General features: G+C 56.9%; 58 protein-coding genes (1 of these 58 running past the window's edge). 12 read left to right on the top strand and 46 right to left on the bottom strand.

The window, feature by feature from the left end; translation table 11 throughout:
• A protein-coding gene (gene tsaA / locus AC1Q6D_RS11435) for a tRNA (N6-threonylcarbamoyladenosine(37)-N6)-methyltransferase TrmO (protein WP_103403581.1) crosses the window boundary here: on the top strand, nt 1-439 show its 3' portion. 260 nt of this gene lie to the left of the window's left edge; only the last 439 of its 699 coding nucleotides appear in the window; its start codon lies off the left edge, out of view; its stop codon occupies nt 437-439.
• A gap of 101 nt (nt 440-540) precedes the next feature.
• Here tsaA and fpr read toward each other — a convergent pair whose 3' ends face one another.
• Nucleotides 541-1,320 carry a ferredoxin-NADP reductase gene (gene fpr / locus AC1Q6D_RS11430; protein ID WP_047526369.1) on the bottom strand — a complete coding sequence of 260 codons (780 nt, stop codon included), beginning with the start codon at nt 1,318-1,320 and terminating at the stop codon, nt 541-543.
• Between the two features lie 139 nt (nt 1,321-1,459).
• On the opposite strand from fpr, the gene AC1Q6D_RS11425 reads away from it, so the two are divergent.
• Nucleotides 1,460-2,386 carry a LysR family transcriptional regulator gene (locus tag AC1Q6D_RS11425; RefSeq protein ID WP_033047456.1) on the top strand — a complete coding sequence of 309 codons (927 nt, stop codon included), beginning with the start codon at nt 1,460-1,462 and terminating at the stop codon, nt 2,384-2,386.
• On the opposite strand, the gene AC1Q6D_RS11420 is transcribed toward AC1Q6D_RS11425, so the two are convergent.
• From AC1Q6D_RS11420 to AC1Q6D_RS11410, 3 genes are all read right to left on the bottom strand, one after another.
• Entirely contained in the window at nt 2,383-2,745 is a 363-nt protein-coding gene (locus tag AC1Q6D_RS11420) for a diacylglycerol kinase (protein ID WP_008153979.1), read from the bottom strand. The genes AC1Q6D_RS11425 and AC1Q6D_RS11420 overlap by 4 nt on opposite strands.
• A 76-nt stretch (nt 2,746-2,821) precedes the next feature.
• Nucleotides 2,822-3,472, bottom strand: coding sequence for a response regulator transcription factor ErdR (gene erdR, locus AC1Q6D_RS11415; protein WP_103403582.1), 651 nt, complete (start codon nt 3,470-3,472; stop codon nt 2,822-2,824).
• Between the two features lie 207 nt (nt 3,473-3,679).
• Nucleotides 3,680-4,423, bottom strand: a complete 744-nt coding sequence (locus AC1Q6D_RS11410; RefSeq protein ID WP_103403583.1) for a tRNA-uridine aminocarboxypropyltransferase — start codon at nt 4,421-4,423, stop codon at nt 3,680-3,682.
• Between the two features lie 190 nt (nt 4,424-4,613).
• Between AC1Q6D_RS11410 and AC1Q6D_RS11405 the strand changes: the two genes are divergently transcribed.
• A complete protein-coding gene (locus AC1Q6D_RS11405; RefSeq protein ID WP_103403584.1) occupies nt 4,614-5,036 on the top strand; it encodes a PA3611 family quorum-sensing-regulated virulence factor in 423 nt (140 codons plus the stop codon).
• On the opposite strand, the gene AC1Q6D_RS11400 is transcribed toward AC1Q6D_RS11405, so the two are convergent.
• Nucleotides 5,037-5,237: a hypothetical protein gene (locus tag AC1Q6D_RS11400; RefSeq protein ID WP_047526361.1), complete on the bottom strand. Its 201-nt coding sequence runs from the start codon at nt 5,235-5,237 to the stop codon at nt 5,037-5,039.
• A gap of 484 nt (nt 5,238-5,721) precedes the next feature.
• Between AC1Q6D_RS11400 and AC1Q6D_RS11395 the strand changes: the two genes are divergently transcribed.
• Entirely contained in the window at nt 5,722-6,840 is a 1,119-nt protein-coding gene (locus tag AC1Q6D_RS11395) for an LOG family protein (protein ID WP_103403585.1), read from the top strand.
• A gap of 43 nt (nt 6,841-6,883) precedes the next feature.
• Here the strand turns inward: AC1Q6D_RS11395 and recX are convergent, their stop codons facing one another.
• The 5 genes from recX to AC1Q6D_RS11370 form a co-directional block, all read right to left on the bottom strand.
• Nucleotides 6,884-7,351 (bottom strand): recombination regulator RecX, encoded by a 468-nt coding sequence (gene recX / locus AC1Q6D_RS11390; RefSeq protein ID WP_090467460.1) that lies wholly within the window; start codon nt 7,349-7,351, stop codon nt 6,884-6,886.
• Between the two features lie 9 nt (nt 7,352-7,360).
• On the bottom strand, nt 7,361-8,413 hold the full coding sequence (recA, locus tag AC1Q6D_RS11385; protein ID WP_103403586.1) for a recombinase RecA: 1,053 nt from the start codon (nt 8,411-8,413) through the stop codon (nt 7,361-7,363).
• 83 nt (nt 8,414-8,496) lie between these two features.
• Nucleotides 8,497-8,997 (bottom strand): CinA family protein, encoded by a 501-nt coding sequence (locus AC1Q6D_RS11380; RefSeq protein WP_103403587.1) that lies wholly within the window; start codon nt 8,995-8,997, stop codon nt 8,497-8,499.
• Between the two features lie 209 nt (nt 8,998-9,206).
• Nucleotides 9,207-9,554, bottom strand: a complete 348-nt coding sequence (locus AC1Q6D_RS11375) for a phage holin family protein (RefSeq protein WP_103403588.1) — start codon at nt 9,552-9,554, stop codon at nt 9,207-9,209.
• 281 nt (nt 9,555-9,835) lie between these two features.
• Nucleotides 9,836-10,570, bottom strand: coding sequence for a LexA family transcriptional regulator (locus AC1Q6D_RS11370; protein ID WP_103403665.1), 735 nt, complete (start codon nt 10,568-10,570; stop codon nt 9,836-9,838).
• Nucleotides 10,571-11,003: 433 nt separating this feature from the next.
• Between AC1Q6D_RS11370 and AC1Q6D_RS11365 the strand changes: the two genes are divergently transcribed.
• Nucleotides 11,004-11,906 (top strand): phage exclusion protein Lit family protein, encoded by a 903-nt coding sequence (locus tag AC1Q6D_RS11365; RefSeq protein WP_103403589.1) that lies wholly within the window; start codon nt 11,004-11,006, stop codon nt 11,904-11,906.
• A 95-nt stretch (nt 11,907-12,001) separates the two neighbouring features.
• On the opposite strand, the gene AC1Q6D_RS11360 is transcribed toward AC1Q6D_RS11365, so the two are convergent.
• Nucleotides 12,002-12,796, bottom strand: coding sequence for a DNA adenine methylase (locus AC1Q6D_RS11360; protein WP_103403590.1), 795 nt, complete (start codon nt 12,794-12,796; stop codon nt 12,002-12,004).
• 272 nt (nt 12,797-13,068) lie between these two features.
• Here AC1Q6D_RS11360 and AC1Q6D_RS11355 point away from each other — a divergent pair, with 272 nt between their 5' ends.
• A complete protein-coding gene (locus AC1Q6D_RS11355) occupies nt 13,069-13,476 on the top strand; it encodes a hypothetical protein (RefSeq protein WP_256590154.1) in 408 nt (135 codons plus the stop codon).
• Here AC1Q6D_RS11355 and AC1Q6D_RS11350 read toward each other — a convergent pair.
• Entirely contained in the window at nt 13,403-13,909 is a 507-nt protein-coding gene (locus AC1Q6D_RS11350) for a hypothetical protein (RefSeq protein WP_146041456.1), read from the bottom strand. The genes AC1Q6D_RS11355 and AC1Q6D_RS11350 overlap by 74 nt on opposite strands.
• Nucleotides 13,910-14,009: 100 nt before the next feature.
• Between AC1Q6D_RS11350 and AC1Q6D_RS11345 the strand changes: the two genes are divergently transcribed.
• The 3 genes from AC1Q6D_RS11345 to AC1Q6D_RS11335 all read left to right on the top strand — a co-directional run bounded on the left by AC1Q6D_RS11345 (nt 14,010) and on the right by AC1Q6D_RS11335 (nt 16,004).
• Nucleotides 14,010-14,435, top strand: a complete 426-nt coding sequence (locus AC1Q6D_RS11345; protein WP_256590155.1) for a DHHA1 domain-containing protein — start codon at nt 14,010-14,012, stop codon at nt 14,433-14,435.
• Nucleotides 14,436-14,508: 73 nt separating this feature from the next.
• Entirely contained in the window at nt 14,509-14,799 is a 291-nt protein-coding gene (gene xisR, locus AC1Q6D_RS11340; RefSeq protein ID WP_492618465.1) for an excisionase family protein, read from the top strand.
• The gene (locus AC1Q6D_RS11335; protein WP_103403592.1) at nt 14,766-16,004 is read left to right on the top strand and encodes a site-specific integrase; all 1,239 of its coding nucleotides are present in this window, start codon (nt 14,766-14,768) and stop codon (nt 16,002-16,004) included. Before xisR ends, AC1Q6D_RS11335 begins: the two co-directional genes overlap by 34 nt.
• Here the strand turns inward: AC1Q6D_RS11335 and AC1Q6D_RS11330 are convergent.
• The 3 genes from AC1Q6D_RS11330 to AC1Q6D_RS11320 are packed head-to-tail and all read right to left on the bottom strand — an operon-like array spanning nt 15,991 to nt 17,983.
• The gene (locus tag AC1Q6D_RS11330; RefSeq protein ID WP_103403593.1) at nt 15,991-16,524 is read right to left on the bottom strand and encodes a hypothetical protein; all 534 of its coding nucleotides are present in this window, start codon (nt 16,522-16,524) and stop codon (nt 15,991-15,993) included. The two genes, AC1Q6D_RS11335 and AC1Q6D_RS11330, sit on opposite strands and share 14 nt — an antisense overlap.
• The gene (locus AC1Q6D_RS11325) at nt 16,521-16,874 is read right to left on the bottom strand and encodes an STAS-like domain-containing protein (RefSeq protein ID WP_103403594.1); all 354 of its coding nucleotides are present in this window, start codon (nt 16,872-16,874) and stop codon (nt 16,521-16,523) included. Before AC1Q6D_RS11325 ends, AC1Q6D_RS11330 begins: the two co-directional genes overlap by 4 nt.
• On the bottom strand, nt 16,871-17,983 hold the full coding sequence (locus AC1Q6D_RS11320; protein ID WP_146041457.1) for a hypothetical protein: 1,113 nt from the start codon (nt 17,981-17,983) through the stop codon (nt 16,871-16,873). Before AC1Q6D_RS11320 ends, AC1Q6D_RS11325 begins: the two co-directional genes overlap by 4 nt.
• 212 nt (nt 17,984-18,195) lie before the next feature.
• On the opposite strand from AC1Q6D_RS11320, the gene mutS reads away from it, so the two are divergent.
• On the top strand, nt 18,196-20,763 hold the full coding sequence (mutS, locus tag AC1Q6D_RS11315) for a DNA mismatch repair protein MutS (protein ID WP_178083112.1): 2,568 nt from the start codon (nt 18,196-18,198) through the stop codon (nt 20,761-20,763).
• A 141-nt stretch (nt 20,764-20,904) separates the two neighbouring features.
• On the top strand, nt 20,905-21,228 hold the full coding sequence (gene fdxA / locus AC1Q6D_RS11310) for a ferredoxin FdxA (protein ID WP_007908827.1): 324 nt from the start codon (nt 20,905-20,907) through the stop codon (nt 21,226-21,228).
• 481 nt (nt 21,229-21,709) lie between these two features.
• On the opposite strand, the gene rpoS is transcribed toward fdxA, so the two are convergent.
• The 8 genes from rpoS to AC1Q6D_RS11270 all read right to left on the bottom strand — a co-directional run bounded on the left by rpoS (nt 21,710) and on the right by AC1Q6D_RS11270 (nt 28,905).
• The gene (gene rpoS, locus AC1Q6D_RS11305; RefSeq protein WP_103403597.1) at nt 21,710-22,714 is read right to left on the bottom strand and encodes an RNA polymerase sigma factor RpoS; all 1,005 of its coding nucleotides are present in this window, start codon (nt 22,712-22,714) and stop codon (nt 21,710-21,712) included.
• 103 nt (nt 22,715-22,817) lie between these two features.
• Nucleotides 22,818-23,672 (bottom strand): peptidoglycan DD-metalloendopeptidase family protein, encoded by an 855-nt coding sequence (locus AC1Q6D_RS11300; protein ID WP_103403598.1) that lies wholly within the window; start codon nt 23,670-23,672, stop codon nt 22,818-22,820.
• Between the two features lie 211 nt (nt 23,673-23,883).
• Complete coding sequence (locus tag AC1Q6D_RS11295; protein WP_177329343.1) at nt 23,884-24,519, bottom strand: protein-L-isoaspartate(D-aspartate) O-methyltransferase; 636 nt, start codon at nt 24,517-24,519, stop codon at nt 23,884-23,886.
• 41 nt (nt 24,520-24,560) lie between these two features.
• Nucleotides 24,561-25,310 (bottom strand): 5'/3'-nucleotidase SurE, encoded by a 750-nt coding sequence (gene surE, locus AC1Q6D_RS11290; RefSeq protein ID WP_047526347.1) that lies wholly within the window; start codon nt 25,308-25,310, stop codon nt 24,561-24,563.
• Complete coding sequence (gene truD / locus AC1Q6D_RS11285) at nt 25,298-26,356, bottom strand: tRNA pseudouridine(13) synthase TruD (protein WP_103403599.1); 1,059 nt, start codon at nt 26,354-26,356, stop codon at nt 25,298-25,300. Before truD ends, surE begins: the two co-directional genes overlap by 13 nt.
• Nucleotides 26,353-26,826: a 2-C-methyl-D-erythritol 2,4-cyclodiphosphate synthase gene (ispF, locus tag AC1Q6D_RS11280; RefSeq protein WP_090316982.1), complete on the bottom strand. Its 474-nt coding sequence runs from the start codon at nt 26,824-26,826 to the stop codon at nt 26,353-26,355. The genes truD and ispF overlap by 4 nt, the downstream gene beginning before the upstream one ends.
• A gap of 43 nt (nt 26,827-26,869) precedes the next feature.
• Nucleotides 26,870-27,721, bottom strand: a complete 852-nt coding sequence (gene fghA, locus AC1Q6D_RS11275; protein ID WP_178083113.1) for an S-formylglutathione hydrolase — start codon at nt 27,719-27,721, stop codon at nt 26,870-26,872.
• 71 nt (nt 27,722-27,792) lie between these two features.
• Nucleotides 27,793-28,905 (bottom strand): S-(hydroxymethyl)glutathione dehydrogenase/class III alcohol dehydrogenase, encoded by a 1,113-nt coding sequence (locus AC1Q6D_RS11270; RefSeq protein WP_015093777.1) that lies wholly within the window; start codon nt 28,903-28,905, stop codon nt 27,793-27,795.
• 107 nt (nt 28,906-29,012) lie between these two features.
• Here AC1Q6D_RS11270 and AC1Q6D_RS11265 point away from each other — a divergent pair, with 107 nt between their 5' ends.
• Nucleotides 29,013-29,909: a LysR family transcriptional regulator gene (locus AC1Q6D_RS11265; protein WP_103403601.1), complete on the top strand. Its 897-nt coding sequence runs from the start codon at nt 29,013-29,015 to the stop codon at nt 29,907-29,909.
• A 7-nt stretch (nt 29,910-29,916) separates the two neighbouring features.
• Here AC1Q6D_RS11265 and ispD read toward each other — a convergent pair whose 3' ends face one another.
• From ispD to rpsB, 23 genes are all read right to left on the bottom strand, one after another.
• The gene (gene ispD / locus AC1Q6D_RS11260) at nt 29,917-30,624 is read right to left on the bottom strand and encodes a 2-C-methyl-D-erythritol 4-phosphate cytidylyltransferase (protein WP_103403602.1); all 708 of its coding nucleotides are present in this window, start codon (nt 30,622-30,624) and stop codon (nt 29,917-29,919) included.
• Nucleotides 30,621-30,899 carry a cell division protein FtsB gene (gene ftsB, locus AC1Q6D_RS11255; protein ID WP_047526337.1) on the bottom strand — a complete coding sequence of 93 codons (279 nt, stop codon included), beginning with the start codon at nt 30,897-30,899 and terminating at the stop codon, nt 30,621-30,623. Before ftsB ends, ispD begins: the two co-directional genes overlap by 4 nt.
• Nucleotides 30,900-31,068: 169 nt before the next feature.
• On the bottom strand, nt 31,069-32,358 hold the full coding sequence (gene eno, locus AC1Q6D_RS11250) for a phosphopyruvate hydratase (protein WP_090316970.1): 1,290 nt from the start codon (nt 32,356-32,358) through the stop codon (nt 31,069-31,071).
• A 156-nt stretch (nt 32,359-32,514) separates the two neighbouring features.
• A complete protein-coding gene (gene kdsA, locus AC1Q6D_RS11245) occupies nt 32,515-33,360 on the bottom strand; it encodes a 3-deoxy-8-phosphooctulonate synthase (RefSeq protein WP_103403603.1) in 846 nt (281 codons plus the stop codon).
• A gap of 5 nt (nt 33,361-33,365) precedes the next feature.
• Nucleotides 33,366-34,997, bottom strand: a complete 1,632-nt coding sequence (gene pyrG, locus AC1Q6D_RS11240) for a CTP synthase (protein WP_047526333.1) — start codon at nt 34,995-34,997, stop codon at nt 33,366-33,368.
• Nucleotides 34,998-35,271: 274 nt separating this feature from the next.
• Entirely contained in the window at nt 35,272-36,600 is a 1,329-nt protein-coding gene (gene tilS / locus AC1Q6D_RS11235; protein WP_103403604.1) for a tRNA lysidine(34) synthetase TilS, read from the bottom strand.
• Nucleotides 36,601-36,737: 137 nt separating this feature from the next.
• The gene (locus tag AC1Q6D_RS11230; protein ID WP_103403605.1) at nt 36,738-37,685 is read right to left on the bottom strand and encodes an acetyl-CoA carboxylase carboxyltransferase subunit alpha; all 948 of its coding nucleotides are present in this window, start codon (nt 37,683-37,685) and stop codon (nt 36,738-36,740) included.
• Between the two features lie 139 nt (nt 37,686-37,824).
• Nucleotides 37,825-41,346, bottom strand: a complete 3,522-nt coding sequence (dnaE, locus tag AC1Q6D_RS11225) for a DNA polymerase III subunit alpha (protein ID WP_103403606.1) — start codon at nt 41,344-41,346, stop codon at nt 37,825-37,827.
• Between the two features lie 84 nt (nt 41,347-41,430).
• A complete protein-coding gene (gene rnhB / locus AC1Q6D_RS11220) occupies nt 41,431-42,057 on the bottom strand; it encodes a ribonuclease HII (protein ID WP_103403607.1) in 627 nt (208 codons plus the stop codon).
• A gap of 11 nt (nt 42,058-42,068) precedes the next feature.
• The gene (gene lpxB, locus AC1Q6D_RS11215; protein ID WP_090467448.1) at nt 42,069-43,199 is read right to left on the bottom strand and encodes a lipid-A-disaccharide synthase; all 1,131 of its coding nucleotides are present in this window, start codon (nt 43,197-43,199) and stop codon (nt 42,069-42,071) included.
• A gap of 2 nt (nt 43,200-43,201) precedes the next feature.
• On the bottom strand, nt 43,202-43,978 hold the full coding sequence (gene lpxA / locus AC1Q6D_RS11210; protein ID WP_047526326.1) for an acyl-ACP--UDP-N-acetylglucosamine O-acyltransferase: 777 nt from the start codon (nt 43,976-43,978) through the stop codon (nt 43,202-43,204).
• The gene (gene fabZ / locus AC1Q6D_RS11205; protein WP_007940511.1) at nt 43,975-44,415 is read right to left on the bottom strand and encodes a 3-hydroxyacyl-ACP dehydratase FabZ; all 441 of its coding nucleotides are present in this window, start codon (nt 44,413-44,415) and stop codon (nt 43,975-43,977) included. The genes lpxA and fabZ overlap by 4 nt, the downstream gene beginning before the upstream one ends.
• Nucleotides 44,416-44,523: 108 nt before the next feature.
• Nucleotides 44,524-45,579, bottom strand: a complete 1,056-nt coding sequence (gene lpxD, locus AC1Q6D_RS11200; protein WP_103403608.1) for a UDP-3-O-(3-hydroxymyristoyl)glucosamine N-acyltransferase — start codon at nt 45,577-45,579, stop codon at nt 44,524-44,526.
• A 3-nt stretch (nt 45,580-45,582) separates the two neighbouring features.
• A complete protein-coding gene (locus AC1Q6D_RS11195) occupies nt 45,583-46,086 on the bottom strand; it encodes an OmpH/Skp family outer membrane protein (RefSeq protein ID WP_007990260.1) in 504 nt (167 codons plus the stop codon).
• A 45-nt stretch (nt 46,087-46,131) separates the two neighbouring features.
• Nucleotides 46,132-48,510, bottom strand: a complete 2,379-nt coding sequence (gene bamA / locus AC1Q6D_RS11190) for an outer membrane protein assembly factor BamA (protein ID WP_047526317.1) — start codon at nt 48,508-48,510, stop codon at nt 46,132-46,134.
• Nucleotides 48,511-48,582: 72 nt separating this feature from the next.
• Complete coding sequence (gene rseP, locus AC1Q6D_RS11185) at nt 48,583-49,935, bottom strand: sigma E protease regulator RseP (protein WP_103403609.1); 1,353 nt, start codon at nt 49,933-49,935, stop codon at nt 48,583-48,585.
• Nucleotides 49,936-49,987: 52 nt separating this feature from the next.
• Nucleotides 49,988-51,178, bottom strand: coding sequence for a 1-deoxy-D-xylulose-5-phosphate reductoisomerase (ispC, locus tag AC1Q6D_RS11180; protein ID WP_103403610.1), 1,191 nt, complete (start codon nt 51,176-51,178; stop codon nt 49,988-49,990).
• Entirely contained in the window at nt 51,175-51,981 is an 807-nt protein-coding gene (locus AC1Q6D_RS11175) for a phosphatidate cytidylyltransferase (RefSeq protein ID WP_047526313.1), read from the bottom strand. The genes ispC and AC1Q6D_RS11175 overlap by 4 nt, the downstream gene beginning before the upstream one ends.
• Nucleotides 51,981-52,736: a polyprenyl diphosphate synthase gene (uppS, locus tag AC1Q6D_RS11170; RefSeq protein ID WP_047526310.1), complete on the bottom strand. Its 756-nt coding sequence runs from the start codon at nt 52,734-52,736 to the stop codon at nt 51,981-51,983. Before uppS ends, AC1Q6D_RS11175 begins: the two co-directional genes overlap by 1 nt.
• 13 nt (nt 52,737-52,749) lie before the next feature.
• Entirely contained in the window at nt 52,750-53,307 is a 558-nt protein-coding gene (gene frr / locus AC1Q6D_RS11165; RefSeq protein ID WP_008000041.1) for a ribosome recycling factor, read from the bottom strand.
• Nucleotides 53,304-54,047: a UMP kinase gene (gene pyrH / locus AC1Q6D_RS11160; RefSeq protein WP_003222124.1), complete on the bottom strand. Its 744-nt coding sequence runs from the start codon at nt 54,045-54,047 to the stop codon at nt 53,304-53,306. Before pyrH ends, frr begins: the two co-directional genes overlap by 4 nt.
• A 210-nt stretch (nt 54,048-54,257) precedes the next feature.
• Entirely contained in the window at nt 54,258-55,124 is an 867-nt protein-coding gene (tsf, locus tag AC1Q6D_RS11155; protein WP_047526300.1) for a translation elongation factor Ts, read from the bottom strand.
• Nucleotides 55,125-55,315: 191 nt separating this feature from the next.
• Entirely contained in the window at nt 55,316-56,053 is a 738-nt protein-coding gene (gene rpsB, locus AC1Q6D_RS11150; protein WP_047526298.1) for a 30S ribosomal protein S2, read from the bottom strand.
• Nucleotides 56,054-56,338: the final 285 nt, after the last annotated feature.

The following is a 56,338-nucleotide window of genomic DNA, read 5'->3' as shown; positions in this document are numbered from 1 at the left end:
GTTCGCCACCCGCGCGACCCACCGACCCAACGGCATTGGCCAGTCCGTGGTCAAACTGGACAAGGTCGAAGCCAATCGCTTGTGGATATCCGGCATAGACCTGCTGGATGGCACGCCGATTCTCGACATCAAGCCCTACGTGCCTTATGCCGACGTTATCGAGAGCGCCACCAACACCATCGCCAGCGCCGCGCCACAGCTGATTCCCGTGCAATGGACGGACACCGCCCTGCAACAGGCCCATGGGCACGCTCAGCGCCTTCAGGAGCCCCTGGTCGAGCTGATCGAACAGTGCCTGGCGCAAGACCCTCGCCCGGCCTATCAGACGCCGGTACCGGAACGGGAGTACGGCGCGCAGTTCTGGGACCTGGACGTGCGTTGGCATTACCCGACACCGGAGCTGATCCGCGTGCTGGAAGTCATTCCTGCAAAGGGCTGAATGCCGGAAACGAAAAAGCCCGCATGACCTTACCAGGTCATGCGGGCTTTTCAGATACGCTGCAAAACTACTGTAGGCGCGAGCCTACAGGTGACCTACGGTCACTTCTCGACGAACGCACGCTCGATCAGGTAGTCACCCGGTTCGCGCATCCGCGGCGACACTTTCAGGCCGAAGCTGTTCAGCACTTCACTGGTCTCGTCGAGCATGCTCGGGCTGCCGCACAGCATGGCGCGGTCGTCCTGCGGGTTGATTGGCGGCAGACCGATGTCGCGGAACAGCTTGCCACTGCGCATCAGGTCGGTCAGGCGGCCTTCGTTCTCGAACGGCTCGCGGGTCACGGTCGGGTAGTAGATCAACTTCTCACGCAGCGCTTCACCGAAGAACTCGTTCTGCGGCAAGTGCTCGGTGATGAATTCGCGGTAGGCGACTTCGTTGACGTAACGTACGCCGTGGCACAGGATCACTTTTTCGAAGCGCTCGTAGGTTTCCGGATCCTGGATGACGCTCATGAACGGCGCCAGACCGGTACCGGTGCTGAGCAGGTACAGGTGTTTGCCAGGCTTCAAGTCATCCAGCACCAGCGTGCCGGTAGGCTTCTTGCTGATGATGATCTCGTCGCCTTCCTTCAGATGCTGCAACTGAGAAGTCAGCGGACCATCAGGTACCTTGATGCTGAAGAACTCGAGATGCTCTTCCCAGTTCGGGCTGGCAATCGAGTATGCGCGCATAAGCGGGCGGCCATTGGGCTGTTGCAGGCCGATCATCACGAACTGACCGTTCTCGAAGCGCAGGCCCGGGTCGCGGGTGCACTTGAAGCTGAACAGAGTGTCGTTCCAGTGGTGAACACTGAGGACACGCTCGTGGTTCATGTTGCTCATGTACGTGGGACTCCTGGAGATTTGTCTGCGCCCTGCCCTGCGAAAAAGAGTTGGCTTCGCGCAATTGCATCGCATTCTAAAGGCAGCGACAATATCTGTTAAATGGATTATTAAGATAAGGGTTATCGGTTATATCGATATGCGATTTACTCTCCGTCAACTTCAAGTATTTGTCGCCGTCGCCCAACAGGAAAGCGTGTCCCGCGCTGCGGGCCTGCTCAATCTCTCGCAATCGGCGGCGAGTACCTCGATCACCGAGCTTGAGCGCCAATGCAGCTGCCAGCTGTTCGATCGCGCCGGCAAACGGCTGAGCCTCAATGCCCTTGGCAAGCAGCTGCTGCCGCAAGCCGTTGCCCTATTGGATCAGGCCAAGGAAATCGAAGACCTGCTCAACGGCAAGTCCGGCTTCGGCTCTCTGGCGGTGGGCGCGACCCTCACCATCGGCAATTACCTGGCCACTTTGCTGATCGGCAGCTTCATGCAACGCCACCCGGAAAGCCAGGTAAAGCTACACGTACAGAACACTGCCAATATTGTGCAACAAGTGGCCCACTACGAAATTGACCTGGGTCTAATCGAAGGCGACTGCAGCCATCCGGACATCGAAGTGCAAAGCTGGGTCGAGGATGAGCTGGTGGTGTTTTGCGCACCGCAGCATCCTTTGGCCAAGCGCGGCACGGCGACCATGGATGAGTTGAGTCACGAAGCCTGGATTCTGCGCGAACAAGGCTCGGGCACGCGATTGACCTTCGATCAGGCGATGCGTCATCACCGAAGTTCGCTCAACATCCGTCTTGAGCTGGAACACACCGAAGCGATAAAACGCGCAGTGGAGTCTGGCCTGGGGATTGGTTGCATCTCGCGACTGGCGCTACGGGACGCATTCCGGCGCGGCAGCCTGGTGCCGGTGGAGACACCGGATCTGGACCTGGCGAGGCAGTTTTATTTCATCTGGCACAAACAGAAATACCAGACGTCGGCGATGCGTGAGTTTCTCGATCTCTGCCGCGCCTTCACCGCCGGGGTTCAGCGCAGCGACGAGATCGTGCTGCCGACAATCGCTTAAAGCAGAATCACGGCCCACACCAGCGCGATCATGCTCAACGCCACCAATTGCGCGGCACTGCCCATGTCTTTGGCGTTTTTCGACAACGGGTGCAATTCAAGGGAGATGCGGTCGATGGCCGCTTCCACTGCCGAATTGAGCAACTCGACTATCAAGGCCAGCAGGCAGACCGCAATCAGCAATGCCTGCTCGACACGGCTGACATTCAGGAAGAACGACAGCGGGATCAGGATGACGTTAAGCAACACCAACTGGCGAAAAGCGGCTTCGCCGGTGAAAGCGGCGCGCAGGCCGTCAAGGGAATAGCCGGAGGCGTTGAGGATGCGTTTCAGGCCGGTCTGGCCTTTGAAAGGTGACATAGAGTATGCAACTGACCAAAAAAGAGGTGGGAAAGCTAGATTAGCCAAAGTCAAAAAAGCGTGAAGACGCTGTTTCTTAATGGCTCGGAATTGACTCAAGTTGTTGCAGAAGCAACGCGGCCTGGGTTCGGGTCCGGACATTCAGTTTACGGAAAATCGCGGTCACGTGGGCTTTGATGGTCGCCTCGGAAACGCTCAGTTCGTAAGCGATCTGCTTGTTCAGCAGTCCTTCACAGACCATGGTCAACACGCGAAACTGCTGCGGTGTCAGGCTCGCAAGGCCTTCACTGGCCGCTTTAGCCTCTTCGGAAACACTGACGGCTTCGAACGCTTGCGGTGGCCAGTAAACATCGCCATCGAGGACCGCCCGTACGGCTTTCTGGATCACGCCCAGGTCGCTGGACTTGGGAATGAAGCCACTGGCGCCAAATTCACGGGACTTGACCATGATCGTAGCCTCTTCCTGGGCCGAGACCATGACCACAGGAATCTGCGGATACTGACCGCGCAACAGCACCAACCCGGAAAAACCGTATGCCCCCGGCATGTTCAGATCCAGCAGTACAAGATCCCAATCGGCCTTTTCGGTCAGACGGGTTTCCAGCTCCGCAATGCTCGCTACTTCGACAAGACGGACATCCGGGCCAAGACCCAGAGTCAACGCTTGGTGCAAGGCGGAACGAAAAAGCGGGTGGTCATCGGCTATCAGGATTTCGTATGTGGCCATTTTTCAAATCATCCTGTTCTTCAAACAGCTCAAGGTGCAGCCACGGAGCTGCACCAAAGGGCACGCTAAACGCCAGTCACGTGGATCTCACGTGAAAAAATGGCGTATCAAACCTTGGCCGCGCCCCAATCGGCGCCAAGCATGCCCAGCGTAGCCGGGGTGGTCAAGGTGCATGGCCCGGACAGTTCTTTGCAGTATGGGCGACAATTAGCTCATTGAGGCGGCGTTACCCTGCACGAATGGCATCAACTCAGCGTGCGCCGCTGTTTCAACGTTCATTTCAAGCTGCCGCTTGGCATCGAGGTAATGCTGGCTGAAGACGTCGAAATAAGCGTCCAGCGCCGACGCCGCCTGCGCGTCGCCGGCAAGATCGAGGCACAAGACTGCCACTTCCGCAGTGCACAGATGCTCACTGCGTGTAGAGCGACGCAACTGATAGCGGGAGAGTTTTTCCGGCAGCAGGCTGAGGATCGGCAATGCGTCGAAGTAGGGGCTTTTACGAAAAATCTTGCGGGCTTCGGTCCAAGTCGCGTCGAGCAATATGAACAGCGGCCGCTTGGTGCTATCAGGCGTCACACCATGGGTCACCCGCTCAGGCGCGACGTATTCGCCCGGGAACACCAGGTAAGGTTGCCATTGCGGGTCGGATAGCAATGCCAGCAGCTTTGGGTCGACCTCGGTGCGCGACCAGATAAACGCGTGATTGTCCCGCACCACATCGGCGATAAGCCAGCCGGTATTACTCGGCTTGAACACTTCCTTGTTGGTCATGATCAGGCACACGCCGGAGCGGGTTTCGACCTGCGGGCGCCAGGCACACAGGCAATGGCTCTCGATCACACGACAATCGCGGCAACGGGTTGCCCGCCACCCACGGGCCTGAATCGGCTTGATGCCTTCCTCTTCACGTTGATCGCGCAGCCGGGCTACGGCGTTGGGAGCATGGCTCATCGAAGGCAACGCCGACAAAATGGGGAAATTGACACGAACAACTCTCGGCAGGGCAATAAAGGCCGACAGTTTAACAGAGCGCCGAGCGCAAACCTGTACCGTCCCGACCACCTCCCCTATAATTCGCCACCACTGAACGCACAGTCATGTGACTGGTCGAAGCACTCAGTCACTGAATCAGGAGAGTTTCATGCTGCGCCTTATCGTTCCCACCGCTGCCATTCTGCTGGCGTCGTCATTCAGCGCCCAGGCTGCATCCTTGAGTGAACAGAATCTGAACAAAGAGCTGCAAAACGTCGCCGCGCAAAGCAGTGTTGGTACTCCGCGAGCAATCAATGAAGACATTCTTGATCAGGGCTATACCGTCGAAGGAACGACATTGATCAACCACCTGAGCGTGCAAAGCAGCCACGCCACCAAGATGCGCGCCGATCCAAAAGCCGTGTATTTCCAACTCGGTGCCTCGGTATGCAACAACCCGTCATACCGCAAGCTGATGGCCAAAGGCGCAACCATGCGTTACGACTTCACCGAAGTGAAGTCCAACCGTTCGGTCGGCTCGGCCAGCTACCGGGAATCGGATTGCCCGAAAGCACCTCAGAAGAAAAAGTAATCAGTGGGACTTGGCGCGCCGCTGTTCATCTTCGGCGCGCAGCTCCGCCAGTAACGCCTGCAGGTAACGAGAGTGCGGCTCTGCTCCCTCAAGCCGTCGACAACACTCCTCCTCGAGACTCAAATGATGGGTCTCGGCTGACGACTTCAGCAATCGATACAAATTCGTATCGATCTCTATTTCCAGAATGACTCTGGCCATGGCTCCCGCCTCCTTGCTCCTCGCTCTTGTTGAGCGACAAATCCTTAAACCGCTCGTACGGTGCGCCCTGCCCTTGACGCCAAGTTGTTGTGATACACCTGTCATTCAGTTAATCAGAATGCAGCCCCCCGGGCGCGCCTTCAGACGAGTGGTGAAACCACCTTGTAAATCGTCAATAAGCGGTTGCCAGGAAAGACTTTGCGGCGCAATGATCAAAACAGCACAAATCATCGCGAGGGTCTAGATTTCAGGTTAGCCACGTTCAATTTTTCAGGGCTGGAAAGGAGCCGTCCGTTACGTACCAAGCTTTGCGAATGTTTCTTTCACCCAAGGAAAAAACAGAGCCTGTATGGATGATCCGCCAACCATTCGGGTCAAGTGGGTCGCCCAGGCATGGGTCCGGGCAGACAGCGACACACGAGGTGTCGTGGCATTGACGAATGCGTTGTCGATGTCGAGGGCTCTGTGCAGAAGGAGAAGTTGAATGCCTTACCAACCGAATGACCTCTTGAGCCGTCATTTTGAAGAAAACGGCCACGACCTCATCAGCAAGGTCGAAGAACAACTCAACCTGGTTTCACCCAACAGCCCGAACATCCCGATCTATCGCGACATGATCCTGACCGTGCTGCGCATGGCCCAGGAAGACCACAACCGCTGGAATGCCAAGATCACCCTTCAAACCCTGCGCGAACTGGAGCAGGCCTTCCGAGTACTGGAGCAGTTCAAGGGACGGCGTAAAGTCACGGTTTTCGGTTCGGCTCGCACCCCTGTTGAACATCCGCTGTACGGAATGGCCCGTGAACTCGGCGCCGCTCTGGCCCGCTCAGACCTGATGGTTATCACTGGCGCCGGTGGCGGTATCATGGCCGCGGCCCATGAAGGGGCTGGCCTCACGCACAGCCTGGGCTTCAACATCACCCTGCCCTTCGAACAACACGCCAACCCGACCGTTAGCGGCACTACCAATCTGCTACCCTTCCACTTTTTCTTCACGCGCAAACTGTTCTTTGTCAAGGAAGCCGACGCGCTGGTGCTATGCCCCGGTGGCTTCGGCACGCTGGATGAAGCACTGGAAGTACTGACACTGATCCAGACCGGAAAAACGCCATTGGTACCGGTCGTATTGCTGGATGCCCCGGGCGGCAAATTCTGGCAGGTCGCGTTGGACTTCATTCATCAGCAATTGGTGGAGAACCGCTACATCCTGCCCACCGACATGAAACTGGTGAAATTGGTCTACTGCGTCGATGAAGCGGTGGAGCACATCAACCAGTTCTACAGCAACTTCCACTCCAGCCGCTGGCTCAAGCGTCAATTCCTGATTCGCATGAACCACACACTCAGTGACCCGGCGCTCGAACACATGCAGGTGGCATTTGCCGACCTGTGCCTCAGCGACCACTTCCATCAACATGTCTACGGCGGCGAAGAACACGACGAAGCACAGTTCAGCCACTTGGCGCGATTGGCCTTCAATTTCAACGCCCGTGATCATGGCCGGCTGCGAGAACTGGTGGACTACATCAATCTGCCGGAAAACTGGGCGCAGCCCCAACCTCAGGCGCAACAGCACACTCGTGAGCCATCAAAGGTTACGTGAGGCATAAAAAACGGCCCGCTATCGAAATAGCGAGCCGTTTTAGTTAATCGTCCATCCCTCGGCCACTGAACAAGCGGCCGATCATTTCCATGGAGAAGCCCCGATACGCCAGGAACCTGCCTTGTTTGGCACGTTCCCGGTTGTCTATCGGTAGATGCCCGGAGAACTTGCGCTGCCAGGTGTCAGCCAACCGCTCTTGCCAGTCTATCCCGCTTTCGCGCAAGGCGAGTTCAATGTCACTGCGCTGCAGGCCCCGCTGGTTTAGCTCTTCACGAATACGCAGAGGGCCATAACCGGAACGGGCACGATAGGCAACGAAGCTTTCAAGGTATCGAGATTCGGACAACAAGCCCTCTTCCGTCAATCGGTCGAGTGCTGTCTCGATCATTTCGGGGAGAGCGCCGCGCTGACGCAGCTTACGCGTCAGCTCGACCCGACCGTGCTCACGACGTGCGAGCAGGTCCATGGCAGTTCGCCGCACCGCGACGAGGGTATCGAGTACGGCAGTCATCGGTTCTTATCAGATGTCAGCGTCAGCCAGGTCGTCTTCAGTCTCTTTGACTGGCGAAGCTTTGACGTCCGGCGCTGGCGTCAGCAGTTTGTCGCGCAGTTGTTTTTCAAGGGTCGCTGCAATTTCCGGGTTATCCGCCAGGAACTTGGCCGAGTTGGCTTTGCCCTGACCGATCTTGGTGCCGTTGTAGGCATACCAGGCACCGGATTTTTCAACGAAACCGTGCAGAACACCCAAGTCGATCATCTCGCCATTGAGGTAGATACCTTTGCCATAAAGAATCTGGAACTCGGCCTGACGGAACGGCGAAGCCACCTTGTTCTTCACAACCTTGACGCGGGTCTCGCTACCGACGACTTCATCACCTTCTTTCACCGCGCCAGTACGACGGATATCCAGACGAACCGAAGCGTAGAACTTCAGCGCGTTACCACCGGTGGTGGTTTCCGGGCTGCCGAACATCACGCCGATTTTCATACGGATCTGGTTGATGAAGATCACCAGGCAGTTGGCGTTCTTGATGTTACCGGTGATCTTACGCAGCGCCTGGGACATCAGACGGGCTTGCAGGCCAACGTGCATGTCGCCCATTTCGCCTTCGATTTCAGCCTTTGGCACCAGCGCCGCCACGGAGTCGACGATGATCACGTCAACCGCGTTGGAACGCACCAGCATGTCGGTGATTTCCAGGGCTTGCTCGCCGGTGTCCGGCTGGGAAACCAGCAGGTCGTCAACGTTGACACCCAGCTTGCCGGCGTATTCAGGATCGAGAGCGTGCTCAGCATCGACGAATGCACAAGTCGCGCCGGCTCTTTGAGCCTGGGCGATGACGGACAAGGTCAGAGTGGTTTTACCGGAAGATTCAGGACCGTAGATTTCAACAATACGGCCTTTTGGCAGACCGCCAATGCCCAGTGCGATGTCCAGACCCAGAGAGCCAGTGGAAATGGATGGGATCGCCTGACGGTCCTGATCGCCCATACGCATTACGGCACCCTTGCCGAATTGACGTTCGATCTGACCCAGGGCCGCAGCCAAGGCTTTCTTCTTGTTGTCGTCCATTAAAGTCCTCACGTAATCAATAAGGCCTGACGGCCAACACCTGTATAAGTAGACAGTATTATTCCACAGCGTTCGAGGATCGCCTACCCCTGATTTGAGATTTCTCCGGCGGCATGTCGCAGCAGCCCCTCTAGCGCGGCCTTCACCGTTTGTCGGCGAACTTCGTCGCGATTACCCGGGAAGTGCTGTAACTCACTGAACACCTGCTCGCCGACGCCCCAGGCCAGCCATACGGTGCCGACCGGCTTACTTGGCGAACCGCCGTCCGGGCCGGCGACGCCGCTGACTGCCACGGCAAAACGCGCATGGCTTTTTTCCTGCGCGCCGCGGACCATGGCTTCGACGACCTCTCGACTGACCGCCCCCACCGTTGAAAACAACTCGGCAGGGACATTCAACTGCTGGGTCTTCTGACGGTTGGAGTAAGTGACGTAACCCGCCTCGAACCATGCCGAACTGCCCGGAATCCGGGTTATCGCCTCGGAAATTCCGCCGCCCGTACAGGACTCTGCTGCGGTGACATGGGCGTTGAGAACCTGCAAGCGTCTACCGAGCTCGGCGGCCAGCTGTGTGATTTCTTTCACAGTCATCTCCTGATCAGGCGGAATGAGGCCTACCGTACACGAGCGGATCACGCTTGCAAGTTACAGGATCGATCAAAATGTTAGCGCGCGAGCGCTCTGATATAAGCCTGACACGCCTGCAAGGCAATCCGTCCGCGGTCGCTGGCATGGACGTCACGATCACATCGCGACTGACAAAGCACTTCCTGTTTATTTATCGACGGGATTCGTTATTGGTCGGGCCGAGAGTCTCGGGGTGGCATTTCACAAACGCCGATCCGCTTGGCCACCCACCGTTCATATAGACCGATCGCCACGTCCGCCCCGGCCATCGCAGTGAGGCCACCGAAGGCGCCTGCGACCCAGATCGACAGGCCGGCGGCATATAACAGCATGATTGCCGATACCCCGCCGACCATGCAGGCCCCGGAGCGCAGGGCCAGCCGCCGCAGCAACGCCCAACCACGGGCGCCATCCTTGTCGGCGCGCCACATCTCACCGGACAGCCCACCCACCAACGCAAGGACGACGACCAACCAGATCGGAATGTCCAGCAACGCTGGCGGCTCAATGGTCATGTCATGCCTCCTGGAGTAATCGATGGGGTGTAAGTGCGCTTAACCATGTCCGTTGCCGAGTCTTACATCACGCAGGCAGAAAACTTCGTTGGAACCGATTAACAGACTGGGTTGAGATAGAATTTATGCGTCAATGCATATAATGTCAATGTTAAAGTGCATGCTAACTGCACATAAATGCACAAACGCATTATCACTCATGCAAACAAGGGCGCTCGCACTTTGGGCGCAGGTGAAAAAAAACCGCCTGATGGCGGGTTTTATCTGACAGCGACGAGAGGTTATCGGGCGTACATGCCCCACCAGAAGACGTGACCGAGGATGACGATTTGCTCGTCCTGCATTTCCTGGAAGCTGTAGTCCTCGTCCGGGTGTTCATCGCGATTGAAACTGCGCAGGCGAATTCCGGTAGGCAGGCGATAAAGCTGTTTCACCCGCAGTTGACCGTTGTGGTTGATGGCGTAGAGGTCGCCATCAACGATGTCGCCAATCCCGCACTTGCCGGCGTTAACCCCAACCGTGGCACCGTCGCGCAGTACCGGCAGCATGCTGTTACCACGCACGGTCACGCATTTGGCCTGGTCGAACTGCACACCGTTATGGCGCAAGCTGCGCTTGCCAAAGCGTAGGCTGGCGCGTTCGCTCTCTTCGATGACGAATCTTCCCGATCCCGCCGCCAATTCAACCTCGCGAAGAAAGGGGACCGACACCTCGTCGTCATCGACAGGGGTATCGTCGTCCCACAGACTTATATCCTTGAGTTCAGCATGCGATCGACCGCGCCCGGCATTGGCTGTCGGCGTGATGTCCACGCGACCACGCAACTGATCGGTGCTCACGGCGAAGTACTCGGCGATCTTCGAGATGTGTTTATCCGATGGGTCGACGATCTTCTCGCTGAGAATCCGCGAGAGCGTGGATTGGGGCACGCCAGTGCGACGGTGAAGCTCCGTGGGGGAGATTCCGTGCTGGTCGAGCAGTGCTCTTAAGACGGTAGAAACGTTGCGTTTTTGCATACTGTGCATAGTGCTTGTTCTTTGCATGGAAAACAAATGCTGATTTGCATGCCTCATGCATAGATCAGCAGAAGCAAGCCGCGTGGCGTTCGTGCCTGCGTCCGGCGGACCGCCCATGTTAATCTTGCGCCCATTGCGGAAAAGCCGGGCCGACGCCCACCTTTGCCCCACACCTTTCAATGAGTTTTCCGATTCCCGATGAATAAAGCCCTGTCCGACCTGTCCTCCCACACGCCGATTGTGTTGGAGTACTAACGCAAAAAAGCCCTACAGCCCCACAAATAAAGGGCCGTAGGGCTTTCTTGACATATAGAGGTTATTGTTCATTTGGCATGAAATGGCATTGATTGGCATACGATTTGCCCCATTTTTGCCCCATGGCATTCCATTCGATACCTCTCAGGGCACCAAAATTTGAGAAGGATTTTAGACGATGATGGTAGATATTTATGAGAGCAATGAAAGCCTCACAATCGAGGAATACCTGCTACGAATACCGGACGCGCTTCAACGAGAAAGAACAAAAGCAATATTGTACAACTCATTGAAAGTTTTGAGCTCGCTCAATAACTCCTTCGGAAAAAACAAAGACCTTCCAGAAATCAGAATCATAACCAGTGCCACTGCAAATGCAGAAGCGATAAGTTATGTAATACGTATAAATTCAGGCCTTATTGATCACTGCCTTTCTACAGCACATGCAGACATCGAAACTATATTTGGCCGACCGCTTCCCTACTCCCTCAATTCAGATAAAATTGCAACAGTATCTCTATCATGGATTCTGGCGCACGAATGGACACATATCCTTAGATGCCATGATGACGTCATTAAAGAACTGGGGAGTGATCCGAACACATTGCAAGCACTGGAACACGACGCGGATTACTGTGCAATCGCCGCAGCCTATAGGAGGCTTCAGTTGCAGCACTCATTTGAGCTGAGTGACTTGGAGATCAGAGAACTTCTTCTTTATTGTTTATTCTGGACCGTAAGAACTCTTACCTCCATGAGCAATACGCACGAGGGCATTGGACAAAGACTCCAAAACTTTATTATTAAGATCACTACACTATCTGAACAGCCAGGCGGAGCACCAGATAACGAACTCAAAACACCAAAGTCTCACGAGATCGCTAAAGCCTTAATCAATTTATTCGCAAAATGTGAAAAACATTTTCAAGCCGTCAACACGTCAGAGCAATTCAAATCCAACTTACTTAAAGAAGCTTTAGATCGATTTAGTGATAAAAGCTACCTCAACACCACCCTTGGCTGGGAAAAAATCAGCTCGGTAGTGGAGCGGCTTTCGCAAACAAGAGCCACGAATAAATAGTAGATCGAGATCTACCTACTGCTCTTAGACCCCGATTATATTGGGGTTCGAGGTAGTGACGCTGGGAACAAGAGATCCCTAACCGTAATAACTGATCAAAACAAGCCCCCTAACGCCTCAGGTTTCCAGTTCATGATCACCAACTCACCACTGATCTCGGCTTTCCCTTGCCGCTGATTGGTGTTGCTGTAACGAATATCCAGCGTCTCGAAATGAAAGCCATCAAACACTCGGCGGATATCCGGGTGATCGTTGATGCTGACCATCACCTTGCCCTTGCAGCGGCGCATAAAGTCAGCCATCCGCTCATAGTTCTCGAACGGAAAGTCCACACCGTAACCGGCGGTCTGCCAGTACGGCGGGTCCATGTAATGGAATGTGTGCGCACGGTCGTAGCGTTCGGCGCAGTCAAGCCAGGGGAGGTTTTCGACGTAGGTGCCGGACAGACGCTGCCAGGCGGCTGAGAGGTTTTCCTCGATCCGCAGCAGGTTGATGGCCGGGCCAGTGGTCGCGGTACCGAATGTCTGCCCGGTGACCTTGCCCGCGAAGGCATGGTGCTGCAGGTAGAAAAATCGAGCGGCGCGCTGGATGTCGGTGAGGGTTTCGGGGCGGGTCATTTTCTGCCACTCGAACACCTGGCGCGAGCTCAGCGCCCATTTGAATTGGCGCACGAACTCTTCGAGGTGGTTTTGCACGACGCGGTACAGCGTGACCAGGTCGCCGTTGATGTCGTTGAGGACTTCAACCGGCGCTGCCTGGGGGCGCATGAAGTAGAGCGCGGCACCGCCGGCAAAGACTTCAACGTAGCATTCGTGTGGCGGAAAAAGCGGAATGAGGCGGTCGGCTAGGCGGCGTTTGCCGCCCATCCAAGGGATGATAGGTGTGGACATAAAAAGCAAGACCTTTACTGTATGGATAAACAGGTGCTAGGCTCGCCGCGCTTTGTGCACGAAGCGAGAGCCTTGGCTGGACTTGCAGGGACGTTCTGCAGGGACGGCGACCGGGCTAGATGTTGACGCATCTATACCGGTCGCTCTTTTTTCACTTCAGTGTTGAGGCTTCGGATGGCGGATGGAACGACCCAGCAGCTCGTCGCCTTTTCCTCGCCCGATGGTCGCGCCTAAACCACTGTATATAAAAACAGCATCAGAAAGGCACGAACGTGGACCCTCACGAAATCGAAGACACTAGCGACTGGCTGGGTAGTCCGACGAGACTCGAAACCGTCAAGCATTACGCGAGCATGCTCGAGGAAGACATCCAGGATCTAAACCGTCAGTTGCAGACGGCCAAGGACAATATTTCCACTCTGGTAGAAATGAACGACCAACTGAAGGCTGAGCTCCAGAAGAATCGGACATGGATGGCCAACCTTGAAGCGGAAACCACTGAGCAGCTGGCAGAAATTCAAAGCCTGTCGATGGTCCGCGACCAGAACGATAAGCTGCGCAGAGAGCTTGAAGCAGCCAATGGCGGTATTGGTGTCGAAGTAACCATCAGGTCAGGCCCTCAATTTCAAGTTGGCAATCGGAAACATTCGGGCCTGAATAGACCAGATCGAAAGATGTGAAAAAGCCGTAAAGGATGGATGCTTCGTAAGTTTCTTCGCCGACCCAGACCACAGGTTTGGCACGAACTTCAGTCAGCAACCGCTTGATTTTCGCAACCCGGGCGGTCTCAACAGAGACAGGGAATTTGGCAGTGTCGGAGAACGCCCTTTCGGTCACGCTCCAGCCGCCGAACGCATCGCGTTCCTTGATGCTGTAGTCGTCGATTCCGACACCGGTGCCGTATAGCGCTGTGCCAATGTCGGCTGTTTTACCGACTACCAGCGCCCCTACTCCGGCCGTGCCGCTGCTGGTGACGGTCACCGTGAGGCTGGCCGTTCCATAAGCGGGCAAGTCCAACACCACCAGACTGGTGCGAAATTCGATCTCCTCGAAAAACCAGTCGTACCAGTTGTCGACGGCACCATCGATTAGGCTGTAGTGACGAGTCGCCACGACCCCTTCGATCGGGTCAGGCCAACCGCGCCCTGCACTGATCAACCACATCGAAGACCGTGACCTGTGGCAATTCAAACTGCCCGGTACTCGCGAGATTATGGCGAACCTGTTCAGTTACCCGCAGGATTTTGCGACCTGGGACTACCTCTTCGCCTATGACATCAACGCAATACGTCTCGACGGTGTGGCCATCAATCGCCAGCACCAGAAGACCGTAGCCGATCTGGTGCGCACCACCAAACGCCGCATGCTGATCGGCGGTCACGATGTACCTGTCGCAAACCTTCCATACATGTTTGCCAGCGATGCCGGGCATGTCATGGCTGAGGGTGAACCCTTCGCCGCCTCCTACTTCGACACCCCTGATGGGCGAAACTTTAGTCTGCGCAGCACGGACGCCGGCATGGACGTATCGGAGATTGCCAAGCACTACGGCGGCGGCGGGCACCGTAATGCAGCTGGGTTTCGCGTGCCGTTCGACCACGTACTGGCATATCCAGCCCAGCTGGGGGCTATCGCATGACAGCCCTCCGCCGAATAGTCCGAATCCGCAGCGGGCAAATGCCGCCTCTCGAATTAAAAACGATCTGCGATAAATGCAACAAGTCGCGGGCACTTGGCAACCATCAGAAATGCAGCACGCAACGCCAGGCCGAAGGCATCGCACGGCGCACAGGGGAGAAACAGTAATGAGCCTTCCACGCTGGGTAATGATCAATCGTGCATCTGAACTCACCGGCTACAGCGAAGACGCCATACGTCACAAAGTAAAGAACGGGACCTGGGCACAGGGCCGAATATGGCGGAAAACGCCAGACGGCCGCATCGCAATCAATATGACGGAGTACGACAAGTGGGCCGAGAGCGCACCGCAGGAAGCGGCCTAGAAGCCGAGCTGGCAAAGCACAAAGGGATTGAGGTGCACGGTGGCAACATACGCGTCGTGTTCATGTGGCGGCGAATTCGCTGCCGCGAATCCCTGGGCCTGCCAGTCACCAAAGCCAACATCAAACACGCCGCCCTACTCAGGGCGGCAATCATTCACGAGATCAAAACAGGTCGCTTCGATTACAGCCGACACTTCCCCGACTCGAAGAACGCGACGAACTACAGCAACGTAAAGGATGAGCGCCTGACTGCACTGATGGCGCGCTACAAGCCGCTGAAGGCCGTCGACATTACGCCAATGACAGAGGAGAAATACGGCTATGCGCTGGATATTTGTACCGAGCTGCTGGGTGCAGACCGATTAGCCGGCATTCTTTTACCCGAAGATATCCAGGTGCTCAGGACGCAACTGATTGCTACCCGAGCGCCATCAACGGCGAACCATTACTTGGCCACATTCGCCGGCTTCCTGGCCTGGTGCGAGAGCAACAACTATTGCCGCAAAGGACTGTCCGCCGCTTGCATACGGTTTGCGATGATCGGCCGAGAACCCGACCCGCTGACCAAAAACGAATTCAAACAGCTGCTAAGCAAGGGGTGTCTCCACGCGCAGGATGCCGCCGCGATCACGCTCGCTGTGTACACTGGCCTACGCCCGGGAGAGTTGTGCGCGCTGGCCGTCGAAGACATCGACCTCATCGCTGGCCAGATCAACATCACCAGGGCAATCACAGCAGATGGCACATTCAAAGTCCCCAAGACCGGAAAACCAAGGGCAGTACTTCTGATGCCGCCGGCAGTCGAGGCCTGTAAAACACTGATGGACTTAGTGGCGGACCACGCACCAAGCGAGATCGAAGTGTACATGAACCGCCATGAAAGCCGCATGGAATCAGTCACCCCGCTACTATCTCCGACTACGCAGGCCCGGAAGAAAGTCATAAACCTTTGGTTTATCCCTACATCTTGGAACACAAAGTGGGCCGCGATTCAAAAGCGCTCAGGGATTCGCCCACGCCGCCCGTACCAGACTCGACACACCTATGCCTGTTGGTGTCTGACCGCACGCGGCAACCTTGCATTTATTGCAAAACAACTGGGGCATAAGGATTTCACTATGCTAGTCGAGGTTTACGCAAAATGGATGGACGACGAGTCCCCAAAAGAACTTGAGCAGATTTGGAAAAACATCAGCCAACTATGATCTTGCCAACGTAATAAACGGTCAACAAAGAAATTGCCGCAACAATTACGCCATAATAGGCATGCACGTATTCCTTGAAATAAGCCAATCGACCTTTCTTCATGAAAAACTTCTCATTTGAAGTCATATCAATTGAATCGATAGCATTCCAAGCGGCATGCCTAACTCTTAAATACAGCCCTTTATTTTCATCCTTTAACTCTGAAATCTCCATTTCACGCAAATCCCCGAGAACCGAAGCTTCAACAGCATTCGTTCCGATATGGGTATTTAAATTAGAAATCTTTAATTCGATTTGCGATAGAAGCCCCGCATACCCACTTTCAAAGTCGGAATGCAAAAACTCCCCCCTCTTTAACTCATCCTCCACCCACTCTGATAGCGCCTCTAACTTATCTACAATTTTCTCCCTCGTTTTCAGTGCCTCTGCCCGACTATTCGAGCGCACCTGCATATAAACTGTAAATGTCCAACCGAGCATTAGCGCAATTAACTGAGCCGGCAAATTTGCAAAAGTCATTTTTGCCCCGCTTCCTCAACACTAATCCGAGCGGCTTGCAGGCGATCAGAGATCAAATTTTCAATACTTTTCACTAATGAGTGCGAGTAAGTCAAGCGCGCACTTAAATCGCTCCAGCTAAAACCTTCATCCCTTATTAATCCGCCAAACGCCTCATCAAGGAACGATCTCCCATACCGGTTATACCCATCCAAATCAACATGAACAAACTTATGCTCTTTTAGATTTGGAACCAAGAGCTTTTTACGGAATTCCTCACCACTAAGCTTAGTATTAATATCCATATATCTACCGTACGGCCTCTCACCAAAATCCTTAACTACACTTATATTAACAGTATCTTCTTTCATGGCAGCTCAATATTCCACTGAATTAATGTCCCTGGGAAGCTCTGCGGAAGACGCACAAGCTCCGGCTCATCACCAGCTTTCTCGTACTTACACAACCCATCATTACTAAACACCCACAGCCTTCCACCTGGAGTGTCATTTACTAAAGCCATAATACTCTTACTTCCCTGACCGTGTCGATCCCTATTAGTTCCTGAAACATCGCCCTGCAAAGACAAATAGATCAATTTGTCATCCGATATTACGGTAGGAACATATCGAGTCAGACCCGTCCCCCTAAGTTCCGGGAATTTATCCAATAACAACCTATATTCTTTAGGGTGTTTATTCTGAACAGAACTAAGAAACCATGGATGCTGAACTACTGTTTTAGGAATACCCACGCCCTTATCATAAATTGCAAGATGGAGCATCTTGCCCTTAACTCGACAAATCAACCACCACCTTTTCTCCGACGGCAGAGAGTCAGGGTATGCATGCAATTCGACATTATAGATCGTTTCTGACACAGCATCTCCATAGACATACTCCGTCTCGGCGCTCATTTTATCTAGATAGATTTTCTTCTGGATGAAATCTATTATCTCATCCATACATTCATTCCCAACACCGGACATAACAGGCATAACCCTGACGCCGCCGAGCGAGTAATTTACTTTCTCACCAGTTAAAAGTCGGTATAAATTATAATTCCTTATTATCGAATTTACTTGTTCCGACTTATCAGAAAGAATAACTTTTACAGACCCCTTCCCGACTCGACTAGAAAGCGCCGTATCCACAGCAGCATAAAGCACTACAAAAGCAGCGGCCGACAAAGTCTCGGTAGCACTAAAATCAACATAGCACCTACCCCTACCAAGCCGAGATTGTATTTCAGATATAAATGCCAAGGTTTTAGTATAGGTTTCCCGCTCACCTGACACTTCATAAACATTGATATCTTCCGGCGCTACGATTGGGTGCCAACCACCAAACTCTCTTCTTTCACCATACTTCTGGTGACTATTGCTTTTATTTTTACTTTTACGTCGTTTAAGAGCGTTTTCCCAACGCGCTATCGCAGCACGTTCCAGGAAAATTTTTTGTGTCGCATCCAGCTTTTTCACCACGCTCTCCCCAAATTGAAAGGGACACCTTCCTGCCCCTTTCTTACTCAGCCTGCCTTATGACCCCCATCCTGGCATCAAAGGACAATGGCCGCTGATGATGATAAGGTTCCTACTGCAGCTTATCCAGATATGCATCAACAAAGTCCTAATGCCCCATTTTTGCCCCACAAACTTCGACAAGCATCGCTAAGCCATTGATGAATAAAGCAATTTCAGATTTATCCGCCCACACGCCGATGATGCAGCAGTACTGGCGCCTGAAGAACCAGCACCCTGATCAGTTGATGTTCTACCGCATGGGCGACTTCTACGAGATCTTCTACGAAGACGCGAAGAAGGCCGCCAAGTTGCTGGACATCACCCTCACTGCCCGTGGGCAGTCGGCCGGGCAAGCGATTCCGATGTGCGGTATTCCTTACCACGCGGCCGAAGGTTATTTGGCGAAACTGGTGAAGCTTGGCGAGTCGGTGGTGATCTGTGAACAGGTTGGCGACCCGGCGACCAGCAAAGGGCCGGTGGATCGCCAAGTGGTGCGGATCATCACGCCGGGGACAGTGAGCGATGAGGCGTTGCTGGACGAGCGCCGGGACAACCTGATCGCCGCTGTATTGGGTGACGAGCGTCTGTTCGGCTTGGCGGTGCTGGACATCACCAGCGGCAACTTCAGCGTGCTGGAAATCAAAGGTTGGGAAAACCTGCTGGCGGAACTCGAACGGGTCAATCCGGTGGAGCTTCTGATCCCGGATGACTGGCCGAAAGACCTGCCGGCGGAAAAACGCCGTGGGGTGCGTCGCCGCGCGCCGTGGGATTTCGAGCGCGATTCGGCACTGAAAAGTCTTTGCCAGCAATTCGCTACCCAAGACCTGAAAGGTTTCGGTTGTGAAAACCTGACCCTGGCCATCGGCGCCGCCGGTTGCCTTCTGGCTTACGCGAAAGAAACCCAGCGCACCGCATTGCCTCACTTGCGCAGCTTGCGTCATGAACGCCTGGACGACACTGTCGTACTCGACGGCGCGAGCCGCCGCAACCTGGAGCTGGATACCAACCTGGCCGGCGGCCGTGACAACACACTGCAGTCGGTGGTCGACCGTTGCCAGACGGCCATGGGCAGTCGTCTACTGACCCGCTGGCTGAACCGTCCTCTGCGCGATCTGACCGTATTGCTGGCTCGCCAGACATCGATCACCTGCCTGCTCGATGGCTACCGATTCGAGAAACTGCAACCGCAGCTCAAGGAAATCGGTGACATCGAACGAATTCTCGCGCGAATCGGCCTGCGCAATGCTCGCCCCCGCGATCTCGCACGCCTGCGTGACGCCCTCGGTGCACTGCCGGCACTGCAAGTGGCGATGACTGAGCTCGAAGCCCCGCACATTATTCAACTGGCCAGGACCACCAGCACCTACCCCGAACTGGCGGCGCTGCTGGATAAAGCCATCATCGACAATCCACCGGCGGTGATCCGTGACGGCGGCGTGTTGAAGACCGGTTACGACAGTGAACTCGACGAACTGCAATCGCTCAGCGAAAACGCCGGGCAGTTCCTGATTGACCTCGAAGCCCGAGAAAAAGCCCGCACCGGCCTCTCGCACCTGAAGGTTGGCTACAACCGCATTCACGGCTACTTCATCGAACTGCCAAGCAAGCAGGCCGAATCAGCACCGGCTGACTACATCCGCCGCCAGACGCTCAAAGGCGCCGAACGCTTCATCACACCAGAACTGAAGGCCTTCGAAGACAAGGCGCTGTCGGCCAAGAGCCGTGCCCTTGCCCGGGAAAAAATGCTCTACGAAGCGCTACTGGAAGATTTGATCGCACAGTTGCCACCGCTGCAGGACACCGCTGCGGCGCTAGCCGAGCTAGACGTTCTGAGCAACCTGGCAGAGCGTGCGCTGAACCTCGACCTGAACTGCCCACGCTTCGTCAGCGAGCCGTGCATGCGCATCACGCAGGGCCGTCACCCGGTAGTCGAACAAGTCCTGACCACCCCGTTCGTCGCCAACGACCTGAACCTGGACGACAGCACGCGGATGCTGGTGATTACCGGTCCGAACATGGGCGGTAAATCCACCTACATGCGGCAAACCGCGCTGATCGTGCTGTTGGCACACATCGGCAGCTTCGTACCGGCGGCCAGTTGCGAGCTGTCCCTGGTCGACCGGATCTTCACCCGGATCGGTTCCAGTGATGACCTGGCCGGCGGGCGCTCGACCTTCATGGTCGAAATGAGCGAAACCGCCAACATCCTGCACAACGCCACCGAGCGCAGCCTGGTGCTGATGGACGAAGTCGGACGCGGCACCAGTACATTCGACGGTCTGTCCCTGGCGTGGGCGGCAGCGGAGCGCCTGGCGCATTTGCGGGCTTACACGCTGTTCGCCACCCACTACTTTGAGTTGACGGTCCTGCCGGAAGCCCAACCGCTGGTGGCCAACGTGCACCTCAATGCCACCGAGCACAACGAGCGCATCGTGTTCCTGCACCACGTTCTGCCAGGGCCTGCCAGCCAAAGCTACGGCCTGGCTGTTGCGCAGCTGGCCGGCGTCCCAAGCGAAGTGATTGTGCGTGCCCGCGAACATTTAAGCCGACTGGAAGATACCGCCCTGCCTCACGAGGCGCCCAAGCCAGTCAAAGGCAAACTGGCCGCGCCACAGCAAAGCGATATGTTCGCCAGCCTGCCACATCCCGTGCTGGATGAACTGGCCAAACTCGACCTGGACGACATGACACCACGTCGTGCACTCGAAATGCTCTATACACTGAAGACACGGATCTAACGCATAGGCTTGCAAGCTGTTAGAATCTCGCGCGGTTTGGGATGCTGCTGGCTATAGCCTGGCCTGCAGACTATCGCTCCCGAACCTTGCGACCCCCACGTGAAGGGGCGCAGCAAGCCGCGCCTGAGGAGAAAATTAGAAATGACCTTCGTCGTCACCGACAACTGCATCAAGTGCAAGTACACCGACTGCGTAGAAGTGTGTCCGGTGGACTGCTTTTACGAAGGCCCGAATTTCCTGGTGATTCACCCGGATGAGTGCATCGACTGCGCACTGTGCGAACCAGAATGCCCTGCCGTGGCCATCTTCTCCGAAGATGAAGTCCCGGAGGAGATGCAGGAGTTCATTCAGCTCAACGTTGAGCTGGCTGAAATCTGGCCCAACATCACCGAAAAGAAAGAATCGTTGCCCGATGCCGAAGAGTGGGATGGTGTCAAAGGCAAGATCAAAGATCTCGAACGCTGATTTTACCCGCGCTCACGAAAAGGCCCCTTGCGGGCCTTTTTGCTTTTTCATGGGCAAAAAAAAGGGGCGGTTTGACCCGCCCGCATTTTTTCCCTATTCCCTTTGTTCCTTTTCATCGTCCTGATGAATCGCTTCCTGCGATGTCCCTTCCCTTCGTCCTTGAAGGGTGTGTCTGTCCGTCGACACAACCCGAATACTAGAGCGTTCCGTGGCAAGAGCAATCGGGGCCTGGCTCCCCAACCGCTTGTCACACGCCGTAAATGTATAAAAAATTACTTATTTTTCAGTTAGATAAACTTCTCGCCTGAAATTCTGAGCAACTATCACCCTGTAAAAATAACGAACACTTACGAAAGAGTAAGCGAAGACTTACAACGCGAGACTACGAACCAGATGAGCACCCTGCGCTTAGTTTGTTTTTCCATGGCAACAAAAAGCCCCGAACCAGTCGGGGCTTTTTGTTAGCTGCTACACAAGGCTGTTACTGAAACAGCGACTCGCTAGACAAGCCATTTTTCTCCAGGATCTCCCGAAGACGCTTCAGGCCTTCAACCTGAATTTGTCTGACTCGTTCCCGGGTCAGGCCAATTTCCAGGCCTACGTCTTCAAGGGTGCTGCTCTCATGACCTCGCAGGCCGAAGCGACGGACTACCACTTCGCGTTGCTTGTCGGTCAACTCGGAAAGCCATTGATCAATGCTCTGGGACAGGTCGTCATCCTGCAACAACTCGCATGGATCGGTTGGGCGATCATCGGTAAGGGTATCCAGCAGGGTTTTATCCGAATCCGGACCCAGCGAGACGTCGACTGAGGAAACTCGCTCGTTCAGGCCAAGCATGCGCTTGACCTCGCCTACCGGTTTTTCCAGCAGGTTGGCGATTTCTTCAGGTGAAGGTTCATGGTCGAGTTTTTGCGTCAGCTCCCGTGCGGCCCGCAGGTACACGTTGAGCTCTTTGACCACATGGATCGGCAACCGGATGGTCCGGGTCTGATTCATGATCGCGCGTTCGATGGTTTGACGAATCCACCAGGTCGCGTAGGTCGAAAAGCGGAAGCCACGTTCAGGATCAAACTTCTCCACCGCCCGGATCAACCCCAGGTTGCCCTCTTCGATCAGATCAAGCAGCGACAGACCACGATTGACGTAACGTCGGGCGATTTTCACCACCAGGCGCAAGTTACTTTCAATCATGCGTTTGCGCCCGGCCGGATCACCACTTTGCGACAGGCGCGCAAAATGCACTTCTTCTTCAGGGGACAACAGCGGGGAAAAACCGATTTCATTGAGGTACAGCTGCGTGGCATCGAGCGCCCGCGTGTAGTCAATGTACTTGTGTTGCTTTAGCGAAGCGGAGTGTTTGGATTTGGCACGAACGGAAGGTGGAGCCGCCCCTTCATCATTCGACATCGAATCCGCACCGATGCCGGTCTCCATCAAGACCTCATCGTCGATGTCAAACTCCGGCACTTCTTTACTGAGAGCCATTGTTATAGTCCTTTGGTGAGTTCGACCTCAAGCTCAAGCGGCGCCTTTATCCTTGGCAACGCTGGAGCCTGTCCCCTCTACGATGGAACAGGCTGGTAAGCGATCAACGACGTGGCAGGAATTGCAGCGGATCTACAGGTTTACCTTGACGGCGAATCTCAAAATGCAGTTTCACCCGGTCCGTACCCGTTGACCCCATTTCGGCAATTGTCTGTCCGACCTTGACCTGCTGCCCCTCCCGAACCAACAGCCTGCGGTTATGTCCGTAGGCACTGACGTAGGTTTCGCTGTGTTTGATGATCACTAATTCGCCGTAGCCCCTTAAGCCACTCCCGGCGTATACCACCGTCCCATCAGACGCAGCTAAAACAGGCTGTCCCAAATCCCCGGCGATATCAATTCCTTTATTCAAACTACCGTTTGAAGAGAATTTTCCAATTAAAATGCCATTAGATGGCCATCCCCAGCCGGTCGGGGCCGGACCGGCTGGAGGCATCGGAGCGGGTGCTGGCTTGTTGGCGACGGACGGTACAACCGCTGTCGCAGTGCTGGTCGAACCGTTTACCGGACGACGGATAACCGTGGTTTTACTCGAGGACGAAGGCGTTGAATTCGACGAGCTGACCGTCGTCGACGTTGAATCGCTACGCCCGTCGAAGCGAATCGTCTGACCCGGATGGATCGTATAGGGCTCAGCAATGTTGTTGCGTGCCGCCAGGGCCTTGTAGTCCCAGCCGTAACGAAAGGCAATGGAAAACAGCGTGTCCTTGGGGCGGACGACATACTGCCCCGTCGTTACCGCCGGACGCTGGGCGACGGCATTGTTGCGATCGACCACGCGTACATCGCTGGATTTGTTGCTGGAACAACCGACCAGCAAGGTGCTCAAGACAAGGCCAGTCACCAGGCGCTGAAAGCTCGTTGTACCCATACGCTGCGCAATGACTGTGAGACTCACCCGCCGCTCCCTTTGTGGTGGCTGAAAATATGATTTGCCGTGGTCCGGCATGAAATGTCGCAAGTATAACGGGCCGTGCACGCTTTACCTTTAATGAAGCGAAATGGCTTCGCGCACACGTTTGCTGCTGGACAAAACAACCCGTTTAACCAATCGACGCCGCTGTAAGACAGAAGCAATCGAAGAGAATTCAGAACCCTGAAACAAATGATCAGGCCAGTGGTCCGTTGAGCAACGGAACGAAGCGAACCGATCCCAGAACACGTCTGGAAAAGCCCTGTTCTTCCCTGATGATCAGCATCAATTGTTGAACCTCGCCCGACCCGACCGGGATCACCAGACGCCCTCCCGGCGCCAGCTGATCGAGCAGTGCCTGAGGCACATCGGTCGCCACGGCGGTCACGATAATACCGTTGTAGGGCGCCAGCGCCGGCCAGCCCTCCCAGCCATCGCCCCAGCGAAACACCACATTGCGCAGGTTCAATTCGACCAGGCGCTCCTTGGCCCGGTCCTGCAGCACCTTGATGCGCTCGACGGAAAACACTCGCTCGACCAGTTGCGACAAAACGGCCGTCTGATAACCCGACCCCGTGCCGATTTCCAGCACCTTGTCCAACGGACCTGCTTCCAGCAGCAGCTCGCTCATGCGCGCCACCATATAAGGCTGGGAAATGGTCTGGTTATGTCCAATCGGCAGCGCCGTGTCTTCATAAGCACGGTGCGCCAGCGCTTCGTCGACAAACAGGTGACGCGGTGTACGGCGGATGACTTCCAGCACCCTGGCGTTCGACAACCCCTCCTCATACAAACGCTGGATAAGCCGTTCACGGGTCCGTTGCGAAGTCATCCCGATGCCGCGCCGCAGCATATCGTCGTGCTCACGAGACATCAGCGCAGCCCCTCCAGCCAGCCATCGAGACTTCTGAAGGCGTCATTGAAGGTGCGATCCAGTTGCAGCGGAGTGATGGACACATAGCCCTGCATGACCGCATGGAAATCAGTGCCCGGGCCACCGTCCTCGGCATCTCCGGCAGCCGCAATCCAGTACCCGGCCTTGCCTCGCGGATCGACCACCTGCATCGGTGCCGCCGCGCGAGCGCGATGGCCCAGACGGGTCAACTGGATGCCGCGTATGTGATCCAGCGGCAAATTCGGAATATTCACGTTCAATACCGTACGCGGAGGAAGATCGAGCTCAGCGTGGGCTTCGACCAGTTTGCGCGCAAAGTACGCCGCTGTAGGAAGGTTCTCGACTTGTCGTGAAACCAACGAAAAGGCGAATGAAGGACGCGCCAGGAAACGCCCTTCGAGCGCCGCCGCCACGGTTCCGGAATACAGGACATCGTCCCCCAGGTTGGCGCCCAGATTGATTCCGGAAACCACCATGTCCGCTTCACGTTCCAGCAAGCCGTTCAGGCCCAAGTGCACACAATCGGTCGGTGTGCCGTTAACGCTGATAAAGCCATTGGCCAGCGTCTGTGGGTGCAACGGACGGTCGAGCGTCAGCGAGCTGCTGGCGCCGCTTTTGTCCTGGTCCGGGGCGATAACCACGCATTCGGTGTAATCTGCCAGCGCAGCATAAAGCGCGGCGAGACCGGGTGCGGCTACCCCATCGTCGTTAGAAATCAGAATACGCATGGGCTGTCCGTCTGCCCCACCGGCACCAGATCAACAAGTTCGCGCACCAATACAGTGGCGAAGCATCCGGCCGGCAGGACGAATTCCAGTTGCAGAATGTCAGGCTCGGGATAATGCCACGTCAACCCGGCTATGGGCAGTCGCAGGATGCGACGTTCGTGGCTCATTCCGGCGTTAATCAACCAATCGCGAAGGTCGGCTTCGCGTGCGGCGATTGCCTGCTCCAATTCATGGACAGCGCCCGTGGCCGGCGAGTCACCTTCACCCCACTGCGGGCCGGTCGGATGCAGATCGAGAATCGCCAGACGAGGGTCGCTGCACTCGGCCTCACCGGCCGGAAAGAAGCTGCGGCTATCGGTGAATGCCAGCAAGTCACCCACTTGGGCACGCTGCCAGGTGCCATCGGCAACACGGGCTGCCAACACCTGGTTGAACAGAAAGCTACGGGCTGTGGAGAGCAGGCGCGAACGAACGTTGCGCTGCTCCGGCAACGCCTTGCGCGCAGCCCAGGCGCGGGCATCGACCACATTACCGCCGTCGTGCCCGAAGCGCTGCGCCCCGAAATAGTTGGGGATGCCTTGTTGGGCGATCAACTGCAGGCGCTCTTCAACGGCCGCCTTGTCGCCGGCGAACTGCGTCAGGCGCAAAGTAAAGCCATTGGCCGAGTGGGCACCGCGTTGCAACTTGCGCTTGTGCCGACTGGTCTTGAGGATTTTCAGCGTGTCGTTTTCTGCCGCCGACAGATCCGGATCGGCCTTGCCCGGCAGTTGAACGCTGAACCACTGGCGGGTCAGCGCCTGGCGATCCTTGAGCCCGGCATAACTGACAGTGCGCAATGAAACGCCGGCTGCCTTGGCGATTCGCCGCGCCGCTTCTTCAGTGTTCAGACCGCGCTTTTCCACCCAGATCCACAGGTGTTCACCGTCACCGCTCAGCGGAATATCAAGGACTTCGTCGACCTGAAAATCTTCCGCGATGGCTTTCAGGACTGCAGTGCCGAGGGCTTCACCATTGGCCCGCGGGCCGAGCAATTGCAGTTCGTTCATGCGCGCAGCAACAAGGCAACGGAGTGCACCGCAATGCCTTCTTCGCGACCGACAAAGCCAAGCTTTTCGGTAGTGGTAGCTTTAACGTTCACTTGATCCAACTCAACTTGAAGATCCGCGGCAATCAGTGCGCGCATCGATTCGATATGCGGGGCCATTTTTGGCGCTTGGGCGACAATGGTGTTATCGACGTTGCCGACTTTCCAGCCCTTGGCGTGGATCAATGCGACGACATGACGCAACAGCCCACGGCTGTCGGCGCCCTTGAATTGCGGGTCGGTGTCCGGGAAGTGCTTGCCGATGTCGCCCAGCGCAGCCGCGCCGAGCAAGGCATCGCTCAAGGCGTGCAGCAGGACGTCACCGTCGGAGTGAGCGAGCAGCCCGAAGCCATGTGCAATACGCACGCCGCCCAGAGTGATGAAATCGCCTTCAGCGAAACGGTGCACATCATAGCCGTGGCCAATACGCATAAAAAAACGCCCCGAATTTTGTCAGGGCGTGATTCTACCTGCATTAGGCACCTAGAGCATGCGCGTGATGCCGCAAGTGATCATCGATAAAACTGGCGATGAAGAAATAGCTGTGGTCATAGCCGGGTTGCAGACGCAAGGTCAGCGGATGCCCCGCCAGTTTGGTCGCCTGCTGCAAGGCTTCCGGCTTGAGCTGGGAGGCCAGAAAATCATCGCGATCTCCTTGGTCTACCAGCAGCGGCAGCTTCTCGTCGGCCTCGGCAATCAATGCGCAGGCATCCCACTCGCGCCATTTCGAGCGATCTTCCCCGAGGTATCGAGAAAAAGCCTTCTGGCCCCAAGGGCAGTCCATCGGATTGTTGATCGGCGAAAAAGCCGACACCGACAGATAACGCCCCGGATTGCGCAAGGCACAGACCAGCGCGCCATGGCCACCCATGGAGTGACCGCTGATGCCACGCTTGTCGGACGCCGGGAAATGGGCTTCGACCAAAGCCGGCAATTCCTGCACGACATAGTCATGCATCCGATAGTGGCGCGACCATGGTTCCTGCGTGGCATTCAGATAAAACCCGGCGCCGAGACCGAAGTCCCAGGCGCCATCCGGATCGCCCGGTACGTCCGGACCACGAGGGCTGGTGTCCGGCGCGACGATGATCAACCCCAGCTCGGCCGCCATGCGCATGGCGCCGGCCTTCTGCATGAAGTTTTCGTCGGTGCAGGTCAGGCCGGATAACCAGTAAAGCACGGGCAGCTTGCCGCCCAGCTCCGCTTGTGGTGGCAGGTATACGGCGAACACCATGTCGCAGCCGAGCACCTCGGAACGATGCCGGTAGCGTTTGTGCCAGCCGCCGAAGCTTTTCTGGCAGGAAATATTTTCCAAACTCATGGGAATCCTCCCAGCAGCAAGCCGCAAGCTTGTAGCTGCAAGTCGAGGCGCGCTCTCTTGCAGCTTGCTGCCGCTTCTTAGAAATGGATGACGGAGCGGATGCTTTTTCCTTCATGCATCAGGTCGAAAGCCTTGTTGATATCTTCCAGACCCATGGTGTGGGTGATGAAAGTGTCCAACGGGATTTCGCCGGTTTCAGCCATTTCCACGTAGCTTGGCAATTCGGTACGACCGCGTACGCCACCGAACGCCGAACCGCGCCAGACGCGACCGGTGACCAGCTGGAACGGACGGGTGGAGATTTCCTGACCGGCACCGGCGACACCGATGATCACCGACTCGCCCCAACCCTTGTGGCAGCACTCCAGTGCGGCACGCATCAATTGGACATTGCCGATGCATTCGAAGGAAAAGTCGACGCCACCATCGGTCATGTCGACGATGACTTCCTGGATCGGACGGTCGAAGTCTTTCGGGTTCACGCAGTCGGTTGCACCCAGCTGTTTGGCGATCTCGAATTTGGCCGGGTTGATGTCGATGGCGATGATACGAGCCGCCTTGGCTTTGACTGCGCCGATGACAGCCGACAGGCCGATACCGCCAAGGCCGAAAATGGCCACGGTGTCACCGGGTTTCACCTTGGCAGTGTTGAGGACCGCGCCGATGCCGGTGGTGACACCGCAACCCAGCAGGCAGACCTTTTCCAGTGGCGCTTCTTTAGCAATTTTGGCGACGGAGATTTCCGGCAGCACGGTGTACTCGGAGAAGGTCGAAGTGCCCATGTAGTGGAAAATCGTTTCGCCCTTGTAGGAAAAACGCGAAGTGCCATCCGGCATCAGGCCTTTGCCTTGGGTCGCGCGAATCGCCTGGCAGAGATTGGTTTTGCCCGACAGACAGAATTTGCACTGACGGCATTCCGGGGTGTACAGCGGGATCACATGGTCACCGACGGCAACGGAGGTTACGCCTTCGCCGATCGCCTCGACAATCGCACCACCTTCATGACCGAGGATCGACGGAAAGATACCTTCCGGGTCGGCACCGGACAGGGTGTAGGCATCGGTATGGCAAACACCGGACGCCACCACACGCAGCAGCACTTCACCGGCCTTGGGCATGGCGACATCGACTTCAACGATCTCCAGCGGTTTCTTGGCCTCGAAGGCAACGGCGGCGCGCGACTTGATCATGGTGAAACTCCAGTGAATAAAAACGAGACAGGGAGTGTATTACAGCGCCTTACGGTGAATAATCCGGACAAAAGCAAAACATTATTGCTACACAGGGATAATCCACGATGTCTGACAATCGCTGGGAAGGCATCGACGAATTTGTCGCAGTCGCCGAATGCAGCCAGTTCACTGCCGCCGCCGAACGCCTGGGGGTTTCTTCCTCCCACGTCAGTCGACAAATCGTACGCCTGGAGGAGCGCCTGCAAACCCGCTTGCTCTACCGCAGCACTCGCCGGGTGACGCTGACTGAAGCCGGGCAGACCTTTTTGCAACATTGCCAGCGATTGCAGGATGGTCGAGAAGAGGCGTTGCGCGCGGTCGGCGACTTGACCAGCGAACCCAAGGGCATGCTGCGCATGACCTGCGCCGTGGCCTACGGGGAACGCTTTATCGTGCCGCTGGTGACGCGTTTCATGGGGCTCTATCCGCAACTGCGGATCGACATCGAACTGAGCAACCGGCAACTCGATCTGGTGCATGAAGGCCTGGACCTGGCCATCCGCCTGGGTCGCCTGCAGGACTCGCGACTGGTCGCCACCCGCCTCGCACCACGACGCATGTTTCTTTGCGCGTCACCTTCCTATCTGGAGCGTTATGGTCGCCCCCACAGTTTGTCGGAGTTAAGCCGTCACAATTGCCTGATCGGTAGCTCTGATCTCTGGCAACTGGAACAGAACGGGCGGGAATTTTCCCAGAGGGTCCAGGGAAACTGGCGTTGCAACAGTGGGCAAGCGGTGCTGGATGCGGCGCTACAGGGCGTAGGGTTATGCCAGCTGCCGGATTATTACGTGCTGGAGCACTTGAAAAGCGGTGCGTTGATTTCGCTATTGGAGGCGCATCAGCCACCGAATACGGCCGTCTGGGCGCTTTATCCACAGCAACGGCATCTGTCGCCCAAGGTGCGCAAACTCGTCGATTATCTGAAGGAAGGATTGGCGGAAAGACCCGAATACCGGGGTTAGGGATCGTCTAGCCTCGGTTAGCCCAGCGCTGACGCAACCATTCCAGATCTTCGGGGCGCGTGACCTTGAGGTTATCGGCGCGCCCTTCGATCAGGCGCGGCGCCATCCCCGCCCACTCCATGGCCGAAGCTTCGTCGGTGATGACGGCGTCGGCCACCAGGCTGTCCGCCAGCGCGCGATGCAATGCGCCAAGACGGAACATTTGCGGCGTATAGGCTTGCCAGATCACGCTGCGATCCACGGTTTCAACCACACGACCCTGCTTGTCGACCCGCTTCAAGGTATCCCGTGCCGGCACCGCCAGCAGTCCACCCACCGGATCATCGGCCAGGTCGCCCAGCAACCTGTCCAGATCATCGCGACTCAGATTGGGCCGTGCGGCATCGTGCACCAACACCCAATCCTCGTCATCCGCACCCAACGCATGCAAATGCAACAGCGCATTGAGTACCGATCCGGAACGTTCGGCACCGCCATCAACGCGTTGAATGCGCCGATCGGAAGCACACGCCAGGTTCGGCCAATAAGGATCGTCAACCGCAAGACTGACCACCAATCCCTTAAGAGATGGGTGATCAAGGAAACAGCCGAGGCTGTGTTCGAGAATAGTGCGCCCGCCCAATTGCAAGTATTGCTTGGGACGGTCCGCGGCCATACGGGCACCGACGCCCGCGGCAGGAATCACGGCCCAGAAGGCCGGTAGAGACAAATTCATTGTGCCAACTGGTAAAGGGTTTCACCGTCCTTGACCATGCCCAGCTCATGGCGAGCCCGCTCTTCAACGGTCTCCATGCCCTTTTTCAACTCGCTGACTTCAGCGTCCATCACCCGATTGCGCTCCAGCAAAGACTCGTTCTCAGCGTGCTGATCCGCGATCTGCTGAGTCAGTTCGGCCACTTGCGCCAGGCTGCCATTACCCACCCACAGGCGGTACTGCAGGCCAGCCAGCAGCAGGAGCAAGACGAGGAACAACCAATTGGGACTGCGCATCGAATATCAGGTATCCAGTGAAAAAAGACAGCCATACCAAAACATGAAGCTACTGATAGCACGAAGCCTGGATGAACCAGGCTTGTGCTAATAAGGCATCAGATTAGTGCTAAAAACGTCGCCGTAGCGATTTTTCCGACACAATCCGGTGTCTTTTTTTATGTACCGATTAGCCGCGGAATTCGCTGCGGCCGTTGTACTTGGCTTTGCCGTTCAACTGCTCTTCGATACGCAGCAGTTGGTTGTACTTGGAAACGCGATCGGAACGGCACAGGGAGCCGGTCTTGATCTGGCCAGCCGAGGTGCCCACAGCCAGGTCGGCAATGGTCGAATCTTCGGTTTCGCCGGAACGGTGCGAGATCACCGCGGTGTAACCAGCGGCCTTGGCCATCTGGATGGCTTCCAGGGTTTCGGTCAGGGTGCCGATCTGGTTGAACTTGATCAGGATCGAGTTGGCGATCTTCTTGTCGATGCCTTCTTTCAGGATCTTGGTGTTGGTCACGAACAGGTCGTCGCCTACCAGTTGGGTCTTCTCGCCGATCTTGTCGGTGAGGATTTTCCAACCAGCCCAGTCGGACTCGTCCAGGCCGTCTTCGATGGAGATGATTGGGTAACGCTCGGTCAGACCTTTGAGGTAATCAGCGAAACCTTCTGCGGTGAAGACCTGGCCTTCGCCGGACAGGTTGTATTTACCGTCTTCGTAGAATTCGCTGGCCGCGCAGTCCAGGGCCAGGGTCACGTCGGTGCCCAGCTTGTAACCGGCATTGGCCACGGCTTCGGAGATCACTTTCAAAGCGTCTTCGTTGGAAGCCAGGTTAGGCGCGAAACCACCTTCGTCACCGACCGCAGTGCTCAGGCCACGGGCTTTCAGCACGGCTTTGAGGTGATGGAAAATCTCGGTGCCCATGCGCAGACCTTCCGAGAAAGTCTTGGCGCCAACTGGCTGAACCATGAATTCCTGGATGTCGACGTTGTTGTCGGCGTGTTCGCCACCGTTGATGATGTTCATCATCGGGACCGGCATCGAGTAAACACCCGGGGTGCCGTTCAGGTTGGCGATGTGAGCGTACAGCGGCAGATCCTGGTCCTGTGCAGCTGCCTTGGCGGCGGCCAGGGAAACGGCGAGGATCGCGTTGGCGCCCAGGGTTGCCTTGTTTTCAGTACCGTCGAGCTTGATCATCGCCAGATCCAGCGCTTTCTGGTCGCTTGGGTCAGTGCCTTTCAACAGGTCACGGATCGGACCGTTGATGTTGGCAACGGCCTTGAGTACGCCCTTGCCCAGGTAACGGCTCTTGTCGCCATCACGCAGCTCGAGCGCTTCACGCGAGCCAGTGGAAGCACCGGACGGCGCGCAGGCGCTGCCGATGATGCCGTTGTCGAGAAGCACATCCGCTTCCACGGTGGGATTGCCACGGGAGTCGAGAACTTCACGACCTTTGATGTCGACGATTTTAGCCATTGTTGTAAACACTCCAAAGTTGACGAAAACGACGCAGCTGTAGGAAATCTTTGATCGTCGGCAAGCGATGTGCAGCGGGCAGACTTGCAGACGATAAAGCTCAGACCCGAGGGCCTGAGCGTTAAATCGTGCGGTACTTTACCGGAGAATTGAGGATTACGCGGTTTCTACCGTCGGAAAACTCTTCACCAATTCGTCCAGCGCCTTGAGCTGGGCCAGGAATGGCTCCAGTTTATCCAGACGCAGGGCGCAAGGGCCGTCGCACTTGGCGTTGTCCGGGTCCGGGTGGGCTTCCAGGAACAGGCCAGCCAGGGACTGACTCATGCCTGCCTTGGCCAGATCGGTGACCTGGGCGCGACGACCACCGGCGGAATCGGAGCGACCGCCCGGCATTTGCAGCGCGTGGGTCACGTCGAAGAACACCGGGTACTCGAACTGCTTCATGATGCCGAAGCCAAGCATGTCGACGACCAGGTTGTTGTAGCCGAAACTCGAACCACGCTCGCAGAGGATCAACTGATCGTTACCCGCTTCCACGCATTTGTTCAGGATGTGTTTCATTTCCTGAGGCGCAAGGAATTGGGCTTTCTTGATGTTGATCACGGCACCGGTCCGGGCCATCGCGACCACCAGGTCGGTCTGGCGCGACAGGAAGGCCGGCAGCTGAATGATGTCACAGACTTCAGCAACGACTGCGGCCTGATCCGGCTCATGGACATCGGTGATGACCGGCACGCCAAAGGCCTGCTTGATGTCCTGGAAAATCCGCATGCCCTCTTCCAGGCCGGGGCCTCGGTAAGAGGTCACGGAGGAGCGGTTAGCCTTGTCGAAACTGGCCTTGAACACGTAAGGGATACCGAGTTTCTCGGTAACCTTCACGTATTCTTCGCAGACCTGCATCGCCATGTCGCGGCTTTCCAGCACGTTCATGCCACCGAACAGCACCATTGGCTTGTCGTTGGCAATCTCGATATCACCTACACGGATGATCTTCTGCGCCATAAGGTTCAAGCCTTCTTCTGGTGTTGAGCCAAGGCGGCCTTGACGAAACCACTGAACAACGGGTGACCGTCGCGAGGTGTCGAGGTGAACTCAGGGTGGAACTGGCAGGCGACGAACCATGGATGATCCGGTGCTTCAACCACCTCGACCAGCGCGCCATCACCGGAACGACCGGAGATTTTCAGGCCGGCTTCGATGATTTGCGGCAGCAGGTTGTTGTTCACTTCATAGCGGTGACGGTGACGCTCGACGATCACGTCCTTGCCGTAGCAATCGTGAACCAGGGAACCCGGTTCCAGCAGGCAGTCTTGCGCGCCGAGGCGCATGGTGCCGCCCAGATCGGACGCTTCGGTACGGATTTCGACGGCACCGGTGGCATCTTCCCACTCGGTGATCAGGCCCACGACCGGGTGACCGCTGGCGCGATCGAATTCGGTGGAGTTGGCGTCTTTCCAGCCCATGACGTTACGAGCGAACTCGATCACGGCCACCTGCATGCCCAGGCAGATACCCAGGTATGGCACTTTGTTTTCGCGAGCGTATTGAACGGCAGTGATCTTGCCTTCCACGCCACGCAGGCCGAAACCACCAGGCACCAGGATTGCGTCGACACCTTCGAGCAACGCGGTGCCCTGGTTTTCGATGTCTTCGGAATCGATGTAGCGCAGGTTGACCTTGGTACGGTTGCTGATGCCGGCGTGACTCATCGCTTCGATCAGCGACTTGTAGGCGTCCAGCAGCTCCATGTACTTGCCGACCATGGCGATGGTGACTTCGTGCTCCGGGTTGAGCTTGGCGTCGACCACGGCATCCCACTCGGACAGATCGGCGCCGCCGCATTGCAGGCCGAAACGCTCGACGACGAAATCGTCCAGACCCTGGGAGTGCAGAATGCCCGGGATCTTGTAGATGGTGTCGGCGTCTTCCAGCGCGATCACCGCGCGTTCTTCAACGTTGGTGAATTGCGCGATCTTGCGACGGGAAGACAGATCGATCGGATGATCGGAACGGCAAACCAGCACGTCAGGTTGCAGGCCGATGGAACGCAGCTCCTTGACCGAGTGCTGGGTTGGCTTGGTTTTGGTTTCGCCGGCAGTGGCGATGTACGGCACCAGCGTCAGGTGCATCAGCATCGCGCGCTTGGCGCCGACTTCGAAACGCAACTGGCGGATGGCTTCGAGGAACGGTTGGGATTCGATGTCACCCACGGTGCCGCCAATCTCGACCATCGCGACGTCGGCATCGCCGGCGCCCTTGATGATGCGGCGCTTGATTTCGTCGGTGATGTGCGGGATGACCTGGATGGTCGCCCCCAGGTAGTCACCACGGCGCTCTTTGCGCAGCACATGCTCGTAGACACGGCCGGTGGTGAAGTTGTTGTTCTGGGTCATGGTCGTGCGAATGAACCGCTCGTAATGGCCCAGGTCCAGGTCGGTCTCGGCACCGTCGTGGGTGACGAACACCTCACCGTGCTGGAACGGGCTCATGGTGCCCGGGTCGACGTTGATGTACGGGTCCAGCTTCAGCATGGTGACCTTAAGTCCCCGCGCCTCCAGGATGGCCGCCAATGATGCCGATGCAATGCCTTTCCCCAATGAAGAAACAACACCGCCCGTGACGAATATGTAGCGCGTCATGAAAAACCCTAGAAGTCTGCGTTAAAGCGGTCCGAGCCGCCGGGGAAAGCGAAGGAAGGCCGAAGCCCCCGATCACCTGCATTAATCACAGTGCACCTTTCAAAAAAACCGCCGCGTTGGGACAGACCGGAAGATGAAACACCGGTACGTTGCTCGCTACACATTTTTTGGAATCGCCCAGCAAAGACTGCTTGGTAATCGGCAACTCCTGCAATTCAGGCGAATCCACAGAAGTTGTATCAAGAAGGGAGCGTAGTCTACCGGAAAGCCCCTTTCATCTCAAACCTTGATCCTCGTCAGGCGGCTGCCAATGTAAATTCCAGCTTCCCGCCGCAGCGCCATCAAGCCCCGGCAGGTTCGCCACCGCCAGCAATTGCTGACCTTTGAACAGCAGCGGCAATCTGCCGCGCACGAACAATGGTACAGCGCATTCGTTAAGCAAACGCTTCAGATCGCGATGCCCCCGACCTGGCAAATCCATCATTTCTCCGCCTTCACGATAGCGGATATGCAGCGGACCCTCCGGGATTGCACCGGCGATTTTCAGCACTCCATTTTCGGGCAAGGCCAGAGGAGACGCTGGATCCAGCCATGCCCCGACAGCGGGGCAAGCGCGCAACCAGTGGCCGGTCAGCCACCAGATGCGGCCGCCAGACCGATGCAATTCGCCATCGGCCAACCGCCAGACCGGACGGGCATCACCCGCCGCATCGCGTAAATCTTGCCAACCCGACCAATGGTCGGTATCCGGTAGCCCTGTCAGCGACTCGAGCCAATGGCCAAGCGCATTGCGTTGACGCGCGGCGGAGAGTTTCTGCAGTGATGCCAACTCCAGCGATGGCAACTTGAGCCACTCGAAAGGACTGTCCGTGCTGGCGTCGAGCAGATCCATTTGTGCCAGGTCGTCGAGCAATCCCTGCGCTTCGCTCAGATGCGCAGCGCTGCGGGCCATGGTCGCGGCGGCCTGCGGCCACCGCGCGGTCAATGCGGGGAACACTTGATGACGCAGGTAATTGCGCGAGAAATGTCGATCCTGGTTGGAAGGATCCTCGATCCAGCTCAATTGGTGCTTGGCCGCATAGGCTTCCAGATCGGCGCGACTCGCCTCCAGCAGGGGCCGCAACAGATGGCCGTTACCCAGCCGACGCTGGCGAGGCATTCCCGACAGACCTCGCACCCCGGCCCCACGCAACAAACGGAAAAGCAGGGTTTCGGCCTGATCATCACGATGCTGACCGGTCAACAGAACGTCGTTGCCCCCGGTAACCTCGACGAACGCGCCATAACGGGCATCCCGGGCCGCACGCTCAGGACTGGCGCCGGGCTGCACTTGCACACGGACAACCCGCAACGGTACGCCCAGCGCCGCGCACAACGACCGACAATGGTCCGGCCAGGCTTCAGCCACAGCCTGAAGACCATGATGAACATGAATGGCACTTAATGGCGGCAGGGATTCGGTTTTTGCGAGTGTTGCGAGAAGGTGCAGCAGGACAGTGGAGTCAAGACCGCCGGAGAAGGCGATGCGCCAGGTTTTGGCGTTGCGCCAGGGCGCGAGATTCAGGAGAAGTCTGGTTGGCAGATCACTATTGGACTGGCTCATATCCTTCATTCACACAAATCAAATGTGGGAGCGAGCTTGCTCGCGATAGCGGTATAACAGACAACGGATTGGTCGAATGTTAAGCCCCATCGCGAGCTGGCTCGCTCCCACAGGGTAGAGCGAACAGCGCGGTCAGATCAGAGACCGTAGCTCATCAGACGCTCGTAACGACGGGCCAGCAGCGCTTTGTGGTCGAGCTTCTTCAGCATCGCCAGTTGCGAGCTCAGCTCGGCACGGATATTGGCAGCTGCCGCCGCTGGATCACGGTGCGCACCACCCAAAGGCTCGCTGATCACTTTGTCCACGATGCCCAGGCCTTTCAGGCGCTCGGCGGTGATACCCATGGCTTCAGCGGCGTCCGGTGCTTTCTCGGCGGTTTTCCACAGAATCGAAGCGCAACCTTCCGGAGAGATCACCGCATAGGTCGAGTACTGCAGCATGTTCAACTGATCGCAAACGCCGATCGCCAAAGCACCACCGGAACCACCTTCACCGATCACGGTGGCGATGATTGGGGTTTTCAGGCGAGCCATGACCCGCAGGTTCCAGGCAATGGCTTCGCTCTGGTTGCGCTCTTCAGCGTCGATGCCAGGGTAAGCGCCCGGCGTGTCGATGAAGGTCAGGATCGGCATCTTGAAGCGTTCGGCCATTTCCATCAGGCGGCAGGCCTTGCGGTAGCCTTCCGGTCGCGGCATGCCGAAGTTGCGGCGAACCTTTTCGCGCACTTCGCGGCCTTTCTGGTGACCGATCACCATCACTGGCTGGTCATCCAGGCGGGCGATACCGCCTACGATGGCGGCGTCGTCGGAGAAGTGGCGGTCGCCGTGCAACTCATCGAACTCGGTGAAGATGTGTTCGATGTAGTCCAGGGTGTAAGGGCGACGCGGGTGACGCGCCAGACGCGCGATCTGCCAGCTGGTCAGCTTGCCGAAGATATCTTCGGTCAGGGTGCTGCTTTTATCCTGCAGGCGGGAGATCTCATCGCCGATATTCAGCGAATTGTCATTACCGACCAAGCGCAACTCTTCGATCTTGGCTTGCAGGTCGGCGATCGGCTGTTCGAAATCTAGAAAATTCGGGTTCATAGGCGTCCGTCTTGGGTCGACGTCCAAGAGAGCTTGGGCCGGCCGGTTGTCTATTCGCGCCCTACCTTAAGGGACAGGCGCGTTCAGGTCGAGATTAAAAATTCAGGTCAAGGCCAGAGCCATCCAACAGCCCTGACCGTCAACGGTATTGGAGGAAGACGTTGTCTCGCCCGAACTGGTCACGCAGGGCTTGAATCAACGCATCCGCCGGATCGATTCGCCAGCCTTCGCCGAACTGCAGCAAGGCTTTCGCATCGGGACTGGTGTAGTCCATGGTGATCGGGCACGCACCACGGTGACGCTTGAGCAGTTCACCCAGCCAGCGTAGCTGATCACCTTTCAAATCTTTGGCGTGCAGCTTCAGGCGCAGGCTCTCAGCCAGGTTGGTACGCGCATCTTCCATGCTCATCACCCGCTTCACCCGCAACCGCAGGCCGCCGGAGAAATCATCGTTGCTGACTTCGCCTTCGACTACCACCATTGCATCAGTCTGCAACAGCGATTGCGCGGAATGGAACGCATCGGCAAACAACGACGCCTCGATCCGCCCGGAACGGTCATCAAGGGTGATGAACCCCATCTTGTCGCCCTTTTTGTTCTTCATCACCCGCAGGGCGATGATCATGCCGGCGACCGTCTGGGTATCGCGCGCAGGCTTGAGATCGATGATGCGCTGACGGGCAAACCGGCGTATTTCACCTTCGTACTCGTCGATCGGGTGACCGGTCAGGTACAGGCCCAGGGTATCTTTTTCCCCTTTCAACCGCTCCTTGAGGGTCAGCTCCTTGGCTCTGCGATGATTGGCGTAAACATCCGCATCTTCTTCAACAAACAGGCCGCCAAACAGGTCGGCATGGCCGCTGTCGTGGGTACGGGCAGTCTGCTCGGCCGCCTTGATCGCCTCTTCCATGGCCGTCAGCAGGACGGCACGGTTGCGGTCGATATTGGCTTGATAGGCCTTCGGTTCATCGTGGAAATACGGGCCAAGACGATCCAGCGCTCCGCTGCGGATCAAGCCGTCGAGGGTGCGCTTGTTGATGCGCTTGAGGTCGACCCGGGCGCAGAAATCGAACAGATCCTTGAACGGACCGTCCAGGCGCGCTTCGGTGATCGCCTCGACCGGCCCCTCCCCCACGCCCTTGATCGCGCCCAATCCGTAAATGATCCGGCCTTCGTCGTTCACCGTGAACTTGAACTCTGAAGTGTTCACATCCGGTGCGTCGAGGCGCAGCTTCATCGTGCGCACTTCCTCGATCAAGGTCACGACCTTGTCGGTGTTGTGCATATCCGCCGAAAGCACCGCCGCCATGAACGGCGCCGGGTAGTGCGCCTTGAGCCATGCCGTCTGGTACGAGACCAGACCATAAGCCGCGGAGTGGGATTTGTTGAAGCCGTAACCGGCGAATTTTTCCACCAGGTCGAAGATGTTACCGGCCAGGTCGGCATCGATATTGTTGGTGGCGCAACCTTCAATGAAGCCGCCACGCTGCTTGGCCATTTCTTCGGGCTTTTTCTTACCCATCGCCCGACGCAGCATGTCTGCACCGCCGAGGGTGTAGCCGGCCATGACCTGGGCAATCTGCATCACCTGTTCCTGATACAGGATGATGCCGTAAGTGGGCGCCAATACGGGCTTGAGGCCTTCGTATTGGTAATCCGAGTGTGGGTACGCCAGTTCGGCACGACCGTGTTTACGGTTGATGAAGTCATCCACCATGCCCGATTGCAGCGGGCCGGGACGGAACAGGGCCACCAGTGCGATCAAGTCTTCCAGGCAGTCGGGCTTGAGCTTCTTGATCAGCTCTTTCATGCCGCGGGATTCGAGCTGGAACACCGCTGTGGTTTCGGCTTTTTGCAGCAGCGTGTAGGTCGGCTTGTCGTCCAGCGGGATGAACGCAATGTCCAGCGGCGGCTCGTTGACCTTGGCGCGGTCGCGGTTAATGGTTTTCAGGGCCCAGTCGATGATCGTCAAGGTCCGCAGGCCGAGGAAGTCGAACTTCACCAGCCCGGCGGCTTCAACGTCGTCCTTGTCGAACTGGGTCACCAGGCCGTCACCCGCTTCATCGCAATAGATCGGCGAGAAATCGGTCAATTTGGTCGGAGCGATCACCACACCACCGGCGTGCTTGCCGACGTTACGCACAACGCCTTCGAGCTTGCGGGCCATCTCCCAGATTTCGGCGGCTTCTTCATCGACCTTGATGAAGTCACGCAGAATTTCTTCCTGTTCGTAGGCCTTTTCCAGGGTCATGCCGACTTCGAACGGAATCATCTTCGACAGACGATCCGCCAGGCCATAAGACTTGCCCTGCACCCGCGCCACGTCGCGCACCACAGCTTTTGCCGCCATCGAACCGAAGGTGATGATCTGGCTTACCGCGTTGCGGCCGTATTTCTCGGCCACATAGTCGATCACCCGATCGCGTCCGTCCATGCAGAAGTCGACGTCGAAGTCGGGCATGGAGACCCGTTCCGGGTTAAGGAAACGTTCGAACAGCAGGTCATATTCCAGCGGGTCGAGGTCGGTGATCTTCTGCACATAAGCCACCAGCGACCCGGCACCCGATCCACGGCCTGGCCCCACCGGCACACCGTTGTTCTTGGCCCACTGGATAAAGTCCATCACGATCAGGAAATAACCGGGGAATCCCATCTGGATGATGATATCCAGCTCGAAATTCAGCCGGTCGACATAAACCTGACGCTTGGCCTCGTAGTCTTCAGTGGTGTCCTTGGGCAGCAGGACCGCGAGACGCTCCTCAAGGCCATCGAACGAGACTTTGCGGAAATACTCGTCGATGGTCATGCCATCGGGAATCGGGAAGTTGGGCAGGAAGTGCGTGCCCAGTTTGACTTCGATGTTGCAGCGTTTGGCGATCTCGACCGTGTTTTCCAGCGCTTCGGGAATATCGCTGAACAGCTCGGCCATTTCCTCGGCGCTTTTGAGGTACTGCTGATCGCTGTAATTCTTCGAACGCCGCGGATCGTCAAGCGCGCGGCCCTCACCGATGCAAACGCGGGTTTCGTGGGCGGCGAAGTCTTCCTGCTTGATGAAGCGCACATCGTTGGTCGCCACCAGCGGCGCACCGATTTTCTCGGCCAGCGCCACGGCACCGTGCAGCTGCTCTTCGTCGTTGGGGCGATTGGTACGCTGGATTTCCAGATAGAAGCGGTCCGGGAACACCTCCATCCATTCGCGTGCCAAGGTTTCGGCTTCGTCCGGGTTGCCACTGAGCATCGCCTGGCCGATCTCGCCTTCTTTCGCCGCCGACAGCATGATCAAGCCTGCGCTGGCTTCAGCGACCCACTCGCGCTCGATGATGATCGAACCGTTGCGCTGGCCGTCGATAAAGCCGCGGGAAATCAGCTCGGTGAGGTTGCGATAACCTTCGGCGTTCATCACCAGCAGGCTGATCCGGCTCAGCGGATTGTCCGGATCCTTGTTCGACAACCACAGGTCGGCGCCACAGATCGGCTTGATCCCGGCGCCCATGGCGGCTTTATAGAATTTGACCAGGGAACACATGTTGTTCTGATCGGTGACCGCAACGGCAGGCATGTTCATGCCGACCAGGGTCTTGACCAGCGGCTTGATCCGCACCAGACCGTCGACCAGGGAATATTCAGTGTGCAGGCGTAGATGAACGAATGAAGCCGGCATAGTGATCCTGTCTAGAAACTAGAAACGTGAAGACAACAAGGCCCGGATTGTACCGGGCCTTGGCAAAAAAAATCAGCCTTGCCGCTAACTCTCGATCAGGCGCTCCCGCGCCTCATACGCCAGGCGCACCGGGGCAAACGAGCGCCGATGGATCGGGGTCGGCCCCAGACGAGCGAGCGCTTCAAGATGGACTGGCGTCGGGTAACCTTTATGCCCGCCAATGCCGTAGCCGGGATAAATCAATTCGAACGCAGCCATTTCACGGTCACGACTGACCTTGGCCAGAATCGATGCAGCCGCGATGGCCGGCACCTTGCCATCACCCTGCACCACCGCTTCGGCGCGCATCGGCAATTTCGGGCAACGATTACCGTCGATCATCGCCAGTTTCGGCTGTATATGCAGCCCTGCTACCGCGCGCTGCATGGCCAGCATGGTGGCATGGAGGATGTTCAGCTCGTCGATCTCTTCGACTTCCGCGCGGGCGATGCACCAGCTCAGGGCTTTCTCGCAGATTTCATCATAGAGTTTTTCCCGACGAGCTTCGGTGAGCTTCTTCGAGTCATTCAAGCCGAGAATCGGACGGTTCGGATCGAGGATCACAGCCGCAGTCACCACGGCGCCACAGAGCGGGCCGCGACCGACTTCGTCGACGCCGGCAACCAACTCTTCCACATCAGCGACCAAGGTGAAATCCAGCCCCATCTGCATGCTTGTTTTACTCATTGTGCTTGGCCGATCAAATTCAGCACCGCATCCGCCGCCTGATTAGAGGCATCCAGACGCAAGGTACGGTGGATTTCGTCAAAACCGCGAGTTTGCTCTTCCCCACCCTCGATCAGCGGCGACAGGGTCTGGGCCAGCGCTTCGACCGTTGCATCGTCTTGCAGCAACTCGGGCACCAGCAGTCGCTGGGCCAGCAGGTTCGGCAAGGAGACGTAGGGGCTTTTCACCATCCGCTTGAGAATCCAGAACGTCAGCGGCGCCAAGCGATAAGCGACCACCATTGGGCGTTTGTACAACAGGGCTTCAAGCGTTGCCGTGCCGGACGCGATCAGCACTGCGTTACACGCGGCCAGGGCCAGGTGGGACTTGCCATCGAGCAAGGTCAGCGGCAGATCGCGGCCGACCAACAGCTCTTCAAGCTGCGCGCGACGCTGCGGGTTGGCACACGGCAAGACAAACCGCACGCCCGGACGCAGTGCCCGCAGGCGTTGGGCCGTGTCGAGAAACAATGCACCGAGACGGCCCACTTCGCCGCCGCGACTGCCGGGCATCAGCGCGACCAAGGGCCCGTCAGGCAATCCAAGCTCGGCCCGCGCTGCGGCACGGTCGGCCTCGAGCGGAATGGCATCGGCCAGGGTGTGCCCGACAAACCGCACTGGCACGCCCTTCTCTTCATAGAACTTTGCTTCAAACGGAAACAGCGTCAGCATCAGGTCGCAACCTTCACGAATCTTCAGCACGCGCTTCTGTCGCCAAGCCCAGACCGACGGACTGACGTAATGCACGGTCTTGATCCCGGCCTGACGCAGCTTGAGTTCGATATTGAGATTGAAATCCGGGGCATCGATTCCGATGAACACGTCCGGCTTCGCGGCAATCAGGTCTGCGACCAGTTTCTTGCGACGTGCCAGCAACTCGCGCAATCGGCCAAGTACCTCAACCAGGCCCATGACCGACAGGCGCTCCATCGGGAAGTATGAAGTCAACCCCTCAGCCTGCATCAGCGGGCCACCGACACCGATGAATTCGATTGCCGGGTGTTGAGCCTTGAGCGCACGCATCAGCCCCGCGCCCAGAATGTCACCGGAAGCCTCACCCGCCACCAGCGCAATACGCAGATTGGCCATGATTAGCGGGTGATGCCGCGCGTCGAAGACTGGATGGAGTCGCGGAACACCGCAACTTCCGGGAATTGCTCCGAAGGTTCGGCCAGTTCGGCGAGTGCTTGCTCAACCGTCAGGCCCTGGCGATAGACCACCTTGTAGGCACGACGCAGGGCGTGGATCGCATCTTCGCTGAAACCGCGACGGCGCATGCCTTCGAAGTTCATGCTACGGGCTTCGGCCGGATTGCCGAACACCGTAACGAACGCGGGAACGTCCTTGCCGATGGCGGTACCCATGCCGGAAAAGCTGTGGGCACCAATGTGGCAATACTGGTGAACCAGGGTGAACCCGGACAGGATCGCCCAGTCTTCAACGTGCACATGACCGGCAAGTGCGGTGTTGTTGACCAGAATGCAGTGGTTTCCGATGACGCTGTCGTGACCGATGTGTGCATAGGCCATGATCAGGTTGTGATCGCCCAGGGTGGTTTCCGAACGATCCTGAATGGTTCCACGGTGAATGGTCACGCCTTCGCGAATGACATTGTGGTCACCGATCACCAGGCGAGTTTCTTCGCCCTTGTACTTCAGATCAGGCGTGTCTTCACCTACCGAGGAGAACTGATAGATGCGGTTGTGCTTACCGATTCGGGTTGGGCCCTTAAGAATCACATGCGGCCCGATAACCGTCCCCTCGCCGATCTCCACACCTGCGCCGATGATCGACCACGGCCCGACCTCGACACCGTCAGCCAGGACGGCCGTCGGATCGATGATTGCGCGAGGGTCAATCAAACTCATAGTTTACGTTCCGCGCAGATGATTTCAGCTGAGCAGACTGGCTTGCCATCGACCGAAGCCTGGCACTCGAACTTCCAGATCTGACGCTTGCAGCTGATGAACTTGGCTTCAAGAATCAACTGATCACCCGGCAACACCGGCTGGCGGAAGCGTAGCTTGTCGGAACCGACGAAGTAATAAAGGGTGCCATCGGCCGGTTTCACGTCGAGCATCTTGAAACCAAGGATCCCGGCAGCCTGAGCCATCGCTTCGATGATCAGTACGCCCGGCATGATCGGATGCGCCGGAAAGTGACCATTGAAGAAAGGTTCGTTGATGCTGACATTCTTGTAGGCGCGAATGCGCTTGCCTTCCACATCCAGATCCACGACCCGGTCCACCAGCAGGAACGGGTAACGGTGAGGCAGGTATTCGCGAATCTCGTTGATGTCCATCATTTCGGGGGGAAGCCTATGTAAAGATTGGGAGCGCGCGACTTACGCGCACTCCTCTAGCAAATCAAGGACACAGTCTAGCGGCTGCGCACATTTGATATGGAAATGGTATCAGCCATCTGAAGAAGCATTACCGTCAGGGGTCACTTCCCCTACTTGCTTTTCCAGCTGTCGCAAACGCCGTGCGATGTCATCGAGCTGACGGATACGGGCCGCGCTTTTGCGCCACTCGGCCGCTGGCTGCATTGCCGTACCGGAAGAATAGGAACCTGACTCGGTGATCGAGTGAGTCACCATGGTCATCCCGGTAATGAAAACGTTGTCGCAAATATCGATATGTCCCACCAGCCCTACGCCACCGGCGAGCATGCAATGCTTGCCGATTTTGGTGCTGCCGGAAATGCCCACGCACGCGGCCATGGCCGTGTGATCACCAACCTGGACGTTGTGGGCGATCTGAATCTGGTTGTCGAGCTTAACGCCATTACCAATGATGGTATCGGCGAGCGCGCCGCGGTCGATGGCAGTGTTCACGCCAATTTCCACGTCGTCACCGACCAGAACGCCACCGATCTGGGCAATTTTCTGCCAGATACCCTTTTCGTTGGCAAAACCAAAGCCTTCGCCACCGAGTACGGCACCCGACTGGATGACCACTCGTTTGCCGATGCGCACGTCGTGATACAGCGTGACACGCGGAGCGAGCCAGCCACCTTCGCCAATGACGCTACGAGCACCGATGAAACAGTGCGCGCCAACGGTTGTCCCCGCGGCAACTTGCGCACCGCTCTCGATGACTACAAACGCTCCGATACTCGCCGCCGGATCGACCACCGCGTCCGCCGCAATGACTGCGGTCGGATGAATACCGGCGGCCGCCTTGGGCTTGGGATCGAACAGGTGAGAAATGCGCGCGTAGGCAGCGTATGGATCAGGCACCACCAGTACATTACCGGCAAACCCCTCAGCATCAGCGGCTTTCAGCAACAAGGCTGCAGCCTGGCTGCCTGCCAGGTATTTACGGTATTGGGGATTTGCGAGAAAGCTCAACTGAGTTGGGCCAGCCTCCTGCAAGGTGGCTAGCCCAGTAATTGCCTTCTCCGCGTCGCCACGTAATGTGGCACCGAGGAACTCGGCCAGTTGGCCGAGTTTGATAGTCGCAGTCATGGATTACTTCAGCTGATTCATGCGCTCGATAACCTGGCGCGTGATGTCGTACTGAGGCTTGACATCGATCACTGCGCCACGCTCGAAGACCAGGTCAAAAGCACCTTTCTTGATGACTTCTTCCACAGCGCTGTCCAGTTTCGGCTTGAGCTGTTTCAGCATTTCACGGTCGGCAACGGCTTTGGCTTCGTTCAGTTCCTTGGACTGGAACTGGAAGTCACGAGCCTTTTGCTTGAATTCAAGCTCCAGACGCTCACGCTCGCCTTGCTGCATTTTGTCGCCACCGGCCATCAGACGATCCTGAATACCCTTGGCACTGCTTTCCAGTGTCTTGAGCTTGGTCAGTTGAGGACCGAATTTTTTCTCGGCATCCACGGCGTACTTCTTGGCCGCATCGGATTCCAGCAGGGCCATCTGATAGTTCAGAACGGCGATTTTCATGTCGGCAAAAGCCGGGCCTGCTACCAGTACGGAAGCCAGGAGAACCAATTGAGTCAACTTACGCACGATGCACTCCTACAAAATCCATTGTCGTTATCTTGGGTCAGACGCTTAGAACGTCTGGCCGAGGGAGAATTGGAACACTTGAGTCTCGGCATTGCTGTCCGGCTTTTTAACTGGCATCGCTAACGCGAAGCTCAACGGACCAAGGGCGGTCACCCAAGTCACACCAACACCCACAGAACTGGCCATATTGCTCAGGCTGACGTCGTTACATTGAGTGTTGGACTTCGAGCCATCGGCATTGGTGCTCTGCTTGCAGGTCGAATCGAACACGTTACCCACATCCCAGAATACCGAGGTGCGCAACGAACGCTGGTCTTTCACGAACGGCAACGGGAACAGAAGTTCTACACCACCCTGAATCAGGACGTTACCACCAAACGGCAATGGATCCTGGTCTGGATCGACTGCAGTTCCCGGGTTCACGCCCCGGCTCGGGGTACTGCGAGGCCCCAAAGTGCTGTCCTTGAAGCCACGAACCGAGTTGAAACCACCAGCATAGTAGTTTTCATAGAACGGCAAGCCATCAGTGGAACCATAACCATCGCCATAACCCAGTTCGGTGTGCAGGCGCATGGTGTAGTTTTCAGACAACGGCTGGAACAATTGACCGCGGTAATCCAGCTTGAAGAACGACAAATCGCTGCCCGGGGTTGTCGCTTCCGCAGTCAGGCTTTGGGAATGACCACGGGTCGCCAGTACGCCTTTGTTCAGTGTGGACTCGGACCAACCGGCCGAGGCCTTGAAGTTCAGGTACTGATCACCTTGCTGGTTAACGAAGTCGAAAATTTCGTCGACGGTGTAAAGACCCGTCTTGATCTTGTCTTGTTGCGCAGTCAATCCGAAGGTCAGACGCGACGTCTCGCTGATTGGATAACCGACGCTGACGCCCGCTCCCAGGCTGTCAACGGCGTAGCTGGCTACGTTGACATCAAGGTCTTTGTAGTCGGTGGTGCGATAGAAGGCGTTGTAACCCAGGCTCACACCATCAGCGGTCCAGTACGGGTCGACATAACCGAAGTTATAGCGACTTTGATATTGGCTGCGAGTCAAGCCGATGCTGACCTTGTTACCCGTACCCAGGAAGTTGTTCTGGGTAATCGAACCACCAAGGATCAAACCGGCACTCTGGGCAAAACCGACGCTGGCGGTAATCGAACCGGACGCTTGTTCTTCAACGCTGTAGTTCACATCCACCTGGTCATCGACGCCAGGTACGGCCGGCGTCTCAACGTTGACTTCCTTGAAGAAGCCCAGTCGCTCCAGACGTGTCTTGGATTGGTCGATCAGGTAAGTTGACGCCCAACCGCCTTCCATCTGACGCATTTCACGGCGCAGCACTTCGTCCTCGGACTTGGTGTTGCCACGGAAGTTGATGCGGTTGACGTAAGCACGCTTGCCCGGATCCACAGCGAAGGTGATGTCTACGGTGTGGTCTTCATCATGAGGCTGCGGTACGCCGTTGACGTTGGCGAAGGTGTAACCCTCGTTACCCAGACGACGGGTGATCAGCTCGGACGTCGTGGTCATCAGCTTGCGCGAGAACACCTGGCCTTTCTGCACCAGGAGCAGGGACTTGACCTGATCCTCTGGAACCTTCAGGTCACCGCTCAACTTGACGTCACGAACGGTGTACTTGTCGCCTTCGTTGATGTTGACGGTGATATAGACGTGCTTTTTGTCCGGAGTGATGGACACCTGGGTCGAAGCGATATCCATGTTGATATAGCCACGGTCCAGGTAGTAGGAACGCAGACGTTCCAGGTCACCGGACAGTTTTTCACGAGCATACTTGTCGTCGTTCTTGAAGAACGACAACCAGTTGGTGGTCTTGAGTTCGAACAGGTCGATCAGGTCTTCATCCGGGAAGACCGTGTTGCCCACCACGTTGATGTGCTGGATAGCCGCCACGGTGCCTTCGTTGATGTTGACCTTCAAACCGACGCGGTTGCGCGGTTGAGGTACCACTTCGGTGTCGACGGTGGCGGAGTAGCGACCCTGAGCGACGTACTGGCGCTGCAGCTCGTTACGTACACCTTCAAGGGTCGCACGCTGGAAGATCTCGCCTTCGGCCAGACCGGACTGCTTGAGGCCCTTCATCAGGTCCTCAGTGGAAATCGCCTTGTTACCTTCGATCTCGATACTGGCGACCGACGGACGCTCGACTACAGTAATAACCAGGACGTTGCCATCGCGGCCCAGCTGGATATCTTGAAAGAAACCGGTTTTGAACAACGCACGAGTGGATTCCACCAGGCGATGATCATCCGCCTGTTCACCGACGTTCAACGGCAAAGCACCAAAGACGCTACCCGCGGAGACCCGCTGGAGGCCATTGACGCGAATATCAGAGATAGTGAAGGACTCGGCGTGAACTTCGGCGATCATCAATACGGTGAGAACCGCAGTTAGCAGCAGACGTTTCATGAAGTCCTTTCTTATTCCAACTGGCAATAAACAAACTGCCGCAAAATGCGGCAGATTCGCAATTCAGCGACGTTACAGACGACCCAGATCATTGACCAGAGCAAGCAACATCACTCCGACCACCAAACTGATACCGATCTGTATCCCCCAACCTTGCACCCGATCCGACAAGGGACGACCACGCGCCCACTCAATCAGATAAAACAACAAATGCCCCCCATCCAGCACAGGAATGGGCAGCAAATTCAGAACTCCCAGGCTAATACTCAGATAAGCAAGGAAATTCAGGAAATCAGCGACACCCGACTGTGCCGAAGCGCCCGCCACTTTAGCAATGGTTATCGGTCCACTCAAGTTTTTTACCGAGAGCTCGCCGAACAACATTTTCTTCAGCGAATCCAGGGTCAGCAGGCTCATGGTCCAAGTACGCCGCGCCCCCTCCCCAATCGCGGCCACCGGACCGTAACTGACCTCCCGAACCATCTCCGGCGGCCAGTCGACAGGCTTGACCCCAGCCCCCAGGTAACCACTCGGCGCCTTCCTGTCACCACGCGCAGCCAGTGTCACAGGGACGTCGATTTGAGCACCCTCGCGCTCGACCCGCAGCATGATTTTGGTATCAGGATGCATACGAACGGTGTCGACCACTTGCTGCCAGTCATCCAGCGCCTTGCTGTCCAGCGCCAGCAGTCGGTCACCGGTTTTCAGGCCAGCAGCCTGCGCCGGGCCCTTTGGATCAAGTTCAGCCAGGACCGGCGGCAATGCCGGACGCCAGGGACGGATACCCAGCGATCGAATCGGATCCGGCTCATCAGCCCCCTTGAGCCATTTATCAAGGGCCAGCTCACGCGGAGAATCGACCGTGGAGCCTTGCTCACGAACCAACACTTGCAGGGAACCGCTTTCCCCGAGTCGACGGACCAACTGCAAATTCACCGCCGCCCAACCGGAAGTCGGCTCACCGTCGATGGAAACAATTTCCTGACCCGGGTTCAAACCGGCCTTGGCGGCGATACTGCCAGACTCTACAGCCCCGATGACCGGGCGTACCTGCTCGCTGCCAAGCATGGCCAGCACCCAGAAAAACACCAGGGCCAACAGAAAGTTGGCAATCGGCCCAGCCGCTACGATGGCAATACGCTGACGGACGGATTTTCGATTGAAGGATTGGTCGAGTTGATCGACAGGTACTTCGCCTTCACGCTCGTCAAGCATCTTGACGTAGCCACCCAGCGGGATGGCAGCCAAAACGAACTCAGTGCCTTTTTTGTCGTGCCAGCGCAGCAGTGGCATTCCGAAGCCAACGGAGAAGCGCAGCACTTTGACCCCACAGCGACGCGCGACCCAGAAATGGCCGAACTCGTGGAAGGTAACCAGCACGCCCAAAGCTACCAGGGTGCCGACAATCATATAGAGCGCGCTCATCTATTTTCTCCGCATTCCTATCCGCTGCTGCATGGGCCAACGCATTGCACACTTATCGTCCGTGACGACTCAACCATCGTTCGGCCAGCACACGCGCCTTCGCGTCTGCCGTGAACACTGCCGCGAGATCATCCACTGCTACCACAGGCTCGAGATTCAAGGTTTCTTCGATGATACTCGCGATTTCCGGGTAGCGAACCCGTCCGTCGAGAAAGGCCGCAACCGCGACCTCATTGGCCGCATTCAACATGGCCGGTGCACTGTTGCCTGCTTCGGCCGCCAGACGGGCCAGGCGCAGGCAAGGAAAACGCTCCTCATCGGGCGCCTGGAAGTCCAGACGCGCGATGGCAAACAGATCGAGCGGCGCCACACCCGAATCGATCCGCTCCGGCCAGGCAAGCGCATGGGCGATTGGCGTGCGCATGTCAGGATTACCCAATTGAGCCAACACCGAGCCATCGATATAGTCGACTAGCGAATGAATGACGCTCTGCGGGTGAATCACCACTTCGACCTGGGAAGGCTTGGCATCGAACAGCCAGCAGGCCTCGATCAGTTCGAGCCCTTTATTCATCATGCTGGCCGAGTCGACCGAAATCTTGCGCCCCATGGACCAATTCGGATGAGCACAGGCCTGCTCGGGGGTAACATGTGCCAGCTCAGCCATGGGTGTCTGCCGGAACGGGCCACCCGATGCCGTCAGCAGAATCCGACGCACACCGACCGCCCCCAGACCTCGGGCAAAATCCTGCGGCACGCACTGGAAAATCGCGTTGTGCTCACTGTCGATCGGCAGTAATACCGAGCCACTCTTGCGCACAGCCTGCATGAACAACGCACCGGACATTACCAGTGCTTCCTTGTTGGCCAGGAGGATTTTTTTGCCAGCCTCGACTGCCGCCAAGGTCGGACGCAAACCCGCCGCACCGACAATGGCCGCCATGACCGCATCGACTTCCGGGTCGGCGGCGACCTGACACAGACCTTCCTCCCCCACCAAAACCCGGGTCGAAAGACCTGCCGCACGCAGATCATCCTGCAACACTCGAGCAGCCGCCGCTTCAGGCACTACAGCGAATCGCGGAGTATGACGCACGCACAGTGCCAGCAGCTCACTCAAGCGTGTGAAGCCGCTCAAGGCGTAAGCTTGATAGCGCGCAGGATGGCGAGCGATGACATCAAGGGTGCTCAGACCGATCGAACCCGTCGCCCCCAACACGGTAATCTGCTGTGGGCGGCTCACGGTGCAGCCATCCACAACAGTACGGCAAATACAGGGATCGCGGCGGTCAGACTGTCGATCCGATCCAGTACGCCGCCGTGTCCCGGCAGCAGATTACTGCTGTCCTTGATCCCTGACTGGCGCTTGAACATGCTTTCGGTAAGGTCGCCCACGACTGAAATAAACACGATCAACGCCGCGCCGATCAGCCCCTTGAACAGCTCGGCAACCGTCCAATCACGGAAAAACCCGACCAGGACAGTGATGATCAGGCTCAGCGCCAAACCACCGTAAACGCCTTCCCAACTTTTTCCCGGGCTGACTAGCGGCGCCAACTTGCGCTTGCCGAACGCCCGACCGGAAAAATACGCGCCGATATCGGCCCCCCAGACCAGCACCATCACCGCCATGATCAACCAGTTCCCCAGGGGCTCCTGCTTGATAAGGACCAGGCCCTGCCAGGCCGGCAGCAGAATCAGCAGTCCGATCACCAGCTTGCAGGCCGCACTGGCCCAGTGATCGCTGGAGCGTGGATACGTCAGCACCAGATAGGTCGCAATGCCCCACCAGAGCACCGAAGCCCCCAGTATCCAGGGCGCGAGCCCCGGCAACAGGTGCATGACAAACAGCATCAACGCGACGGCTGCGGCATAAGCAACGCGCATCGACTGCTCATTGAAACCCGCCAGGCGAGCCCACTCCCAGCCCCCCAGGGTCACTACCAATCCGATGAACAACGCGAAGGCAGACCCCTCGAGAAGGAAGAAACCGCACAGGGCAATCGGCAGCAGGATCAGCGCGGTGATGATTCGTTGTTTGAGCATTAAACCCGGGCTCCAGCCTCGACCTGCTCGCTCGTTTTACCGAAGCGACGCTGGCGAGATGCGAAATCGGCCAGCGCGTTACGCATGGCGTCGTGTTTGAAGTCCGGCCAGAACAGGTCGGAGAAGTACAATTCGGCATAGGCCAGCTGCCACAGCAAAAAGTTGCTGATGCGGTGTTCGCCACCGGTACGGATGCACAAGTCCGGTAACGGCAGATCACCGGTAGCCAAACAGGTTTGCAGTAATTCCGGGGTGATGTCTTCGGGTCGCAGGTGCCCCGCCTGAACTTCCCGAGCCAGGCGCTGTGCCGCCTGCGCGATATCCCACTGACCGCCGTAATTGGCGGCGATCTGCAGAACGAAGCGATTGGCGCCTGCGGTCATGTTCTCGGCTTCACGCATCGCAGCCTGAAGCTCCGGGTGGAAACGCGAACGGTCGCCAATGATGCGCAAGCTGATGTTGTTGTCGTTGAGGCGCTTGGCCTCACGACGCAATGCCTTGAAGAACAGATCCATCAAGGCACTGACCTCATCGGCCGGGCGCTGCCAGTTCTCACTGGAAAACGCGAACAAGGTCAGTACTTCGACCCCCGCCTCGGCGCACACCTCGATGACCGCACGAACCGCATCCACACCCGCTTTATGCCCGGCGATACCCGGCATAAAGCGTTTTTTCGCCCAGCGATTATTACCATCCATGATGATCGCGACATGGCGCGGCACCGCAGGCGGTGCAATCTGCTTGGTCTTTTCCATGAAAACGTGACCCTTATACGGCCATCAGGTCTTTTTCTTTCTGCGCCAAATCCGCATCGATTTTAGCCACGAACTTTTTGGTCAGATCGTCGATTTCGCCAGTGGCGCGACGCTCTTCGTCTTCACTGATTTCCTTTTCCTTGACCAGATCCTTGAGCTGGCTGTTCGCGTCACGACGGATGTTGCGCACCGCAACACGGGCGTCTTCAGCAACATCGCGAGCCTGTTTGGTGAAGCCCTTACGGGTTTCCTCAGTCAGGGCCGGCATGGAAATCAGCAGCAACTCACCGAGGTTGGTCGGATTGAGGTTCAGACCAGCGCTACCGATCGCCTTGTCTACAGCACCCAGCATATTGCGTTCGAAGGCAACGACTTGCAGGGTGCGAGCGTCTTTGACAGTGATGTTCGCAACTTGCTTGATCGGCGTGTCGGAACCGTAATACGGCACCATGACACCTTCCAGAATGCTTGGATGCGCCTGGCCGGTACGAATACGACCGAAGTTGTGCGCCAGCGATTCCACGGATTTCTGCATGCGCTCTTGAGCGTCTTTCTTGATTTCGTTGATCATTGTTGGCCTTCCTCGATCAGGGTCCCTTCAGCGCCACCGTGCACGATGTTCAGCAGGGCGCCGGGCTTGTTCATGTTAAATACGCGCAACGGCATCTTGTGGTCGCGGCACAGGCAAATGGCCGTCAGATCCATCACGCCCAGCTTGCGATCCAGTACTTCATCGTAGGTCAGATGATCGAACTTCTCGGCATGCGGGTCTTTGAATGGGTCAGCGGTGTAGACGCCATCGACCTTGGTCGCCTTCAGCACGACATCGGCATCGATTTCGATTGCACGCAGGCAGGCTGCCGAATCCGTGGTAAAGAACGGGTTGCCGGTACCGGCTGCGAAAATCACGACATCCTTGGAGTTCAGGTGACGCATGGCCTTGCGGCGATCATAGTGATCGGTCACGCCAACCATGGAAATGGCCGACATCACAATGGCCGAGATATTGGCACGTTCGAGCGCATCGCGCATCGCCAAGGCGTTCATCACAGTGGCCAGCATGCCCATGTGGTCGCCAGTGACCCGATCCATCCCGGCCTTGCTCAGCGCTTCGCCACGGAACAGGTTACCGCCGCCGATCACCAGACCGACCTGAACACCGATGCCGACCAGTTGGCCAACTTCCAGCGCCATGCGATCCAGAACTTTCGGATCGATCCCGAACTCTTCCGACCCCATCAGGGCCTCGCCGCTAAGCTTGAGTAGAATGCGTTTATAGCGAGCCTGATAACCACTGCCCTGCTGAGCCATTGCGAATCTCTCCTGCGGCGTATTTTAAAAATTCTTTGCGAGCTGTTTTCAGCTGGCGTTCACTCTAGCTTGGCGCTGCTTCAGCGCCATCGGAACATGGCTTTGTAAGTCAGTTCCAAAAGGAAACCAATTAAAAATTGGTGCCCCATCTGAAAAGAGGCTGCGCGCGTGAGCGGGCAGCCTCTTCAGGGCGACAGTTAAAAAACCGTCTTATTGCTTGGAAGCAGCCGCAACCTGAGCAGCAACTTCTTCAGCGAAGTTGTCAACTGGCTTCTCGATGCCTTCGCCGACCTTGAAGTAGGTGAAGGAAACGATTTCTGCGCCAGCTTTCTTGGCCAGGGCACCAACGGTGATTTCCGGGTTCATGACGAAAGCTTGCTCGACCAGGCTGGCTTCGGCCAGGAACTTGGTGATACGGCCAGCGATCATCTTCTCGACGATTTCTGCTGGTTTGCCTTTCATCTTGTCTTCGTTCAGGGTCATGAAAACACCCTTCTCGCGCTCGATGGCCTCTGGCGAAACCTGCGATGGCAGCAGGAACTCAGGGTTGCTTGCCGCCACGTGCATGGCGATCTCTTTGGCCAGCTGTACATCGCCGCCCTTGAGAACAACAGCAACACCGATCTTGTTACCGTGCAGGTAGGTGCCGACAACGTCACCCTCGACGCGTACCAGACGACGGATGTTGACGTTTTCGCCAACTTTGGCAACCAGGGCTTCACGAGCCAATTCCTGAGCGGCGATCAGCGGAGCTGCGTCGGTCAGTTTTTCGTCGAAAGCTTTTTCTACGCTGGCAGCAACGAAGTTCTTGAAGTCGTCTTGCAGGGCCAGGAAGTCGGTCTGCGAGTTAACTTCCAGCAGAACGGCGGACTTGTCGTCAGCCTTGATGGCGATTGCGCCTTCAGCGGCAACGTTGCCAGCTTTCTTGGCAGCCTTGATGGCGCCCGAAGCACGCATGTCATCAATGGCTTTTTCGATGTCGCCGCCAGCCTTGGTCAAGGCCTTTTTGCAGTCCATCATGCCTTCGCCAGTACGCTCGCGCAGTTCTTTGACCAACGCTGCAGTAATCTCTGCCATTTCAAAATTCCTCTTGGATAGGTTATCAACCATTCCACCCGATCGAACGGGCGTTCAATTCTTCTCGAACCACCCTTGTTAGCTGCCGCACGTTACAGATGAAGCAGAGGGCGCCAACAAATGGTTTCCGAGGTGGCAAAAAGGGGGCCAAGCCCCCTTTTTGCTTACTGAGTCAACGCCAGGGGCGTTAATTACTCAGCTGCAGCTACCGGAGCTTCTTCAACGAAAACTTCGGTGCCGCCAGAAACGTTGTTGCGACCACGGATAACAGCGTCAGCCATCGAACCCATGTACAGCTGGATAGCGCGGATTGCGTCATCGTTGCCTGGGATGATGTAGTCAACGCCTTCCGGGCTGCTGTTGGTATCGACTACGCCGATAACCGGGATGCCCAGCTTGTTGGCTTCGGTGATCGCGATGCGCTCGTGATCAACGTCGATAACGAACAGAGCGTCTGGCAGACCGCCCATGTCCTTGATACCACCCAGGGAACGATCCAGCTTTTCCAGGTCACGGGAGCGCATCAGCGCTTCTTTCTTGGTCAGCTTGGCGAAAGTACCGTCTTCGGCTTGTACTTCAAGGTCACGCAGACGCTTGATGGAAGCACGGATGGTTTTGAAGTTGGTCAGCATGCCGCCCAACCAGCGGTGATCGACGTACGGCGAACCGCAACGTGCTGCTTCTTCAGCAACGATCTTGCCAGCGGAACGCTTGGTGCCGACGAACAGAATCTTGTTTTTGCCCTGGGCCAGGCGCTCTACGAAAGTCAGAGCTTCGTTGAACATTGGCAGGGTTTTTTCAAGGTTGATGATGTGGATCTTGTTACGCGCGCCGAAAATGTATTTACCCATTTTCGGGTTCCAGTAACGGGTCTGGTGACCGAAGTGCACACCGGCCTTCAGCATATCGCGCATGTTGACTTGGGACATGATAGTTCCTTAATAAGTCGGGTTTGGCCTCCACGTATCCCAATGACCAACCAGCAGCATCAGCTGAAGGCACCCAGGTCATCGTGTCGACACGTGTGTGGATTTAGGCTTTTCGGGGCATCCCCGGAAAGCGGCGCATTTTATATCACAAGGGAGGAAAAAACGAAACCCGGATTCTGAAATCCTGGTCACCACACAGTTCCCGCCCTTGGAATCGGCCCACAATGCACCATTGTATGGAGATAAGCGATTCACAGAGCGGCGGATTTGCCCCGATCGTCTGTT

This window comes from Pseudomonas sp. MT92 (assembly GCF_058792515.1).
Note: the sequence above shows the minus strand (reverse complement) of the source record. Positions and strands in the feature narration are given on the sequence as shown.

Excerpts from the sequence above, each read along its gene's own strand:
- fabZ (WP_007940511.1), bottom strand. The coding sequence starts at position 44,415 with ATGATGGACATCAACGAGATTCGCGAATACCTGCCTCACCGTTACCCG.
- AC1Q6D_RS11265 (WP_103403601.1), top strand. The coding sequence starts at position 29,013 with ATGTCTGACAATCGCTGGGAAGGCATCGACGAATTTGTCGCAGTCGCC.
- AC1Q6D_RS11330 (WP_103403593.1), bottom strand. The coding sequence starts at position 16,524 with ATGACTTTTGCAAATTTGCCGGCTCAGTTAATTGCGCTAATGCTCGGT.
- AC1Q6D_RS11360 (WP_103403590.1), bottom strand. The coding sequence starts at position 12,796 with ATGTCCACACCTATCATCCCTTGGATGGGCGGCAAACGCCGCCTAGCC.
- rseP (WP_103403609.1), bottom strand. The coding sequence starts at position 49,935 with ATGAGCGCGCTCTATATGATTGTCGGCACCCTGGTAGCTTTGGGCGTG.
- frr (WP_008000041.1), bottom strand. The coding sequence starts at position 53,307 with ATGATCAACGAAATCAAGAAAGACGCTCAAGAGCGCATGCAGAAATCC.
- surE (WP_047526347.1), bottom strand. The coding sequence starts at position 25,310 with ATGCGTATTCTGATTTCTAACGACGATGGGGTAGCCGCACCCGGTCTC.
- rpsB (WP_047526298.1), bottom strand. The coding sequence starts at position 56,053 with ATGTCCCAAGTCAACATGCGCGATATGCTGAAGGCCGGTGTGCACTTC.
- AC1Q6D_RS11400 (WP_047526361.1), bottom strand. The coding sequence starts at position 5,237 with ATGGCCAGAGTCATTCTGGAAATAGAGATCGATACGAATTTGTATCGA.
- tilS (WP_103403604.1), bottom strand. The coding sequence starts at position 36,600 with ATGAGCCAGTCCAATAGTGATCTGCCAACCAGACTTCTCCTGAATCTC.
- truD (WP_103403599.1), bottom strand. The coding sequence starts at position 26,356 with ATGAACGAACTGCAATTGCTCGGCCCGCGGGCCAATGGTGAAGCCCTC.
- AC1Q6D_RS11295 (WP_177329343.1), bottom strand. The coding sequence starts at position 24,519 with ATGACTTCGCAACGGACCCGTGAACGGCTTATCCAGCGTTTGTATGAG.
- erdR (WP_103403582.1), bottom strand. The coding sequence starts at position 3,472 with ATGGCCACATACGAAATCCTGATAGCCGATGACCACCCGCTTTTTCGT.
- lpxA (WP_047526326.1), bottom strand. The coding sequence starts at position 43,978 with ATGAGTTTGATTGACCCTCGCGCAATCATCGATCCGACGGCCGTCCTG.
- AC1Q6D_RS11420 (WP_008153979.1), bottom strand. The coding sequence starts at position 2,745 with ATGTCACCTTTCAAAGGCCAGACCGGCCTGAAACGCATCCTCAACGCC.
- pyrG (WP_047526333.1), bottom strand. The coding sequence starts at position 34,997 with ATGACGCGCTACATATTCGTCACGGGCGGTGTTGTTTCTTCATTGGGG.
- recX (WP_090467460.1), bottom strand. The coding sequence starts at position 7,351 with ATGACTGCCGTACTCGATACCCTCGTCGCGGTGCGGCGAACTGCCATG.
- AC1Q6D_RS11365 (WP_103403589.1), top strand. The coding sequence starts at position 11,004 with ATGATGGTAGATATTTATGAGAGCAATGAAAGCCTCACAATCGAGGAA.
- AC1Q6D_RS11375 (WP_103403588.1), bottom strand. The coding sequence starts at position 9,554 with ATGACCATTGAGCCGCCAGCGTTGCTGGACATTCCGATCTGGTTGGTC.
- xisR (WP_492618465.1), top strand. The coding sequence starts at position 14,509 with ATGCAACAAGTCGCGGGCACTTGGCAACCATCAGAAATGCAGCACGCA.
- fpr (WP_047526369.1), bottom strand. The coding sequence starts at position 1,320 with ATGAGCAACATGAACCACGAGCGTGTCCTCAGTGTTCACCACTGGAAC.
- AC1Q6D_RS11370 (WP_103403665.1), bottom strand. The coding sequence starts at position 10,570 with ATGCAAAAACGCAACGTTTCTACCGTCTTAAGAGCACTGCTCGACCAG.
- kdsA (WP_103403603.1), bottom strand. The coding sequence starts at position 33,360 with ATGGCGCAGAAGATCATCCGTGTAGGTGATATCGAGATTGCCAACGAC.
- tsf (WP_047526300.1), bottom strand. The coding sequence starts at position 55,124 with ATGGCAGAGATTACTGCAGCGTTGGTCAAAGAACTGCGCGAGCGTACT.
- AC1Q6D_RS11325 (WP_103403594.1), bottom strand. The coding sequence starts at position 16,874 with ATGAAAGAAGATACTGTTAATATAAGTGTAGTTAAGGATTTTGGTGAG.
- dnaE (WP_103403606.1), bottom strand. The coding sequence starts at position 41,346 with ATGCCGGCTTCATTCGTTCATCTACGCCTGCACACTGAATATTCCCTG.
- recA (WP_103403586.1), bottom strand. The coding sequence starts at position 8,413 with ATGGACGACAACAAGAAGAAAGCCTTGGCTGCGGCCCTGGGTCAGATC.
- pyrH (WP_003222124.1), bottom strand. The coding sequence starts at position 54,047 with ATGGCTCAGCAGGGCAGTGGTTATCAGGCTCGCTATAAACGCATTCTA.
- AC1Q6D_RS11410 (WP_103403583.1), bottom strand. The coding sequence starts at position 4,423 with ATGAGCCATGCTCCCAACGCCGTAGCCCGGCTGCGCGATCAACGTGAA.
- AC1Q6D_RS11175 (WP_047526313.1), bottom strand. The coding sequence starts at position 51,981 with ATGCTCAAACAACGAATCATCACCGCGCTGATCCTGCTGCCGATTGCC.
- ispD (WP_103403602.1), bottom strand. The coding sequence starts at position 30,624 with ATGAATTTGTCTCTACCGGCCTTCTGGGCCGTGATTCCTGCCGCGGGC.
- eno (WP_090316970.1), bottom strand. The coding sequence starts at position 32,358 with ATGGCTAAAATCGTCGACATCAAAGGTCGTGAAGTTCTCGACTCCCGT.
- AC1Q6D_RS11395 (WP_103403585.1), top strand. The coding sequence starts at position 5,722 with ATGCCTTACCAACCGAATGACCTCTTGAGCCGTCATTTTGAAGAAAAC.
- bamA (WP_047526317.1), bottom strand. The coding sequence starts at position 48,510 with ATGAAACGTCTGCTGCTAACTGCGGTTCTCACCGTATTGATGATCGCC.
- rnhB (WP_103403607.1), bottom strand. The coding sequence starts at position 42,057 with ATGCAGATGGGGCTGGATTTCACCTTGGTCGCTGATGTGGAAGAGTTG.
- AC1Q6D_RS11230 (WP_103403605.1), bottom strand. The coding sequence starts at position 37,685 with ATGAACCCGAATTTTCTAGATTTCGAACAGCCGATCGCCGACCTGCAA.
- rpoS (WP_103403597.1), bottom strand. The coding sequence starts at position 22,714 with ATGGCTCTCAGTAAAGAAGTGCCGGAGTTTGACATCGACGATGAGGTC.
- lpxD (WP_103403608.1), bottom strand. The coding sequence starts at position 45,579 with ATGACTGCGACTATCAAACTCGGCCAACTGGCCGAGTTCCTCGGTGCC.
- lpxB (WP_090467448.1), bottom strand. The coding sequence starts at position 43,199 with ATGGCCAATCTGCGTATTGCGCTGGTGGCGGGTGAGGCTTCCGGTGAC.
- ispF (WP_090316982.1), bottom strand. The coding sequence starts at position 26,826 with ATGCGTATTGGCCACGGCTATGATGTGCACCGTTTCGCTGAAGGCGAT.
- ftsB (WP_047526337.1), bottom strand. The coding sequence starts at position 30,899 with ATGCGCAGTCCCAATTGGTTGTTCCTCGTCTTGCTCCTGCTGCTGGCT.
- AC1Q6D_RS11270 (WP_015093777.1), bottom strand. The coding sequence starts at position 28,905 with ATGATCAAGTCGCGCGCCGCCGTTGCCTTCGAGGCCAAGAAACCGCTG.
- fdxA (WP_007908827.1), top strand. The coding sequence starts at position 20,905 with ATGACCTTCGTCGTCACCGACAACTGCATCAAGTGCAAGTACACCGAC.
- uppS (WP_047526310.1), bottom strand. The coding sequence starts at position 52,736 with ATGGAAAAGACCAAGCAGATTGCACCGCCTGCGGTGCCGCGCCATGTC.
- AC1Q6D_RS11405 (WP_103403584.1), top strand. The coding sequence starts at position 4,614 with ATGCTGCGCCTTATCGTTCCCACCGCTGCCATTCTGCTGGCGTCGTCA.
- AC1Q6D_RS11425 (WP_033047456.1), top strand. The coding sequence starts at position 1,460 with ATGCGATTTACTCTCCGTCAACTTCAAGTATTTGTCGCCGTCGCCCAA.
- AC1Q6D_RS11345 (WP_256590155.1), top strand. The coding sequence starts at position 14,010 with ATGGCGAACCTGTTCAGTTACCCGCAGGATTTTGCGACCTGGGACTAC.